At 55.0% G+C, this 57,671-nt stretch carries 52 protein-coding genes, 3 tRNA genes, 1 pseudogene and 1 riboswitch (2 of these 57 running past the window's edge); of the genes and pseudogenes, 34 read left to right on the plus strand and 22 right to left on the minus strand.

The annotated features are described in order from the left end of the window. On the minus strand, positions 1–238 hold the beginning of the coding sequence (locus QTO31_RS16195; RefSeq protein WP_051871051.1) for a ribonuclease HII. Its footprint begins 446 nt before the window's first position; 238 of the gene's 684 nt are visible here — the first part of the coding sequence; the start codon lies at positions 236–238; its stop codon lies beyond the left edge, outside the window. Next, positions 216–845: a class I SAM-dependent methyltransferase gene (locus QTO31_RS16200; protein ID WP_031458182.1), complete on the minus strand. Its 630-nt coding sequence runs from the start codon at positions 843–845 to the stop codon at positions 216–218. Before QTO31_RS16200 ends, QTO31_RS16195 begins: the two co-directional genes overlap by 23 nt. A gap of 462 nt (positions 846–1,307) precedes the next feature. Here QTO31_RS16200 and QTO31_RS16205 point away from each other — a divergent pair, with 462 nt between their 5' ends. Beyond that, complete coding sequence (locus QTO31_RS16205) at positions 1,308–1,751, plus strand: zinc ribbon domain-containing protein (protein WP_031458181.1); 444 nt, start codon at positions 1,308–1,310, stop codon at positions 1,749–1,751. Between the two features lie 71 nt (positions 1,752–1,822). Here QTO31_RS16205 and QTO31_RS16210 read toward each other — a convergent pair. The 8 genes and pseudogenes from QTO31_RS16210 to QTO31_RS16245 form a co-directional block, all read right to left on the minus strand. After that, a tRNA-Gln gene (locus QTO31_RS16210) sits at positions 1,823–1,896 on the minus strand. A gap of 3 nt (positions 1,897–1,899) precedes the next feature. Then, positions 1,900–1,986 (minus strand) — tRNA-Leu (locus QTO31_RS16215). 570 nt (positions 1,987–2,556) lie between these two features. Beyond that, positions 2,557–3,891 (minus strand): RNA-guided endonuclease InsQ/TnpB family protein, encoded by a 1,335-nt coding sequence (locus QTO31_RS16220; protein WP_301430123.1) that lies wholly within the window; start codon positions 3,889–3,891, stop codon positions 2,557–2,559. Then, entirely contained in the window at positions 3,882–4,442 is a 561-nt protein-coding gene (locus QTO31_RS16225; protein ID WP_301430124.1) for an IS607 family transposase, read from the minus strand. Before QTO31_RS16225 ends, QTO31_RS16220 begins: the two co-directional genes overlap by 10 nt. Before the next feature lie 279 nt (positions 4,443–4,721). Further along, a complete protein-coding gene (locus QTO31_RS16230; protein WP_301430125.1) occupies positions 4,722–5,690 on the minus strand; it encodes a cyclic nucleotide-binding domain-containing protein in 969 nt (322 codons plus the stop codon). Then, positions 5,675–6,946: pseudogene (locus QTO31_RS16235) on the minus strand (RNA-guided endonuclease InsQ/TnpB family protein); the annotation flags it as partial. The gene QTO31_RS16230 and the pseudogene QTO31_RS16235, both read right to left, overlap by 16 nt. Positions 6,947–7,005: 59 nt before the next feature. Then, the gene (locus tag QTO31_RS16240) at positions 7,006–7,659 is read right to left on the minus strand and encodes an IS607 family transposase (protein ID WP_301430126.1); all 654 of its coding nucleotides are present in this window, start codon (positions 7,657–7,659) and stop codon (positions 7,006–7,008) included. A 28-nt stretch (positions 7,660–7,687) separates the two neighbouring features. Continuing rightward, positions 7,688–8,875 (minus strand): MBL fold metallo-hydrolase, encoded by a 1,188-nt coding sequence (locus tag QTO31_RS16245; RefSeq protein WP_301430128.1) that lies wholly within the window; start codon positions 8,873–8,875, stop codon positions 7,688–7,690. A 139-nt stretch (positions 8,876–9,014) separates the two neighbouring features. Between QTO31_RS16245 and QTO31_RS16250 the strand changes: the two genes are divergently transcribed. Genes QTO31_RS16250 through QTO31_RS16260 form a run of 3 tightly spaced genes read left to right on the plus strand, consistent with a single transcriptional unit; the run spans position 9,015 to position 11,027 of the window. Continuing rightward, on the plus strand, positions 9,015–9,773 hold the full coding sequence (locus QTO31_RS16250; RefSeq protein ID WP_031458177.1) for a YebC/PmpR family DNA-binding transcriptional regulator: 759 nt from the start codon (positions 9,015–9,017) through the stop codon (positions 9,771–9,773). 24 nt (positions 9,774–9,797) lie between these two features. Next, positions 9,798–10,292, plus strand: coding sequence for a crossover junction endodeoxyribonuclease RuvC (gene ruvC, locus QTO31_RS16255; RefSeq protein WP_031458176.1), 495 nt, complete (start codon positions 9,798–9,800; stop codon positions 10,290–10,292). Positions 10,293–10,343: 51 nt separating this feature from the next. Further along, positions 10,344–11,027: a hypothetical protein gene (locus QTO31_RS16260; protein ID WP_301430130.1), complete on the plus strand. Its 684-nt coding sequence runs from the start codon at positions 10,344–10,346 to the stop codon at positions 11,025–11,027. 331 nt (positions 11,028–11,358) lie between these two features. Here the strand turns inward: QTO31_RS16260 and QTO31_RS16265 are convergent, their stop codons facing one another. From QTO31_RS16265 to QTO31_RS16275, 3 genes are all read right to left on the minus strand, one after another. Continuing rightward, positions 11,359–12,117: a class I SAM-dependent DNA methyltransferase gene (locus QTO31_RS16265; RefSeq protein WP_301430131.1), complete on the minus strand. Its 759-nt coding sequence runs from the start codon at positions 12,115–12,117 to the stop codon at positions 11,359–11,361. A 43-nt stretch (positions 12,118–12,160) separates the two neighbouring features. After that, positions 12,161–14,059 carry an ABC-F family ATP-binding cassette domain-containing protein gene (locus tag QTO31_RS16270; protein WP_301430133.1) on the minus strand — a complete coding sequence of 633 codons (1,899 nt, stop codon included), beginning with the start codon at positions 14,057–14,059 and terminating at the stop codon, positions 12,161–12,163. A gap of 584 nt (positions 14,060–14,643) precedes the next feature. Next, positions 14,644–14,719 (minus strand) — tRNA-Gly (locus tag QTO31_RS16275). Between the two features lie 120 nt (positions 14,720–14,839). On the opposite strand from QTO31_RS16275, the gene QTO31_RS16280 reads away from it, so the two are divergent. Then, positions 14,840–15,481 (plus strand): hypothetical protein, encoded by a 642-nt coding sequence (locus QTO31_RS16280; protein WP_051871050.1) that lies wholly within the window; start codon positions 14,840–14,842, stop codon positions 15,479–15,481. 166 nt (positions 15,482–15,647) lie between these two features. On the opposite strand, the gene pufM is transcribed toward QTO31_RS16280, so the two are convergent. Continuing rightward, entirely contained in the window at positions 15,648–16,571 is a 924-nt protein-coding gene (gene pufM / locus QTO31_RS16285; RefSeq protein ID WP_301430134.1) for a photosynthetic reaction center subunit M, read from the minus strand. Between the two features lie 16 nt (positions 16,572–16,587). Beyond that, positions 16,588–17,523, minus strand: coding sequence for a photosynthetic reaction center subunit L (locus QTO31_RS16290; RefSeq protein WP_031458169.1), 936 nt, complete (start codon positions 17,521–17,523; stop codon positions 16,588–16,590). A 297-nt stretch (positions 17,524–17,820) separates the two neighbouring features. On the opposite strand from QTO31_RS16290, the gene QTO31_RS16295 reads away from it, so the two are divergent. From QTO31_RS16295 to QTO31_RS16385, 19 genes are all read left to right on the plus strand, one after another. Next, the gene (locus tag QTO31_RS16295; RefSeq protein ID WP_031458168.1) at positions 17,821–18,720 is read left to right on the plus strand and encodes a glycosyltransferase family 2 protein; all 900 of its coding nucleotides are present in this window, start codon (positions 17,821–17,823) and stop codon (positions 18,718–18,720) included. A gap of 10 nt (positions 18,721–18,730) precedes the next feature. Then, positions 18,731–20,158, plus strand: a complete 1,428-nt coding sequence (locus QTO31_RS16300; RefSeq protein WP_031458167.1) for an undecaprenyl-phosphate glucose phosphotransferase — start codon at positions 18,731–18,733, stop codon at positions 20,156–20,158. A gap of 177 nt (positions 20,159–20,335) precedes the next feature. Next, positions 20,336–20,701, plus strand: a complete 366-nt coding sequence (locus tag QTO31_RS16305) for a hypothetical protein (protein WP_031458166.1) — start codon at positions 20,336–20,338, stop codon at positions 20,699–20,701. Between the two features lie 178 nt (positions 20,702–20,879). Then, positions 20,880–21,401 (plus strand): tRNA (adenosine(37)-N6)-threonylcarbamoyltransferase complex ATPase subunit type 1 TsaE, encoded by a 522-nt coding sequence (gene tsaE / locus QTO31_RS16310; RefSeq protein WP_301430137.1) that lies wholly within the window; start codon positions 20,880–20,882, stop codon positions 21,399–21,401. After that, entirely contained in the window at positions 21,401–22,087 is a 687-nt protein-coding gene (gene tsaB, locus QTO31_RS16315; protein ID WP_301430139.1) for a tRNA (adenosine(37)-N6)-threonylcarbamoyltransferase complex dimerization subunit type 1 TsaB, read from the plus strand. Before tsaE ends, tsaB begins: the two co-directional genes overlap by 1 nt. Positions 22,088–22,360: 273 nt before the next feature. Continuing rightward, complete coding sequence (locus QTO31_RS16320; RefSeq protein ID WP_031458163.1) at positions 22,361–23,077, plus strand: FhaA domain-containing protein; 717 nt, start codon at positions 22,361–22,363, stop codon at positions 23,075–23,077. Between the two features lie 3 nt (positions 23,078–23,080). Continuing rightward, positions 23,081–23,542, plus strand: a complete 462-nt coding sequence (locus tag QTO31_RS16325) for an FHA domain-containing protein (RefSeq protein WP_031458162.1) — start codon at positions 23,081–23,083, stop codon at positions 23,540–23,542. Between the two features lie 249 nt (positions 23,543–23,791). Beyond that, positions 23,792–24,148: an NADH-quinone oxidoreductase subunit A gene (locus QTO31_RS16330; RefSeq protein ID WP_031458161.1), complete on the plus strand. Its 357-nt coding sequence runs from the start codon at positions 23,792–23,794 to the stop codon at positions 24,146–24,148. A gap of 2 nt (positions 24,149–24,150) precedes the next feature. Then, on the plus strand, positions 24,151–24,945 hold the full coding sequence (locus QTO31_RS16335) for an NADH-quinone oxidoreductase subunit B (protein ID WP_301430141.1): 795 nt from the start codon (positions 24,151–24,153) through the stop codon (positions 24,943–24,945). Beyond that, complete coding sequence (locus tag QTO31_RS16340; protein WP_301430143.1) at positions 24,938–25,459, plus strand: NADH-quinone oxidoreductase subunit C; 522 nt, start codon at positions 24,938–24,940, stop codon at positions 25,457–25,459. Before QTO31_RS16335 ends, QTO31_RS16340 begins: the two co-directional genes overlap by 8 nt. A 30-nt stretch (positions 25,460–25,489) precedes the next feature. After that, positions 25,490–26,599 carry an NADH-quinone oxidoreductase subunit D gene (locus QTO31_RS16345; RefSeq protein WP_031458158.1) on the plus strand — a complete coding sequence of 370 codons (1,110 nt, stop codon included), beginning with the start codon at positions 25,490–25,492 and terminating at the stop codon, positions 26,597–26,599. Then, positions 26,596–27,795, plus strand: coding sequence for a 4Fe-4S dicluster domain-containing protein (locus QTO31_RS16350; RefSeq protein ID WP_301430144.1), 1,200 nt, complete (start codon positions 26,596–26,598; stop codon positions 27,793–27,795). The genes QTO31_RS16345 and QTO31_RS16350 overlap by 4 nt, the downstream gene beginning before the upstream one ends. An 18-nt stretch (positions 27,796–27,813) precedes the next feature. Further along, the gene (nuoH, locus tag QTO31_RS16355; RefSeq protein WP_031458156.1) at positions 27,814–29,136 is read left to right on the plus strand and encodes an NADH-quinone oxidoreductase subunit NuoH; all 1,323 of its coding nucleotides are present in this window, start codon (positions 27,814–27,816) and stop codon (positions 29,134–29,136) included. A 57-nt stretch (positions 29,137–29,193) separates the two neighbouring features. Next, on the plus strand, positions 29,194–29,844 hold the full coding sequence (locus QTO31_RS16360) for an NADH-quinone oxidoreductase subunit J (RefSeq protein WP_301430145.1): 651 nt from the start codon (positions 29,194–29,196) through the stop codon (positions 29,842–29,844). A 2-nt stretch (positions 29,845–29,846) separates the two neighbouring features. Then, positions 29,847–30,164: an NADH-quinone oxidoreductase subunit NuoK gene (nuoK, locus tag QTO31_RS16365; RefSeq protein WP_031458154.1), complete on the plus strand. Its 318-nt coding sequence runs from the start codon at positions 29,847–29,849 to the stop codon at positions 30,162–30,164. A 93-nt stretch (positions 30,165–30,257) separates the two neighbouring features. Then, the gene (nuoL, locus tag QTO31_RS16370; RefSeq protein WP_301430146.1) at positions 30,258–32,453 is read left to right on the plus strand and encodes an NADH-quinone oxidoreductase subunit L; all 2,196 of its coding nucleotides are present in this window, start codon (positions 30,258–30,260) and stop codon (positions 32,451–32,453) included. 3 nt (positions 32,454–32,456) lie between these two features. Next, on the plus strand, positions 32,457–34,121 hold the full coding sequence (locus QTO31_RS16375; protein ID WP_301430147.1) for a NuoM family protein: 1,665 nt from the start codon (positions 32,457–32,459) through the stop codon (positions 34,119–34,121). Positions 34,122–34,171: 50 nt separating this feature from the next. Then, the gene (locus QTO31_RS16380) at positions 34,172–35,683 is read left to right on the plus strand and encodes a NuoM family protein (protein WP_031458151.1); all 1,512 of its coding nucleotides are present in this window, start codon (positions 34,172–34,174) and stop codon (positions 35,681–35,683) included. 22 nt (positions 35,684–35,705) lie between these two features. Continuing rightward, positions 35,706–37,292 (plus strand): NADH-quinone oxidoreductase subunit N, encoded by a 1,587-nt coding sequence (locus QTO31_RS16385; protein WP_301430148.1) that lies wholly within the window; start codon positions 35,706–35,708, stop codon positions 37,290–37,292. A 496-nt stretch (positions 37,293–37,788) separates the two neighbouring features. On the opposite strand, the gene QTO31_RS16390 is transcribed toward QTO31_RS16385, so the two are convergent. Together QTO31_RS16390 and QTO31_RS16395 are read right to left on the minus strand one after the other, a co-directional pair. Then, a complete protein-coding gene (locus QTO31_RS16390; protein ID WP_301430150.1) occupies positions 37,789–38,763 on the minus strand; it encodes an ATP-binding cassette domain-containing protein in 975 nt (324 codons plus the stop codon). A gap of 2 nt (positions 38,764–38,765) precedes the next feature. After that, positions 38,766–39,821: a glycosyltransferase family 4 protein gene (locus tag QTO31_RS16395; protein ID WP_301430151.1), complete on the minus strand. Its 1,056-nt coding sequence runs from the start codon at positions 39,819–39,821 to the stop codon at positions 38,766–38,768. A gap of 70 nt (positions 39,822–39,891) precedes the next feature. Between QTO31_RS16395 and QTO31_RS16400 the strand changes: the two genes are divergently transcribed. Beyond that, the gene (locus tag QTO31_RS16400; protein ID WP_301430153.1) at positions 39,892–40,680 is read left to right on the plus strand and encodes an ABC transporter permease; all 789 of its coding nucleotides are present in this window, start codon (positions 39,892–39,894) and stop codon (positions 40,678–40,680) included. A 102-nt stretch (positions 40,681–40,782) separates the two neighbouring features. On the opposite strand, the gene QTO31_RS16405 is transcribed toward QTO31_RS16400, so the two are convergent. Both QTO31_RS16405 and QTO31_RS16410 read right to left on the minus strand, forming a co-directional pair. Beyond that, a complete protein-coding gene (locus QTO31_RS16405; protein WP_152555984.1) occupies positions 40,783–41,022 on the minus strand; it encodes a hypothetical protein in 240 nt (79 codons plus the stop codon). Continuing rightward, entirely contained in the window at positions 40,995–41,324 is a 330-nt protein-coding gene (locus QTO31_RS16410; protein WP_051871048.1) for a hypothetical protein, read from the minus strand. The genes QTO31_RS16405 and QTO31_RS16410 overlap by 28 nt, the downstream gene beginning before the upstream one ends. A 355-nt stretch (positions 41,325–41,679) precedes the next feature. Further along, a riboswitch (FMN riboswitch) is annotated at positions 41,680–41,812 on the plus strand. 155 nt (positions 41,813–41,967) lie between these two features. Between QTO31_RS16410 and ribD the strand changes: the two genes are divergently transcribed. The 6 genes from ribD to QTO31_RS16440 all read left to right on the plus strand — a co-directional run bounded on the left by ribD (position 41,968) and on the right by QTO31_RS16440 (position 48,023). Further along, the gene (gene ribD / locus QTO31_RS16415; RefSeq protein ID WP_301430156.1) at positions 41,968–43,176 is read left to right on the plus strand and encodes a bifunctional diaminohydroxyphosphoribosylaminopyrimidine deaminase/5-amino-6-(5-phosphoribosylamino)uracil reductase RibD; all 1,209 of its coding nucleotides are present in this window, start codon (positions 41,968–41,970) and stop codon (positions 43,174–43,176) included. Next, complete coding sequence (gene ribE / locus QTO31_RS16420; RefSeq protein ID WP_301430158.1) at positions 43,124–43,732, plus strand: riboflavin synthase; 609 nt, start codon at positions 43,124–43,126, stop codon at positions 43,730–43,732. Before ribD ends, ribE (QTO31_RS16420) begins: the two co-directional genes overlap by 53 nt. After that, positions 43,732–44,940, plus strand: a complete 1,209-nt coding sequence (locus QTO31_RS16425) for a bifunctional 3,4-dihydroxy-2-butanone-4-phosphate synthase/GTP cyclohydrolase II (RefSeq protein WP_301430159.1) — start codon at positions 43,732–43,734, stop codon at positions 44,938–44,940. Before ribE (QTO31_RS16420) ends, QTO31_RS16425 begins: the two co-directional genes overlap by 1 nt. Beyond that, a complete protein-coding gene (gene ribE, locus QTO31_RS16430; RefSeq protein ID WP_301430161.1) occupies positions 44,927–45,394 on the plus strand; it encodes a 6,7-dimethyl-8-ribityllumazine synthase in 468 nt (155 codons plus the stop codon). The genes QTO31_RS16425 and ribE (QTO31_RS16430) overlap by 14 nt, the downstream gene beginning before the upstream one ends. Positions 45,395–45,593: 199 nt before the next feature. After that, complete coding sequence (locus tag QTO31_RS16435) at positions 45,594–46,535, plus strand: TIGR01777 family oxidoreductase (protein ID WP_031458141.1); 942 nt, start codon at positions 45,594–45,596, stop codon at positions 46,533–46,535. 318 nt (positions 46,536–46,853) lie between these two features. Further along, on the plus strand, positions 46,854–48,023 hold the full coding sequence (locus tag QTO31_RS16440; protein ID WP_301430162.1) for a S1C family serine protease: 1,170 nt from the start codon (positions 46,854–46,856) through the stop codon (positions 48,021–48,023). 162 nt (positions 48,024–48,185) lie between these two features. Here QTO31_RS16440 and QTO31_RS16445 read toward each other — a convergent pair whose 3' ends face one another. Then, the gene (locus tag QTO31_RS16445; RefSeq protein ID WP_301430163.1) at positions 48,186–49,355 is read right to left on the minus strand and encodes a sugar phosphate nucleotidyltransferase; all 1,170 of its coding nucleotides are present in this window, start codon (positions 49,353–49,355) and stop codon (positions 48,186–48,188) included. 943 nt (positions 49,356–50,298) lie between these two features. On the opposite strand from QTO31_RS16445, the gene QTO31_RS16450 reads away from it, so the two are divergent. Beyond that, positions 50,299–53,259, plus strand: coding sequence for a G8 domain-containing protein (locus QTO31_RS16450; RefSeq protein WP_301430164.1), 2,961 nt, complete (start codon positions 50,299–50,301; stop codon positions 53,257–53,259). 218 nt (positions 53,260–53,477) lie between these two features. On the opposite strand, the gene pth is transcribed toward QTO31_RS16450, so the two are convergent. Then, entirely contained in the window at positions 53,478–54,056 is a 579-nt protein-coding gene (gene pth / locus QTO31_RS16455; protein ID WP_301430165.1) for an aminoacyl-tRNA hydrolase, read from the minus strand. 264 nt (positions 54,057–54,320) lie between these two features. On the opposite strand from pth, the gene QTO31_RS16460 reads away from it, so the two are divergent. Both QTO31_RS16460 and QTO31_RS16465 read left to right on the plus strand, forming a co-directional pair. Next, on the plus strand, positions 54,321–55,526 hold the full coding sequence (locus QTO31_RS16460; protein WP_301430166.1) for an aminotransferase class V-fold PLP-dependent enzyme: 1,206 nt from the start codon (positions 54,321–54,323) through the stop codon (positions 55,524–55,526). Continuing rightward, positions 55,523–57,133: an ABC transporter ATP-binding protein gene (locus tag QTO31_RS16465; protein ID WP_301430167.1), complete on the plus strand. Its 1,611-nt coding sequence runs from the start codon at positions 55,523–55,525 to the stop codon at positions 57,131–57,133. The genes QTO31_RS16460 and QTO31_RS16465 overlap by 4 nt, the downstream gene beginning before the upstream one ends. Before the next feature lie 20 nt (positions 57,134–57,153). On the opposite strand, the gene QTO31_RS16470 is transcribed toward QTO31_RS16465, so the two are convergent. Beyond that, positions 57,154–57,671: the 3' portion of an STAS domain-containing protein gene (locus tag QTO31_RS16470; RefSeq protein ID WP_031461020.1), read on the minus strand. Its footprint extends 916 nt past the window's final position; the window shows 518 of its 1,434 coding nt (coding positions 917–1,434); the start codon falls outside the window, past its right edge; its stop codon occupies positions 57,154–57,156.

Consider the following 57,671-nt stretch of genomic DNA (forward strand, 5'->3'; position numbering starts at 1 on the left):
TCCCTGCTGCGTGCGTCTTGATGACGGTATACGTCTGTTCGCGGGCGTTTGCCGTCAATTGTTTGGAATCGTTCACCATACGTAACAGGTCGGGCTGATCGTATACGGCTGGTGAGAGCACTACTGCGGCTGCAACAACCGGACCGGCCCAGCAACCGCGTCCGGCTTCATCAACCCCTGCCAGTACGGTGCAACCTCGTGCGCGCCAGGCGAACTCAACGCTCAGATTCGGTGGCATACGGTTTTCCCATCATCATCAGGACACTACTGTTTCCTACCCGAACACGCTGCACCTGCAAGCGGAAATCCCCGAACTCAACAACAGTCGGTAGCTCATCGGTGTGCCGTCTCAGCCACACCAAACGATAGAGAGCATCAATCAAGCGACCGTACCATCCTTCCGGGCGTCCACCGTCAACGATCACTAATTGTCCGTCAGCAGTTAACACTCGCCGTATCTCGGCCTGTGTGTTCGGATCAAGGATATACTCTGCCGGAAAGGTTGCACATACCGTATCGAAACTGGCGTCGGCAAATGGTAAGCGGCGCGCATCAGCTCTTATCAACCGACGGCTGAAACGTGCTGCTCGTCGCAGCATAAACGGCGAGAGGTCTAGTCCGATAACATCGGCACGTCTGGCGAGTGCTCGTTGCAGATAACCCGGCCCACATCCCAACTCCAGCGTCCGTCCGCGTAACACAGGAACTGCTGCTAGTACCCAGCGTTGCCAGTAGCCACCGGAAACCAGCCACGCGATGAGGTCGTAACTCCACGCCAGTTCGTGGTAGAGACGATGAAACAGCCACCGGACGATCTGTTGATAGAAGAACACAAATTGCTTCATGTTAAGGATGATACAATAATTGCTACATGCTGCGTTGTAGAGACCTTGTTGGCGACATCGTATATCTATCGTTATACCATATCCGGTCGGAGGTGTGAAAGCGGAAGATGTTGGGAAGTACGCCCACCGTAATGTGCTGACACGCCAAACGATGATGTTCGGCCAACGGTGCGGGGTGGGGATTATCGTCAGCGGATGCAAGACAGTGGTTTTTCAGGAAGGAGGCTCCCTTATCCCAAATCACAGAGATACTGAACATGCCTGGTACCCTGTTGTCGGTCGCGGCCTGCTGGGTTTACAGGGCCAGATAGGTTTATATACCGTCCGGATCTGTGTTTATGCTCATCACTGCTGTCATCATACCTGAAAGTGACATTCTGCATCCACTGACGATTGCTGATCGTCAAACATAGCGAAAATCCTTTGAGAAGATTTCTCGCCGAGCGTAGGAGGGAGATTTTGATGAGCATTCTCGACCAACTGGGTAAGACCATTGCCAATGTCAGTGATCGGGCAAGGTTCGAGGCTGAGAAGTTTCAGAAGACGACACGTCTGCAAAGTGAAATCAACGAACTTCGCCGCCTGATCGATCAGAAACTGTTAGAGCTTGGTCAGCGTGCGTATGACCTGCAACGGGCAGGTCAGATTCACGCCCCTTCACTGGCCGAACTGGCAGCCGCACTCGATCAACTGCGTTCGACACTGGTTGCCCGTGAAGAAGAGCTGAAACAGGCGCAAAACGAGGTCTACGTTCCGCCAACACCGCCATCGCCAACGGTGCAGTCGGTTCCAATTAGCGAAGCTCCGCCTACATCTGATGCGCCAAAGATATGTCCACAGTGCGGTTTCCAGATGCCGGCGCGAGCGATTTTCTGTCCGAGTTGTGGGACACGAGTGGGCAAGTGAAGATCAGCCGTTTGATAGCAAAACCCCTTCTTCACGCCATTGTGAAGAAGGGGTCACTTGGTTGAGTTTTGTGGCTGGGGGACAGGGATTCGAACCCCAACCGCCTGGGCCAGAACCAGGTGTTCTACCCTTAAACTATCCCCCAACGTGGTGCCGAAGGTGGGATTTGAACCCACACGAGGTCACCCTCACTACGCCCTGAACGTAGCGCGTCTGCCAATTCCGCCACTTCGGCCTGAGCCGTTTGCTCGGCGCGAAACATATAATACTACGACGAACGTCCTTTGTCAAATGGATTCCAGGACTCTTGCAGAGCAATCGGATCGCTTAAATGCCAGGCATCTTGACTGGAAAGGTCATCACACGCTGCACGAAAGCGTTTGGTTTTTACCTGACTTCTTGAGAGAGAATCAGGAGGACTGAGCGATTGAAAGAACTTATTTTTGATGTTGAAATGCCTGACGGGATTTCTGCACAGAAGTTATCTTCCTTGCCAGACCTGGTTCTGCAACTCGAAAACTACGCTATCAAGCGATGACGTGAAGCGCCTGTACCGCTACCGTAAAGTGTAGAGTTCTTTCTTATGGGAAGAATTCAACGAAGACTCTTTTAAAGAGGGCATTCGTGTTTCTTTAGAGCCGATCCGATATATCTCGTTCCAACCCATGAAGGTCGCCCCTCGCCGTCCTGATGCAGCGGCAGCGGCCCCGGGATGTACATCGCAGCCGGTCCGGCCGTCTATCATGCGAGAGGGTAGGGCGCAGCGGTGCTGACATCTATGTACCGTTCTGCCGCGCATCGTCATTTATTTCACCGTTCTGACGCCCGAAAGGTGAAACTCATGACGGGCTGCTTCCTGCTTCATCGACCCATAGCTCGTAGACCGACCCTCGCGGGCCGTTCCGCCGCCAGAGGGATCTCCACAGGCGTCACTTCCCGGGGAACTCCCGGTAGGACCCGTCAGGTGGGTCAGCCCGTATGCGCTCAGGTTGCACGCCGCATTGCGATCCCGATCAACCTCCAACCCGCACGCCTCACAGTGAAACACCCTCTGGGAAAGGGGGAGCGCAGGACCGACCCAGCCGCAGCCCGAGCACCGCTTCGTGGACGGGAAGTTCCGCGGCGCAATGAGGAGCACGGCCCCATACCAGGCGTACTTATACTCCAGCATCCGCCGGAAGGCCCCCCATCCCACATCCAGAATGGCCCGCGAGAGACTCCCGTTCCGCGCCAGGCCCCGCACGTTCAGGTCCTCCACCACCAGAACCGGCTTGGCTGTCGCCAGCTCGGTGGTGACCTTGTGCAGGAAGTCCTGGCGAATGTTGCGGATGCGGCGATGCAACCGGGCCAGGCGCACCACGGCCTTCTCGTAGGTGCGGGAGAAAACGGTTCGCTTTCGCTCCTCCCCTGTCTCCGGATCCCGCTCTCCTACCGTCTTCTTCTGCTTCCGCGAGAGCTGCTTCGAACGGCGCTTCAACAGCCGCAAGGCCTTCTCCAGAGGCTTCGGGGCCTCGATCCGCGTTCCATCCGACAGCACGGCAAACGCCTTCAGCCCCACGTCGATGCCCACCACATCCTCCGGTCCCTGGACCTCCCGGGGATCGGGATCCGGGCGCTCCACCTCACAGGTCAGGCTCACGAACCAGCGATCCGCCTCTCGGGAGATGGTCGCCGAGAGGATGCGGGCCTTCTCGGACTGAAGGAGCTCCAGAAGTTTATCCGTCCGCTCCTTGGTGCGGACCTTGCCGATGCGAGGGAGCTGCACGTGCCGGGGCGTGACCCGGATATGGCCGGTTAACCTCGCCTTGTTGTCCGCCAGGGCCTTCTTGCGCTTGACGCGGGGGAAGTTGGCCCGGCCCTGCCGCCAGTTGCGGACGGCCCGCTCCAGATCCCGGAATGCCTCCTGAGGGGCGCATTTGGACACCTCCACCCACCAGGGGGCGTTCGCTCGCTTCCACGTGTTCCAGTCCTTGTGGAGGTTCACCGCTGAGGGGATCTGCTTGCCGCGTTCGTTGGCCTCCAGACAACGAGTCAGGCCCCAGTTGTAGGCGAAGCGGGCGGCACCCACGTGCTTCGTCAGGGCGATCCGGGCCTCCCGGCTGGGGGCCAGCTCGAAGCGGAACGCCTGTATCACCCGCATCCCATTGCCTCCAGCGCCTGCCTCGCTCGGTGCCGGGCCGACCGACGCCCATACCGACGCCCGCAGGCCGAGGTGCGGATGTCCAGGACGTCGTGCACCAGGTCGTCTGTCACTTCCCCATCCTCTATGACCACCACGTGTCGCCCCGAAGCGGCCAGAGCCGCTTCCAGCACGTCACATCCGAACCGGGCCAGCCGATCGCGATGCTCCACGACAATCCGAACCACCTGGGGATGCCGCAGGATCCGTAGAAGGTTCTTTCGTTTTCCGTTCAACCCGGAGCCGATTTCGGTCACCACGTTCACCGCTGTCCAACCCTGTTCTTGAGCAAAGGCCTGAAGGCGTTGAACGTGCCGTTCCAGATCCTCTTGCTGGTCAGCGGAGGACACTCGGGCGTAGAGCACCGTGGTGCCTTCTGGGCAAGGCGCTTCTACTAGGATTGTCCCAGTAGGCAATTGGCGGGCAGGGACAGGGAGCTTCCCCGCCCGAAACCACCGCCAGGCAGTGATATAGCTGATCCCCTGCTGACGAGCCCAATCCGAGAGTTTCATGGCTGAAATAAGTGATAATAAAATTTCCAGCAGTTGTCAACCCTACCTCCATCCACCGATGATGGGGAGTTGGCGTGCGCACCACCCCACCGGTACAATGGTCATGTGATGCGGGGTGGGAAGCATAGAGGTAGTCGATGCGACGGGTGGTGAGGCACCGGTAGAGGTACGGCGCCGCTGTACCCCTCCTGACAGAGTTAATCCGTCATGGACGTGACGATACGATATTCGGATAGGCACTCCTTCGTTATTCGTGCAGATGAATACAGCGTGAATATCTTATCGGTCTATCGTTTGCCAGTGGAGGATGAGATCAGGATACATCAGGTAGAAACGTTGCAAGGCCGCGGCATCAATTGACCAGACCATCCCTTCGGTCAGGGCACGCACGGTAAGCCGGTAGGGTTCGCCACGCAACGCCGAGCGCATACCAAAACAGTGGCCGCTCTGTTCACTCTCACCACTGGTCTCACCGCTGAAGTGCAAGCGACCGCTTATCAGCAAGAAACCGTGTGTTCCTATTTCGCCTCGTTGACAGAGAACATCACCGGTGGCGATCGGGTGAGGGGTAAAATCGAGCGCTAGATCAAGTAGCGTAGCCCAAGGCAATTGCCCCAACGTTGAATGCAGCCAGAGCCATTCGGCGCGGGCAAAAGCGGCTCGTAATCCCAACTGATCGGCTACAAAGGCAAATAGCTCAGGTGTGATCTGTAGCAGTTGCACGTCACTGTGTGCCACCAGCGTACTGGTACGCGGTTCGCCGATCAAGGCGCCTCGTTCCCCCAAACTGTGACCACGCCCCAAGAGACGCACCGCTTCACTGCCAACAACTATCTCGACGATCCCGCGATGGATAACATACGCACAGCCATCGGAGGCTTCACCTTCACGTGCGATAACGCTACCTGCTGAGAACGTAAGGACTGTACACTGTTGGGCTAGCTTTGATCGGGCAGAAGCCTTCAGACGGGCAAAGATCGGGCAGATGGTGAGCGTTTCAAACCGTTGGCGTTGTTCGTCGTCTTGCACGATGTCACCTGTGCCAACAATATGACCACTGACGGCGATTTCTACCCGGTCGGCCACGTCTGCGGTTACGTCGAGATGTCGGTGACTGGTATGGGCCAGGATAAGACGTCGGCTGCGAGCGCTAAGTGTGCGTAACAGTTGTGCACTCGGTGTTGTATGAATAGCACCACCACCCATATCGTGAACCAGGAATTCGGCTGCTCTCAAGAAAGTGCGCAAAAGTGCGCACAGTTCTCTTCCTGCCCCGACGTGTCTTGATGACCACCGTCGTATCTGACAGGCGTGACTTTCCCGACTGCGGCGGGGACGGTCCCCGCCGCAGCGCCGCCATTACTGGTCGGACTCGCCACGGGTAGGGCAGTTACGGTTGCCAGCCGTTTCAGGTTCAGCGCCGCATTGAGGTCACGGTCATGGCGCTCGCCACATTGCGCACACACCCATGTTCGATCGCGCAACGTCAGCGCCTCGTTCTTCCAGCCACAGATGGAACAGAGTCGGCTACTTGGATACCAGCGATCAGCAATAACCAACCGCGTTCCGTAGCGTTTCGCCTTGTATTCCAACTGCGAGCGGAACACACCAAAGCCAACGTCAGAGATGGCGCGGGCGAGTCTCTCGTTCGCGAGCATCCCTTTGACGTTTAAATCTTCGATCACTAACGCTTGGTTTTCGCGGCAGAGTCGAGTCGTGAGCTTATGAGTAAAGTCCGCTCGGAGATTGGCAAGGCGGGCGTAGAGCCTTGCCAATGTCGCAGCGGACTTCTGCCGGTTGTTCGAGACCGGCAGGCGCGCTCCTTTGGGCAGGCGGGCATGGCGTCCAAACCCCGCCATCTCTTTGGCGGCTTCCAGCTTGCGGCTGAGACGCCGACCGCGAATCTTGAGGCGACGCAGCGCTGCGTTGAGCGGCTTTGGCGCTTCGATGACTTCGCCGTTGGAGATCGTTGCGGCAGCCTTAACGCCCAAGTCGATGCCATTGACCTCATGGGACGTGCGACGCCGATAGAATTGCGCATCAGGCACTTCGACCTGTATTGCCACAAACCAACGATCCGCCGTGCGCGAGACCGTCGCGCCCAGTATCTTTCCTTTGAATCGCAGTTCCTCGGTCATGGTGACGTCGCCGATCTTGGGCAGGCGGATCGTCTTGCCGTCCAGACGGAACTTGTCGTTGGCTACGTAAAAGCTGTCGCGGCAACGGCCCTTTTTCTTGAAGCGCGGTGCGTGCGCCTCTTTGCCAGCCTTGAGGTCGGTGAAGAATCTTTCCCAGGCTTTGGCGAGATGGGCAAACGGCTGGGCGTGTGCGTCCCGGTGCATGTCTCGCAACCAAGGCCGGCCGTTTTCGTCGAGCCACTGTGGGTCGGTGTATTTGATGGCGTTGAACTGCTTTTTGAGCGCCATTGCGTTCGGCTTGCCGCCTGCTGCGTATTGTTTGTTCCACTCATTGAGCGCCCAGTTCCAGACGCGCCGGGCCGTGCCGCAGGCGCGCTTGAACTAATCCACCTGCTCAGGAGTCGGACAAAGAGCGATCTTGTGGGTTAGTTGCATGGTTGGGCCTGTTTGACGCCATGTGCATCCTGTTTCAGCGCTGCATCCAACTTCTTTCGATAGTTCCTCAAACCGTATCGCCGAGACGAACAACCGTGCACGATGGTCATCACGTCTTGCCCCATTTCCGGTTCGGGAGACAGCCGTTCCTGGGTGAGCACCAGCACTGCGCAGCCATGGGTTTTGGCGTCATGTTCGAACCACTCAACGCCGAAACGGGTGAGGCGGTCCCGGTGCGCGAGGATCAGCATCGTGACGTCCCGTCGCCCGATCTCGTCCATACGGGCCAGAAACCGCTTGCGCGTGACGTTCAACCCGCCGCCCACTTCCTCGATACACTCGACCCCCGCCAATCCCGTCGCCACCACGACCTCTTCCAGCACGTTGCGCTGATTCGCCAGGTCCGGCTGCTGTGCTGCACGCGATACCCGACAGGAGGCGACCAGCTTGGTTGGCGCATGGTTCGCCTGCCGCAAACCGATGAACTCACGGATTTGCGTCTCAGGGGAGAGACGGCGGTTGCTGTCCGTTCGGGCCACCGGAATCAGCCTTCCTTCGCGTTCCCAACGCTGCAACGTCTTGACCGAGACACCAAGGAGTGTTGCGGCTTTACCTGTGCTCATGGTGTTTTCCACGAGCACCATGCTACACTATCGCGTACTAGAAGTCAAGCTAGAGTCCGGCTCCGTCGGCAAAGCGGCGTAGTTCATTGAGCCGTTCGGCGCTCAGATACCCGGTTTGATGCAGATGTTCTAACCACTCCTCATCGTACCGCATATCACCTGAATAGCCGACTCCGTTGACCTTTACCGCAATGGTCGGCACCGAGTGGACTGCATATGTGGCGATAAACTGGTAACCGTGCAGTTCCAGGGGTTGGCCTGGCTCAAGCGGGTAAAAGTCGAATAGTTCGGCGACCGTCGCTGGTGTCAGATTAAGCATTTCGCTCAGGACACGCAATAATGAACGGTAAATGGTTGGCGCGGTTACAAGTTGAACTCGTTTACCACCGGTCAGAATCAATTCGGGCAAGCCGGCGATATGATCTTCATGAAGGTGCGAGATGATAACCAGGTCGATCTGCCTTGGCGATAGTCCTAAATGGGCTAGGCGTACATTAATGTATGCAGCAGCATCAAACAAGAGAGGTTGACGATTGCCAAAGTACGCTAGAAAGCAGGTTGTAATACCGGTGGGGTCAAATCCATCACTGCCACCGATGAACTGGAGGGTTAGAGCCTGACGTGGTAATGGACGTGGTGGCGCTACCGTCAACGGATGGGCGACAGCAGAGATTGTCGTAGGAATACGAGCTATTTCAGCGCCGTTTTCGGTGAAGATAAAGTTGCTTCCATCACAGGTAATCTGCACCTGACCAAGATCACCACCTCCCGCTTCCAAAGCCACAATGCTTGTCATATCGTCAATCGTTGGTGCGCGTCCCAGGGGAGGAAAGAAGGCGACCGCTGCACATTCACGCCTGAGCCATGGGTTGGGCCACTCTTCAGTTGCTGTTGGGCCGTTGATAGTTTCACTCAATAGTGCGTGCAATCGTTGGGCTTGCGCTATGGTTGGGGTAATCAGCGTTATTTTCTGTTGTTGCCCGAAAAAATTGGCATAGATGAGAAATTCGACGCTCGCGTAATTGATACCACGATAGACAAAACCTCGCGAGCTTGGCTCGCTTCCCGGTAGAGCATCAAGGGGGAGTATGACATACCTGGGTGGGTTCACGCCGTGTGCCAGCAAAAACTTCAGACTCTCCGGTGGACTGTTTACCATAACATCGCCAGCAGCAGTCGTAACGACATAGATATCGTTCGGCAAACAATGTACTCGATCAGTTATCACCGTTGACATATGCCCCTCCTGCCGGCAGATGAAAACCGCTACTGATTCAAAACGGAACTAGTAACAATATTGTACGATGCGAGACCTTCAACGAGCCATGCTATAATTGAGCATAGTATAACCTTCTATCACAGGGAGGTGAGAGGATATGTCAGGTCATTCAAAATGGCACACCATTCGCCGCACCAAAGGCGTAAACGATCAGCGGCGAGGTCAACTTTTTACGAAACTGGCGCGTGATATTACGATTGCAACTCGTGAGGGTGGTAGTGGCGATCCAGACTTGAACTTTCGCCTGCGGCTGGCAATTGAAAAGGCCCGTGCCAACAACATGCCAAATGAGAATATTCAGCGCGCCATTGATCGTGGTTTGGGTAAGTCGAATGAGGCAGCGCTCGAAGAGATTTTCTACGAAGGTTACGGGCCTGGTGGCGTTGCCATCCTGATCGAAGCGGCTACCGATAATCGCAATCGAACCAGTTCTGATATTCGGGCTACATTTAATAAAAATGGTGGTAGCCCCGGTGAACCCGGTTCCGTGGCGTGGATGTTTGAACAGAAGGGACTGGTTACGATTGATTTGAGTGCCACCAAGCGCGATCCCGATGAATTGCAACTGATGGCAATTGATGCCGGTGCCGATGATGTGGTGGTTGATGATGAAACGCTTGAAGTATACTGCGATTGGACGCAGTTGAATGCTGTCCGGCAGGCGTTTATTGATCAGGGTGTACCGGTAAGCAACGCCGAGAAGATTATGCGTGCTAAGACGCTTATCCAACCCGATGAAAAAGATGCGTTGGCGGCACTGCGCTTAATCGAGAAGCTCGAAGATCTCGACGATGTGCAGAAGGTCTATTCTAATCTCGATATTACCGCCGAATTAGTGGCACGTTTCGATTCGTGAACTTTACCCACCAACAGGAATATTGTGCGGGCACTTGGTATTGATCCTGGGACAGCGACCATGGGGTGGGGCGTCGTTGAGTTCGACAGCCGTCATTTGCGCTTGATCGACGTTGGTGCGCTCACCACTCCAGCCGGTATGCCACAACCTGAACGGCTATTGCAGCTCTACAATGGCCTACGAGCAATTATCGAGCAGCTACATCCTGATACCGCGGCAGTGGAAGAGCTGTTTTTTGGGAAGAATGTAAATACCGCCCTATCGGTTGGTCAGGCACGTGGTGTGGCGTTACTGGCCCTGGCACAGGCTGGTGTACCGGTCTACGAATATAAACCGCTGGCCGTGAAGCAGGCTGTGGCCGGCTATGGTGGCGCCGATAAGCGACAAATGCAAGAGATGGTGCGGCTGACGCTCGGTCTGGCTACGGTACCACGGCCTGACGATGCTGCCGATGCTCTGGCAATCGCTATTTGCCATGCTTATTCTGCGCCAAACCGTCAGCGACTTGGCTTGTCGTAAATCAGGGCGGTATCTGGCTAGCTGACGTCAGACTTATAGTTTCCTTGGCCTATGGCTTCTCGTCGTCGCCCTGGTGCACCCGCCGATCTTGAAGAGATTCGGCCTAATCTGTTTCTAATCCACAATCCGGCATTAAGTCCTGTTTTACGTGGTGAAGGCGAGCGTGAAGGGTTTCAATTCCGTCTGACCAGTTGGCGACGTGAAGGTTTGCTCGCACGCCTGGCAAACCGTGGTTTCGTTACTTTGACGATTGCCGATCGGATTGCTGCGCTCCCTTCGCCTCCTACCGTATCACCTGGTGCGCTCCGCGTCATTCACGTAGGACCGAAACAACAGCTTAGCCTGCTCGATCTGAACGTACCCGGCGGATGGCGTGGATTATGCCCATCGCCTACCGGTACTGTGACGCTGCCTGAAAAACAAATTGTGCGCCGTCGTCTTGGGCGTGGCCCGGCGGAATATCTGCGTATTACCGCAACCGGCTGGCAAACTGTGCCTGCCGATGAAGCACTCTTGCTAGCTTACGGTCAGTTGATCGATCCGCCGCCAATTTCCCTCACCTCGGTTGGTGGTGGCTGGCTTTTGCCCGAACTTCCCTTGCCATCAAACTATTATCGAGTTCTGAACCATATTGTTCAGTCGCATCCTGCTGGTTGGTTGCTGACCAATGTGTACGCATGTGACCTGGCTGAACTCTTATTACACAAGCTGCGGTTAACGGTAGTACGCCGGTAGTTATGTCTGGCAGTGGGATGCTCTTAAAGGGGGAGGGTTGCCCCCTCACCTTCCCCCCCTGCCCCCTTCCTATCCCGCGCTGCGGGCGAGGAAGGGGGGATGGGAGACGGCGACCTGCATCTTCTCCCACCCCCTTGCCGCTCCTCTACGCGGCGAGGAAGGGGGATGGTTGGCCCCCTCACCTTCCCCCCCCTGCCCCCTTCCTCTCCCGCGCTGCGGGCGAGGAAGGGGGGGATGGGAGACGGAGACCTGCACCTTCTCCCACCCCCTTGCCGCTCCTCCACGCGGCGAGGAAGGGGGGATGGTTGGCCCCTACCACCCAAGAGAACGTTCAAACATACTCGTCGCCGATTGGGCGCATCGCGACATAGACCACTCGTGGATCAGCGGTAGTTGCCGGTGTCCAGTGGGGAGTGAGACGCGCCGTCAAGACTAGTCCGCCAGCGTTCAAGGCTGCCGCGATGTCTGTTTCCTCCCACGGTCGTTCGCAATGCGTCTCTTCGCCACGCCACCAGCGCTGCCCGTCGCGGCGAAACCAGATAATGCGACCATAGGCGCGCTGCTGCACCGGATCGAAGGTGAGCCGGTTGATGACCAGCAGATCACGTCCGTCGAAGGTTACCTGATCGTATTCGTGCCATGAACGAAGGCCGACCGGTGTGTTCAGATCAAAGATGAAGTGTCCACCGGGGCGCAATAACGTGCCGACTGTTCGACAAACCGTTGTCAGATCGGCATCGTTGAGAAGCTGGTTAAGGCTGTCGAAGAGACAGGTGATCATGTCGAAGCTGGCCGGTGCCAGACGTGGATCAGGTGGGAGTGCACGGATGTCGGCTTCGATCCAGTCAATGTCTAACCCGCGCTGAACAGCCTGCTCTTGGGCAATGCGCAGCATATCGGGCGACAAATCGACCCCGACAACGATCGCACCGTTTGCGGCAAAAACCAGCGCTGCCGCGCCGGTACCACAGGCAAGGTCGAGCACCCGTTGCGGTAACGGAAGATGCTCGAGAATAGTACTGGCTAACGTGGCACCGAAGGTCGCCTGACCGGCAGCATGATAAATTGGTGCGTATGTACGGTAATTCATTGTCGCGGGCAGGATTAGATTACGATGCTAGAAATGAACATCCTTAAGCTGCCAGTTGTTCCCACAGAGCGTATTTAGCTGCCAGCAACTGTTCTAGTTCGGCATATTGCGCGCCCAGGGTCGTTAGCCGCGCAACATCACAGGCCTGACTGGCCGCATCGAGTTCACTGCTGAGTCGGGCCAGGTCTTGCTCGAGCGCCGTTACTTCAGCTTCCAACGCTGCTAGACGACGTTGCCTGGCTCGTTCGGCATCATTGGGACGTGATGGCTTTGTCGGTGTTGGCCGCTGTTCATACTGTTTTGGCGGTGACGGTTGGGGTAGCGCGGCTTGGGCAGCAACGTACTCACTATAGTTCCCGATAAATTGTCGGATTCGACCTTGATCAACGATCCAGAGCTTATCGGCTAGTGCGTCGATGAAATAGCGGTCGTGCGAAACAAACAAAATCGTACCGGGATACTCTTTCAAAATAGACTCTAACGCCTCACGTGCATCAATATCGAGATGGTTGGTCGGTTCGTCGAGCAGCAGCATATTGCCGGGCAAGAGGGTGAGTTGGGCCAGCGCCACTCGTGATCGTTCACCACCACTCAGATCGGCAATTCGTTTGAACACATCGTCACCGGTAAAGAGAAAACGCGCCAACAGATGACGTGCCGCTGCCTCACCAAGCCCTGGGGCTACGCGCATGATCTCGTCAAGGACAGTATTGTTCCACTGCAAAATATCGTGACCCTGTGCATAGTATCCGATCCGCACTTCGTGACCGAGACGTACCATACCCTGCAACGCCGGTAGTTGTCCGACCAGGGTGCGGAGCAAGGTTGTTTTGCCACATCCATTTGGGCCAAGCAAGCCAACCCGCTCGCCGCGCCGGATCGTCAGATCATCCGCTCGTAAGAGCGCCTGCGCCCCACCATTTTGGCTACGGTAGCCAACCACCAGGCCATCGAGATGTAATACCAGTTCGCCTGACCGGAGTTGATGATCGAGTGATATGCGCAGTTTTGCCGCTTCTTTAGGCCGTTCAACCATCTGCTCACGTTTCAAACGTTCCAGTCGTTTTTCACGCCCTTTTGCCTCACGTGCGCGCTGTCCGGCCCGATAGCGGCGAATAAACTCTTCGGTGCGGGCAATGAACGCCTGTTGCGCCTGGTATTCCTTGAGCCGTCGTTCCATACGTTCGGCTTTCAAGGTCAGATACTTCTCGTAACTGCCAGGGTAATCTTCAAGACGCTGAAAACTCAACTCCAACGTGCGCTGGGTTACTCGTTCAAGGAAATATCTGTCGTGCGAGACGACAATCAACGTGCCGTCCCAGTTCCGGAGAAACTGTTCCAGCCATTCGAGCGCCTGCATATCAAGATGATTGGTCGGCTCATCGAGTAAGAGCAGATCCGGATCGCTGAGCAAGGCGGCTGCCAGGGCTGCCCGCGTCTTTTGCCCACCCGAAAAGTGATGCAGACACTGATGATATTGTTCGGGCTGGAAGCCAAGCCCGTGAAGTGTGCGTTTGATCCGGTATTCGATCTCGTAACCACCGGCGTGCTCGAAGCGGGCACTCAATTCACCATAGCGCTCCATCATCGCTTCCCAATCGGCAGCCGAGGTATCGGCCAGCCTTGACTCTAGGGCCAGCAATTCGGTGCGCCAGGTGTTGAGATCGGCCAGGGCCGCTTCCATCTCTTGCCAGAGCGTGCGCTCGCCACTGAAGCGCGCTTCCTGAGCGAGGTAGGCAACACGCACCCCTCGCGCCAGTTTGAGACTACCACTGTCTGGAGTCTCGTGACCGGCAATGATACGTAACAGAGTGCTTTTGCCAGCGCCGTTTAAGCCGACAATTGCCACTTTCTCGCCACGGGCAATTTGAAAACTGACGTCGTGAAAGATCAGTTCAGCGCCGAAATATTTACTCAGGTTGTTAGCACTTAGCAGGGTCATGGTGTCTGTTGATATAGGTGTTGGACTGTTCGGGATAACTTGTGGTCACGGGTTCACAATGCGTTGCTACGCACAGATTGAGTGCCAACGGTGATCTTCGTAGAATGACATTGCCGTTGCCATCTTTACGTCATGAACTATATCATAGATTGCCAATCTCTGCATCGTGAGCAGAATACAGCCTATCCTCGCCGACGCTTTCTGGTGCGCAACCGATTCTGAAGGGCATGCGGATGCGGTGAGCGATGATTTCAAGACACCTGACACAGGCGTGGGCTTGCGGCCTGTATTTTCAGATGAACAAAGTATCATCACGTAAGGGCGACGCATGCGTCGCCTCTACACCGGTATTGAACAGTGTTTCATCACGTTGGTACGTCGCCGCCGGTGATACCCAATGCACGATCACGGGTGTATACCATACGAGACACGGTGTTGCCAGATCTATCCGCGTCATCCGTTGCGATGCGGAAGGACTGTGCATCACGTCAATGTGGTAGATAGATGTTCGGGCAGGCTCTTCAGATTACGGCTTGTACGTTTCACTCAAACGAAAAAGCCAGTGCTTACGCACCGGCTTATAATGGAGCGGGAGACGGGATTCGAACCCGCGACCTACACCTTGGCAAGGTGTCGCTCTACCAGCTGAGCCACTCCCGCATCGCGCTTAGAGTATAGCACAATCCGATAATTCGTGCAAGTGTGATACGATCAGAGCACGTATCGTTGTAAAACCTGTTGTGAAGTTGCTAGATCATACGAGGCTACAAGGTTCTGCCTATGACAACATCATCACTACGTCAACGGCTAGGTCGCCGTTTAAGTGCCGTGCCATACTACCAGGTACTCGTAGCTGAACCGGATCGGTTGCACCTGCGGTCATATCCTCAGGCGAATCGTCCGGCGGCGCTGCCGCTCCTGGTTGGTGGTGGAGTGTTGATGCTCGTTGCTATGGCTGTTCTCATTGCCGGTGTGCTGGCAGCCCTGCAAGAGCTAGGATTTGCCGCAGCAGGTATCAGTGCCGCAATTGCCGGACTCTTCGGCGGGTTAGGCATTCAACGGCTTGTCGGCGGGTACGCCATTGCCACAACGACAAACGAGATCATTCTCGATAACGAATCCTTCACGATGCGGCAGACGAGTCGAGTCGGACGACCACGTGAACAGCGCGTTGTCCGTACTGCCATCAGCGGTTTACGGCTGCGCCCCTATCGAATCGTCACCGGTGGGTTGATTCGTCGCTTACAAACGGTCCTTACGCTCGAGATGCTGGTTGGTGAAGAGGTGTGGATCATCGACAGCGCGGCAGTTCCAGCTGCTTTACAGCCAGTCGTAAACGCTCTGGCGCTGGCCCTGGGAATGTCGGTTGAACGGGTGAGTGATGGTTCGGGCGTGATAGGCGCACGAGAGCAGAGGCGATAAAAGTGAGCGGAAGGGGTGGACTCCAGGCAACCTGATTGCTCACGAAGAGGCACTACTGAGAGTCGTCGCTTGTCTCGGAAGTATCACCCTTCCGCTGACCAGAGAAAACCTCCCATCCGTCTTGTAACGGATGGGAGGCGGGGAGGAGGGCGGGAATACGTTCAGCCTACGGCAACGAAACCGGTGGTGTAGGTCCTTGTGGATAATTGATACCGGCCTCAATACCCCATTGGAACCAGTTATTCACGAAATCAGGCATTGAGAAGAAGACACCGAGAGCGCCGGTAATACCGCATAGCCAGGCAAACCAGAAAGCCCACAGATGGATCGAGTAGGCATTCGCATTAAAGCCCATGCACCAGCGCCAGAAGAGCTGCGCACGTTCAGTACCGGTACCGGGAGCCTGAATCTCATTCCACTCTTCGTGTGCAGCATACTTCTCAAGCGCCCAGATCGTGCCGGCGTGCATTGCCAGCAAGAGTGTCGAACCAAGCAGGAAGAAGATTGAGAGCATGTGGAACGGATTGTAGTAGAAATTGCCGTAACGCACACTCACATTGTTCGTCCAGTCGAGCAGAGCCTTGATCCCATGGGCGGGGGCTTCCGACCAATCACCCATCCAGATAGGGCGAATGATGTAGATCACCAGGTAGAGAGCAATGGCACCCGTGAAGCCATAAGCCAGGTACGGCTTGATACCAAGGGCCTTGGCACGAGTGTAAATATGCATGTACCAGGCAAAGATTGAAACGGTCAAGAAGAAAGTCGCGATAAGCCACCAACCGCCCTCCTCCAATGGGGGAAAGCTCAGGCCATAGCGCGATGAAGGCGGATCGATCTGTAACACTACAAAATACTTGATGAACGCTATCGGATTGTAATTGACTTGGGCAAGCATCACCACCAGCCAGATAAACGTGAAGATCCCGCCCGTGATGTACGCCACTGCATTCCAAAAGCCGAGGTAAAATGGGCCGAGCTGACTATCGAAGCCAAAGTTCTCGAGCAACGGAATCTCGATTGGCTTCCCGATGCGACCACGATCACGACCCAGCTCCAGATCACCCGGCGTCATATTTATTGTCGCCATATCGTAACGCTCCTCTCTAGACGCCGCTCCAGAAGGGCAGATTATTCCAGAAGTTCCAGAAGCTTACCCAATCTTGTACTGGCCAGCCCGACAACAGGATGCACAAATCTGCTGAGAGGATGCCACCGATAGCGAAGATGTATCCCAAACGGTGAACACCCGACTCGCCAACCGAGTAGTATTGCACATCACGGAAGAAGACGTTCTCGATGTCGCCGCCTTCAGGGCCACGATACTGTGCCGCACTGAGGATCAGCGACCCGTGGCAGGCCAGGAGCCAAGTTGAAGCGAATAGACCGGTAATCCCAATCGCATGGAACGGATTGTAAAAGAAGTTATTGTAACGGTAGCCAAAATTCGATACCCAATCAAGATGTGGCATAATGCCGAGAACGAAACCCTCGTGCCACATTCCTAGTGCGATTGGGCGAATGACCTGTAGGACCAGCCAGGCTGAGAAGGCGACCCCAAAGGCAATCGGCACATGATAGCCCATATCGAGCTTCATGCTGATGTCAACCTGACGCATCATCCAGCCGAAAAAGGCGATGGTAGCGAAGAGAACCGTCATCTGCCAGGCAAACCCCGGCTCCCCTGGTGCAGCAAATCCCAGACCAAGTTCGGCAGGTGGTGGATCGATGCGTCCGGCAAAGAAGTTTTGTGGCAGTGAATAAGGCCCTTTGAGGATTGTTTCGTTGATGTAGAAATACGAACCAAAAATGATCCCGATCACCGAGACAAAACCCCAGAAGCCAACGTAAAATGGCCCGACCCAGAAATCGAACGGGTCATAGCGGAAGATAGCACTGAAGGTAGTCCGTCCTTTGATTTTGTACTCCGGCTCGATCTCTTCGATCGTCCGCCCGCCCGGTACCCGTGTAGCTCGCGCACCTTCGACGACGGTGAACGAAAAGTCGGGGAAGCGGGGGTCTTTCGCTTTTGCTCTACTCATAGCGACTCCCTCTAGTAGCGGTTGGCGCGGCGACCGATACCTTCATCGCGCCTTGTGGTTGACCTGACTCGGATGACGTGTAATGATAAGCAAAAATTTTTGCCTTTTCGGTCAGTATAATATGCCCGGTACACATTGTCAAGCCAAAGCTTTTAATATTTAATTCTGCATTATAAAGCCTTAAATCTTTTTCTATCGTTGATCTATGCCATCGATGCGTTCTTGCATATAAAACAAGAGCAACCTGTGGTATACTGAGCCAGAATAGCAGCATGAGTTTTGACGCACAGGAAAACAATGAGCCGTCTGGCAGTCGTTATTCTCAACTACAACCGGGCCGACCTGTTAGCGGATTGTCTGGCGTCGATTGCCGCTGCACCCACCCGCTGTGAGTTGTCGGTGTGGGTAGTTGACAACGCCTCAACCGATGGCAGTGCCCGAATGGTTCGCGAGCGATTTCCGTGGGTTCACCTGATCGAAAGCCCAGTTAATGGTGGTTTCTCTGCTGGAAATAATCTAGCATTACGTCAAATCCTGGTGTTACCCGATCCGCCGACTTACATTCTGTTACTCAACAACGATACAGTGGTACCGCCAGGTGCACTCGACGGTTTGGTTGATTATCTCGACAAGCACCCAACGGTCGGTGCCGTTGGGCCAAAATTGCTATTGCCCGATGGATCGCTTGATCTGGCCTGTCGGCGTAGTTTCCCAACGCCAGCAGTTGCCTTTTACCGCTTATTTGGGCTGTCACGTCTCTTTCCACGTAGCCGCCGCTTTGCTGCGTATAATCTGACTTATCTCGACCCTGATGTTGAAACTGAAGTGGATTCAGTGGTTGGCGCCTGTATGATGGTACGCACAGCAGTTGTGCGAGAAGTGGGCTTGCTCGATGAAGCATTCTTTATGTATGGCGAAGATCTCGATTGGGCCTATCGGATCAAACAGTACGGTTGGAAGATTGTCTACTACCCTGCGGTAACGGTCTACCATTATAAACGTGCCGCTTCCAGTCGTCGTCCAATCCCATCTATCCGGGCGTTCTATGATGCAATGCGTCTTTTTCATCGGAAACATTATGCAGCGACGACGCCCGCCCTACTTAATGGTCTGATCGAGCTAGGTATTACTGTAAAGGAGCTGTGGGCACTTGGCCGCAATCTCCTCCTCCCCGCCAAGGCGCGTCACGTCGGTTAGAACGCGCTCATTGCTGCGCCCACGAGCCTGGCAGGCGTTGTTACGCCTGTTACTGATCGTGATTGATGTGGCGTCGCTCAATCTGGCAACCCAAGTAGCATATGCGCTCGGCGCCGAATCATTATCTGGCGCAGGCTTTCGTATGCCTGCCGATCCGCTGACGCCGCTGCGTCTAAGCGTGATTGGTAGCGTCATTGCGCTGATCGTGTTTGCCAGTAACGGTCTTTATGAGATGAAGCGCGGCGCCTCACGTCTTGATGAAGCGGTGAAGGTGCTGACCGCCGTGTCGCTAACGATGGTGTTGGTGATTTTCGTCAATGCGCTGATCGGTGAGTTCGGTGGTGAAGAGATACCATGGACGCGCGAGATTCTCTTTCAAGGCTGGTTGCTGGCGGTTGCAGCGTGTCTGACCGGTCGGTTTCTCCATCGTGGGCTGGTCTCGATCTTGCGCCGCCTTGATATTGACACTCGTCGGGTACTGATCGTCGGCGCTCGTGAACCTGGACGACTGGTCTGGAATACGATCCGGCGCCGCCCTGAGTTAGGCTATCGCGTTCAGGGTTTTCTGTCAGATACGGTGCCGATTGGCGAGATTGTTGATGGATTACCGGTTCTTGGTCGTACCGATCACATTTGCCGAGTCATTCGGGCTACTCACGCCGACGAGGTGATTATTGCGCTCTCTGGTCGTTCGTCACAAGACCTGATTGACGTGATCGCGCTAGCCGAAGATGAGTCGGTAGCCATTAAGATTTATCCTGATACATTTCAACTGATTACCAATAATGGTATCTCAATTGGCGACTTGCGCGATCTACCATTAGTAAGCGTAAAGAACGCGGCGCTCGATAATCCGTGGAATCGGATGCTCAAACGTGCACTCGATCTAGTTGTTGCATCGGTCGTATTGCTGTTCGCGGCGCCGGTGATGCTGCTCATTGCACTAGCGATCCGCCTTGAATCACGGGGACCGATCTTCTTTTTGCAGGAGCGGGTAGGGCTTGATGGTAAGCCCTTCTGGATGATTAAGTTTCGCACGATGCGCCCCGATGCCGAGCAATTTGGCACGTGGACGGTGCAGAATGATCCACGAGTAACGCGCGTGGGGCGTTTTTTGCGCCGTACCAGCCTCGATGAGTTACCGCAACTGATTAATGTTTTGATCGGTGAGATGTCAATTGTAGGGCCGCGTCCCGAGCAGGCACGCTGGGTTGAGCAGTTCCGACAGCAGATCCCACGTTACATGCGTCGGCACAAAGAGAAGGCCGGTTTGACCGGTTGGGCGCAGGTCAATGGCTTGCGTGGCGATACCAGTATCGAAGAGCGTACCCGCTACGATCTTTATTACGTTGAAAACTGGTCGTTGCTCTTCGATATCAAAATTATTTTGCGCACGATTATTAACTTCATTACCGGTCGGCAGGAAAATGCGTATTGATCCCTGCCGGATGATGCTCCGATGCCTCTAACTCGCGTCTTGTGGTGCATAGCGAAACCGCTCTCATTTCTCTCTCAAACGGGAACATGTGCTACAATAGTAGAGAAATCTCCCCTTAGGCGTCATTGCCCTGTTGCTAACGCACGAGGATCGATCCTCAATGGAGGAGGATTATTTATGGAAGTACGTGTCCGTGAGGCAGCCGCCCATGCTCGTCGGCTTGGTTACCAGGTTCTTGTCGCCGAACAATTGCGCGCCACTCGCTGTCTATTGGTATTGGCCGGTCCTGATGTGCAACCGTTCGCAGTGTTAGCGCAGCAACGATCTCTCATTACTGCCGCTGATGTCCAGGATTTTGCCGAGATATTGTTTCTCCGTCGTTTGAATCGCGGATTACTGGTCGCAGTTGACGGTCATTTCAGCGATGAAGCGCGACGCACCGCACAAGAATTGCGTCACGCTATGATTACGCTAACCACGCAATTGCCACCAGCGAATGCTTTGGTGGCAGCCGGTCTCCAGCCGGTTGTCAATTTGCATTAGGTGACATTGATTCCAGGCAGTATATTGTCGTGAAGGTCTGCCAGTAACGGATAACCACGAGCGAGCAGAACCTCTAGTTCGTATCAAGCATACGTACACGTCGTGGCAACAACTGCTTCGATGAGGTATATCCTTCTTTTTTTACGTTCGCTGCGGTCGGCTATGGTACAATAGGGCCATGACCGATCAACTGCTATCAGCGGCGCAAACGCCACACGATCTCGATTTTATCAGTCATAGCCCGAACCAAACCGAAAGAATCGGCTTTCGGCTCGGGCATTTATTGCAGGCTGGTGATTTGCTCTTACTCTCCGGCCAGCTCGGTGCTGGTAAGACGCATCTGATCAAAGGGATTGCCCGTGGTCTGGGGTACGACGGCCCGGTTACCAGTCCAACGTTTGTCTTGATCAACGAGTATCGCGCTGATGTTGCGCATGGCCGAATACCGATCTACCACGTAGACCTCTACCGGGTGAGTGGCGTTACCGAACTGGCGACAATCGGTCTTGATGAAATCTGGTTGAGTGAAGGTGTTTGTCTGATTGAGTGGCCAGAACGAGCGGCAGCCGCGTTGCCGCTTGAACATCTGCACATTGTGCTCAGCTATATCAGCGAAACCAAACGGCGGATACGGCTGATGCCACGAGGTCTGCGTTACCGAGAGCTGCTGACCACCTTCAAGGAGGAGACGTTCGGCTGATGCTGCTCGCGATTGATACCGCAACTGCGCTTACCGGTCTGGCGCTCTACGGTCCGCAAGGCCCCCTGGCTGAGAGTATCTGGGAGTCGGGACGCAACCATACTGCTCAACTCTTACCCCAGATTGATACATTGTTGCGCTACATTGGCGCATCACCGGGCGATATTACTGTCCTTGCCGTAAGCCTGGGGCCGGGTAGTTGGAGTGGATTACGGGTAGGTTTGAGTCTGGCTAAGGGTATGGCACTGGCCGGTAATCTGCCGTTGATCGGCATTTCCACCCTCGAAGCCCTGGCTTACCAGTACGTACCGACACCGCTACTGGTCTACCCACTCATTCGGTTGGGACGCGAACGCTACGCGACGGCCCCCTTTGCCGCTCATGAACGGTTTGAGCGGTTAGCGCCTGATCGCAATCTCACGCTTTCCGAATTATGTGCTGAAGTCGATAAGCCGGCATTCTTTTGCGGTGATCTCGATCCGGCGACTGTCGCCAGCCTTCAGCGTGGCTTAGGTGATCGTGCGGTACTGCCATCGCCGGCTGCGCGTTTGCGTCGTCCGGCTTTTCTGGCCGAATTGGCCTGGCAGCGCCATATTGCCCAACGCTACGATGATCTGGCAACGCTCGAACCGATCTACCTCGGTGAACCGGTACGGCCACAAGTGGGTAGCCATCGCGCCGAGTAGTAAGTCAACCTAGGAGCTGCTGTGTTGGACGGGGTACGGCAAGGTCGGTATTGCAAAGCTGTCCTCCCTTCATGTTCCCCAGTACATCCCACTTTCCCGCAAAAAGAGTTGTAAACAGGTTAGGAAACTCTCCCTCTTCACCGTTGTCAGGTAGTGTGAAGCGCTGAAACTCCTTAAACAACTTGCCACACCACTGTACGTAACCGATAATGACGGTATATCATGTAAAGACGTGTGCTAACCGGATCGTTTACCTTGCGAGAGGGGAACGCAATGTCTGCCCTACGCCGATTTGAACAATTTATGGAGCAAATGGTTGAGGGGTCGGTAGCTCGTATCTTCCGTAGCTCGATTCAGCCGGTCGAAATTGCCCGTCGCTTAGAGAAGGCGATGGAAAGTAACCAGACGCTCAGCGTGAAACGGGTTATCGTCCCCAGCATCTATCGCGTCTTTTTGAACCCGCAGGATTTTGCCAATTTTCAACCGGTGCGGCAGCAGATCGAGCAGGAACTGGCAACCTATCTGAGCGAATTGGCTGCCGAGCGTAATTTTACGATGCTCGATCTACCACGGGTTGAGATTACCGAAGATCCAGCAGTACCACGACGCTCAATTCAGGTTGTAGCCGAGATGCGTGATGCGCAAGCAGATCGGGCGACAATGACGATGATGATGCCGGGTGAGCGGGCGGCTGGTCGATCATCGGGCGCGTTCTTTCTCTTACGAGCCACCAATGAGCCGCAAGCGTTACCTATTGCAACGACAACCGTGACTATTGGGCGAGGGCTGGATAACGACATTATCCTGGAAGATACTCGTGTTTCACGAAAGCATGCCCAATTACGCTACCGTCAGCGTCGGTTTTGGCTGACCGATCTCGGCAGTACAAATGGAACCTTTGTGAACGGCGAGCGAATTAGTGAACGTGCCCTGCGTGATGGTGATGTGGTCTCGTTGGGTGGTCTTGAACTAATATTTCGCGAGGGCTGATCGATGTTCTTCGATATTGCCAGCATCTCAATCGGGGTCATTTTGCTCTTGTTGCGGGTGGCAGTAGTTTTTTTGCTCTACTTTTTCCTGTGGCAGGTCATTCAAGTTATCAAACGCGATCTCTCACAAACGTCACCGCTGTCATCGCCTGTCAGTCCCTATGGCCAGTTGGTGGTAACCAGGTCTGGGCAAAGTGGAATTGCTGTTGGGAAAGTCTTTCCACTGAATGTAGTAACAGTGATCGGGCGTAATCCGAACTGCGATATTGTGCTAAACGACTCGTTTCTATCGAGCGAGCATGCCCGGCTTGAGCGGCGGAATGGAGTCTGGTGGCTCGAAGATCTGAATAGCACGAACGGCACCTTTCTCAATGGCTTTGAAGTGAGTGGTCCTACCGAAGTGCATCCTGGTGATGCAATTCAAGTCGGTCGTGTGGAGTTACGCCTTGAACAGGGTATGGGCTGATCGACAGATTGAACAGTATCTATACCTTTTTTGTTATAGGTCTCATAGAAATCTGGTATAACATCGTTGTTTTACCGAAAAACCCGCTCACTGCAATTCCTGGCGCTTATACTGAGCAAAGAATGGGCAGATCTTTGTCCTGAATTGTTAAGACTTTACCATTGTGTGCGGTGATCGCTGTGAGCGTTCAGACGCATTTGTGATATACTTCTCATTACCTTCATTCACGCAAACCACGGAGGACAGGCGATGCTGGCCAATTATGCTATAGTAGGCATCTTTCTTGTTGCTGCGATTAGCTTTCCACTTATCCCGTTGGTGTTAGCTTTCTTTCTTCGTCCCAAGCGACCAACGCCCCTGAAGACCAGTACCTACGAATGTGGGCTGGAGGCGATTGGTGATGTACACGTGCAGTTCAAGGTTCAATATTATCTGTACGCCCTGGCCTTCGTTATTTTCGATATTGAGGTGATATTTTTGTATCCGTGGGCAGTAGCATTTCAAGTAGTGGGGCTCTACGGTCTCATTGCCGCAACGATCTTTCTCTTGATGCTATTTGCCGGTTTGCTTTATGAATGGCGTAAAGGCGCCCTAGAGTGGGTGTGAGTATGGCTGAAATCGATCCAACCCAACTCGAACTCGAACGACAGGGTGTGCTATTGACGACCGTGAACCGGTTTTACAACTGGGGGCGTCGTTCGTCGATCTGGCCAATGGCGTTTGGGTTGGCGTGTTGTGCGATTGAGATGATGGCCTTTGGCCTGAGTCGTTATGATGTAGCTCGTTTTGGGGCCGAGCTGTTTCGCGCATCACCGCGTCAGGCCGATCTGATGATTGTTGCCGGTACGGTGACGAAGAAGATGGCACCACAAGTGGTACGGCTTTACAATCAGATGGCCGAGCCGCGTTATGTGATTTCGATGGGCGCGTGTGCTACCTCTGGTGGCCCCTTCCGCGACGGCTATAACGTGTTACGCGGCATCGATCTGCTTATTCCGGTGGATGTCTATGTGCCCGGTTGTCCGCCGCGTCCTGAAGCATTGTTGCACGCACTAATGACACTACAAGAGCAAATTGACCGGCAAAAATTAGGGCGTGTGCGCTGGTACGGTAGTAGTGACAAACCGCAAACCAGCGATTTTCCGGTACCGACTTTCGGGGCAAAGGGGCTGGAGATTGACGGCAAACTGGTCGATCCGGTTGGCGGTTTACCGCTCCTCAGCCCGTATACCTCGCCGAGCCACGGCGAACACCGTTCAGGGCAGATCGAACACCCGGAGATTGTGCGCCAGTTCCCAATTATGGATCCGGAAGTAGAACTTGAGAATGCACTGAAGGCACGCGGGGTGGCCCCTGAGATCGCAGCCGATGATCTGAAACGGAGTGTGGTGAACAATGCCTGAGATGTCTCCTGCCGAGCTTCGTGCCCGATTGGCGGCAGCGCTGCCGGATGCGTTGGTTGATGTGGCTCCCCTGGCAATGACGCCACCACCTGCCCATGGTCCTCAACCTGGCATGTTTCATCCACCCGATCCGTTTGTGCATCCCGATCATCTCGTCGCGGCAGCGCTCTTCGTGCGTGATACGCTCGGTTATGCGTTGCTATCCGATATTGCGGTGGTCGATTATCTCTACGCAGGATGTTTTGAGTTGGTTTACCGCTTCTACCATCCCTCCGGTGGGCCAGGAATTGTCTTGCGAGTACGGGTGCCACGTGATGCGCCGCAGGTGCCATCGTTGACTCCGCATTGGCCGGCAGCCAATTTCCACGAACGTGAAGCTTTTGATCTGTTCGGTGTTGAGTTCATCGGTCATCCTTACCTGCGGCGGATCTATATGTGGGATGAATTTGAAGGCTTTCCAATGCGCAAAGACTTTCCTCGCCAGGGCGATAAGTATCTGGGTGGCGATGAGTAAGAAGCTGAGAGATGAGGGATCGGTACCGTTATGCTCCAAACCCAAGAGTTGCAAGTCAATATTGGTCCGCAACATCCGTCAACGCACGGTGTGTTTCGCATGCTGGTGACGGTTGACGGTGAAACGGTGGTTGATCTCAAGCCCGTATTCGGTTATCTGCATCGGAATCACGAACAGATCGCCGAGGCGAATACATATTTGCAAAATATGCCCTACACCGACCGGCTCGACTATTTTAATTCGATGGCGAATAACCACGCCTATGCAATGGCTGTCGAGCGGTTGGCTGGGATCGAGGTGCCTGAGCGCGCTGAATACATTCGGGTGTTGATGGTTGAGTTGACGCGGATTCTCAACCATGCCAGCGCGGTTGGCTTCATGATCAATGATATGGGGGCATGGCAGACACCGCTGGCTTTTGGCATGCGCGAACGTGAGAAGATTCTCGATCTCTTCGAGATGGCGAGCGGCGCCCGGCTGATGTGCAACTACTTTCGTTTTGGCGGTGTCGCACGAGATTTGCCACCTGAGTTTATCCCGAACCTGCGTGAGCTGCTCGTCGCTTTGCCGGCATATATCGACGAGCTTGAACGCCTGCTGCGCGATAACGAGATTTTACTACAGCGAGCGGTCGGTATCGGGATACTGCCACGTGAGGTTGCCCTCTCGTATGGTGTGACTGGACCGGTGTTACGCGGTTCGGGTATTCCCTACGATGTGCGTAAAGCCGAACCTTACAGTGTTTACGACCGGTTCGATTTCGATATTCCCATCGGTAAGGTGGGTGATGTATATGACCGGTTTTTGGTGAGAATTGAGGAGATGCGTCAGAGTAAGCGGATTATCGAGCAGGTGCTCGAGCAATTGCCTGACGCAAAGGGTGGTCATATCAATCCAAAGGCACGCCAGAATGTACGACCACCGGTGGGCGATGCGTATGCCCGGATAGAGTCGCCGAAGGGCGAGCTGGGTTTCTACCTGGTTAGCGATGGTAGCGGCAAGCCGTACCGTTATAAAGTGCGCGCACCGTCGTTTATCAATCTTACGCCCCTAGCCGATATGTGTCGCGGGTACAAGGTGGCTGATATTGTGGTCATCCTCGGCAGTATTGACATCGTGATGGGAGAGGTGGATCGATGATGGAACCACCATTTGAGATAGAGATTCCACGCGGTCGCGTTATCGAAGTGCAACGCGATGATTCTCGTGTGCGACGCGGCGGCGGTTTGCTCCGTGGAATGGCGGTGATTTGGAAACACTGGAAAGAGTCATTTCGCCTGAATCGCAGCTATAGCCAGATTCATGGTACGTTCACGATCCAGTATCCTGAAGAGAAGCCACGGATTCCAGAGGCTTACCGCAACATGCCCATTCTCCTCTACGATGACGAGACCGGTCACGAACTCTGCACCTCGTGCTTCCAGTGTGAGCGTATCTGCCCACCGCAAGTCATTCATATGACGCAGGCCAAGGACCCGGCTACCGGCAAACCGGTACCGGCAGTGGCAGAGTTTATTATCGAGTATGACGCCTGCATGAGTTGTGGCTTTTGCGCGGAAGTGTGTCCATTTGACGCGATCAAGATGGATCACGAGTTTGAGTTGTCGACCGACGATCACGCCCAACTGACTGTGCATAAAGCCCAGTTAAACCGACCAATTAGCTACTACGCGAGCATTGCCCCAACGATGTGGGCAGAGGTGCGCGAGAGTGCTCTGAAGAAGCTGCAAGGGAATATTCGCCGTCGTCCTGATGTCATCGGGATTGCACCGCATCTTACCGAGCGCATTGCGGCACGGCGAGCTGAACTGGCTGCTCAGGCGGCTGCGCCATCGCCAGCAGCAGAGCCTGCATCACCACCAGCACCCTCAGCACCAACCGAAGCACGTAAGCTGACACCTGAAGAGAAAGCAGCGAAGCTGGCGGCGATCCGGGCGGCAAAGGCAGCCCAGGCTGGTGATGGTGTCACACCATCGGCTGAAGGAGGCACCCCTGCCGAAGCACCACCCGCCGACGACAAAGCAGCGCGCCTGGCGGCAATCCGGGCCGCCAACGCCGCGAAGAAGGCAGCCGCCACCGATGCCGCACCGGCAGCGACAGGTGAGCCGACGGCACCCACACCCGCCGACGACAAAGCAGCGCGTCTGGCGGCAATCCGGGCCGCCAATGCCGCGAAGAAGGCAGCCGCCACCGATGCCGCACCGGCAGCGACAGGTGAGCCGACGACGCCCACACCCGCCGACGACAAAGCAGCGCGCCTGGCGGCAATCCGGGCGGCTAACGCCGCGAAGCGCAAGCAAGCTGCTGACAGTGTTGATACGGAAGAGGGATCATAACCCGATGGAGAAGCCTCGATGTATGATATCTTACAGGCACTAATCAATGGGACCTTCGGTTGGGGATGGCCTGACTGGCTGATCTATCTGATCAGTTCTCTTGTCGTCGTGACGATCATACTGGTTGTGGCGCCGCTCCAGATGCTCTTTTTCACCTACTATGAGCGTCGAGTTATTGCACGTATGCAGGATCGGATTGGACCCAACCGTGTTGGCCCAGAAGGTATCTGGCAACCAATTGCTGACGGCGTCAAGATGTTTACCAAAGAAGACATCGTGCCAGAAGCCGCCGATCGAATTGTTCACTTCCTCGCGCCCTGCGTGGTGGTCGCCCCTACCATCCTAATGTTTGCCGTGGTTCCGTGGGGGCCGGGGATGACGCCGGTTGATCTGCCGACCAGTCTGCTCTTCTTCTTCGCGGTATCGTCAATCAGTGCAGTCGGGCTAATGATGGCGGGTTGGGCCAGCAACAACAAATTCTCGCTTTTGGGTGCGATGCGGGCCGTCGCCCAAATGGTCTCGTATGAGATTCCTGCCGTCTTGTCACTGATTGCGATTGTGATGATCGTTGGTTCGCTCTCCATTAATAGTATTATCGAATACCAGGCCGGTTTGTTGATCAGCAATCGTGATCTGCCAGGGATTCCCGATCTCGGTTTAGGGTGGTTTGTTTTCACACCGGTTGGCTTTGTCGCCTTTATTGCCTTCTTTATCGCCGCCTTAGCCGAAGGCGAGCGTACGCCGTTTGATATTCCAGAAGCCGACTCTGAGATTGTCGCCGGTTATATGACCGAATACAGTGGGATGAAATTCGGTCTGTTCTATCTAGCCCAGTATGTATTGAACTTTTTGCTCTGCGCTATCACTGCGATCCTCTTTTTCGGGGGGTGGCAGGGGCCAGGCGTGAATTGGCTCTATGCACAGGCGATCACACCGACTAACCCTGATGGCAATGGTCTGTTTAACGTTTTGGCCGGCGCGCTTGGTGTCTTCTACTTCCTGCTTAAAACGTATATCTTCTTCTTTGTGATGGTCTGGCTACGCGGTGCGTTTCCCCGGCTGCGGATCGATCAACTTATGGATTTTGGCTGGAAGTTTCTCATTCCACTTACCCTGGCTAATTTGTTCAGTGCTGCGGTGTGGGTCGCATTTACCCGTTGGGGGGCGGCTGAAGGAATGTTGATCACCGTTGGCTGGTCACCGGTACTGCGTTGGCTGGCGGCATTTATCATCACCCTGGCTATTAATATCGGTGTGTACCTCTGGTTGACTCAAGTCTATGCGGCGTCGCAAGCCGAACGACGACGAGTGGAACTAGAGGAGTTGAGTGCCACGTTGTAAGCGGTTGCGAACAGAGGCAATGATAATGGCAGCGGAAGGCTGGGGCAGGAACGAGTGATGGAAGTTGTTGTGCAAATAACGTTTGGCGTGATTGCCGTGTTTATTCTGGTTGCGGCGGCGATGGTCGTCTCGGTACGGAATGTGATTCACGCTGCACTCTGGCTGATTGCCTGTTTCTTTGGCGTCGGTGCGCTCTATATGCTCCTTGAAGCCGAATTTCTGGCCGTTGTGCAGGTGTTGATCTACGTTGGTGCCGTGTCGGTCTTGATCCTGTTTGCCATCATGCTCACCCGCCAGATTACCGGTGAAGGGGTGCGTCAGCTTACCAATCGCTGGCCGGTTGTACTGGCAATTGCCGCATTGCTCTTTGCGACGGTGCTGGCCCCCACATTGATCAACCAGCAATGGAATGTGCCACCAGCACCACCTCTGGGTACGCCTGAGCCGATTGCCGGCCCGGCAGAGCTAGGACGCGGTTTTGTCAACGAGTTTCTCATCCAGTTTCAGGTGGTAGGGGTCTTGTTGACAGTTGCGTTGATCGGGGCGATTGTGATTGCCTATGAAGAGCGCGCACGCCGTCGTAAGGTGCTGACCCTAGCTGAAGAGCTGGAATTGAAGCGCCTGCGTGAGCAAACGTCGCCAACCGTACCAGCACCGGTCGAGGCAGAACCGGTTGTGCAAGAGTCGCGATCGGCAAGTGAGAGGTAATTATGCTGAATGCAGTTCCATTACCGGCAGTATTGACATTGGCTGCTGCTCTCTTCTGTATTGGCCTTTTTGGCGCCCTTTCACGGCGGAACCTGATCGGAGTCTTGATGGGTGTTGAACTGATGCTCAACGCCGTCAATATCAATCTGGTCGCCTTTTGGCGCTATTTCGAGGCCCGTTACATTACCGGTCAGACATTTGCCATCTTTATTATCGCTGTAGCAGCAGCAGAAGCAGCCGTAGGTCTGGCAATGGTGATTGCCGTCTATCGCCACTATGTCACCGTTCAGGCCGATGAAATTGATCGCCTGCGCGGATAACGGAACAGTGGTGGGCCAGAAGGTTAGCAACGTCGGCGAGATGAGGGACCGAAGACAGGAAGACTTGCAGAAATGTAAATGACGGGAACGTATATGGCGTTTTTTCTGCAAAATGCATGGCTGATACCGTTCTGGCCGCTACTGGCTAGCGCTCTCATCACCCTGACGCCAGTACGGCGCATGGCGATGGTGAGTGCGTGGCTAGCGACCGGCCTGATAATGATCGCAACAGTCATGGCGTTGGGATTGCTGGCGGCAGTCGCCAACGGTTGGGCGCTGCACGATGGTCAACTGGTGCAGCTTGCTGTACACCACGGTGAACACGGCGCATTTGCTTTTCCTGAACCGAATGTGGTACAGCGGTTCGTATGGGCACCGACTGGGGAGACAGCCTTACAAATGGGTATTTATATCGATGGCGCCGCTGCCGCTATGCTGGCAATGGTGACCATTGCCTCAACCTGCATTCATCTCTTTTCAATTGGCTATATGGCTGCGCATCCACGCCAGAGTCGCTTCTTTAGTTTTATAGCCCTCTTCACGGCAGCCATGCTGCTGATGAGCATGGCCGATAATCTCCTTCTCTTTTTTATGGCGTGGGAGGTGATGGGGCTTTGCTCGTACCTGCTGATCGGCTTTCTCTACGAACGTCCCAGTGCAGCACGAGCAGCAGTGAAAGCGTTTATCACTACTCGCGTAGGTGATGTGCTCCTCTTACTGGGCATCGTGTACCTGTACGCGCAGGCTGGTGGCATCTCCTTTGGTCAGGATGAGCATGGCATCTTCTTTCCGCCGCTGCTCGAACGGCTGGCACGTGAGACGGGTGTATTGGGTCTGAGCCATGCAGCCGGCATTGCCTTGTTGTTGTTTGCCGGTACGGTTGGGAAATCAGCGCAATTCCCGCTGCATGTCTGGTTACCAGATGCGATGGAAGGCCCCACGCCGGTATCGGCGCTTATTCACGCGGCAACGATGGTTGCTGCCGGTGTCTTTCTTGTTGCCCGCACATTTCCCATCTTCACCGCCGATCCTACCTCGTTAGGCGTAGTTGCCTTTATCGGTGCCTTTACCGCTCTGTTTGCCGCAACAATTGCCGTTGCGCAATTCGACATCAAACGCATCCTGGCCTACAGTACGCTGTCGCAGCTCGGTTTTATGGTAGCGGCGCTAGGTGTCGGTGGTTGGGTGGCGGCAATGTTCCATTTGATCACCCATGCCTTCTTCAAAGCGCTGCTCTTCCTCGGTTCGGGGTCGATCATTCATGCGATGGAACAGCAGCCATCAATCCGGCAGATTCATCATTACGATGAATACGCGGCCCAGCAGACCGCGCAAGATATTCGTAATATGGGTGGCTTACGTACCCGTTTGCCGTGGACGTTCTGGACGTACACTGCCGGTTATCTGGCACTGGCCGGGATCGTTCCTTTTGCCGGCTTTTGGAGCAAAGACGAGATTTTGCTCGATGCCTTCAAACATAATATCGCGGTCTATGTGACGCTTAGTGTTGCCGCCTTCCTGACCGCAGTCTATATGACGCGCCAGTGGTGGTTGGTCTTCTTCGGTGAGTATCGTGGTGCTCAGCCAGTGGTGTTTGTGAATCCCGATGCACCAGTGAGTGAACACGGTCATCATCGAGATCACCATCATGACGATCATCATGAGCATGGCGAGCACTGGCACGAAGACCCACGCATGATTGCACCGCTGGTCATATTGGCGAGCTTTGCGCTCACTGCCGGTTTGCTCAATCTCCCATTCGACCTACCGTTTGGGCATTGGTTGGCCACTCTCTGGGGGCAAGAGGCCGCGAAACTCGATCCGCTGGTGGCCGGTCTATCACTTATCATTGCGCTGGCCGGTATTGCGGTTGGTTGGTACGGGTATCGTCAGGCCTTTACGTCGGCAACCGATACCGATCCATTGGCTGCACGAGCGCCGGGATTATTTACGCTGCTCAACGCTAAATACTACATTGATGAGCTGTACGCGGCTACCCTCGGTCAATTGACTGCCAGCCTGGCCGCAGCCTGGTCGTTACTGGATCGAGCGGTCATTGATCGGTTGATTGATGGCATAGGGCGCTTTACCTTCGGCTTAGGCAAAGTGAACTTCATCATCGATGACACCCTGCTCAACGATGGGCCGGACGGATTAGCAAGCGGCACGCAGGGGAGTGGTCGTCAGGTTCGACGTTTGCAAACCGGAAAAGCGCAGGATTATCTAATCTACGTATTTGGTGGTCTGCTCTCGCTAGCCATGTTCTGGCTGTATGTAATTGGGCGATAGCGTATGAATCTGCCGGATTATCTCATTCCTGCCGCCGATGGCGTTCCGTGGCTCACATTGCTGATGCTTTCGCCGTTGGTCGGTATTGCACTGATCGGGTTGGCCTGGCTGATCAGACTCAACGAGCGGATTGTCAAGGTTGGGGTACTGGCCTGGACAGGTGTGCCGTTGCTGTTGGCCATTATGATCTGGATGCGGTTCGACCCGCAGGCTGTGGCAGGAGGCCAGGGGGCAGTACAATTAGTCGAACGGATTCCCTGGATTCAAGCTGTCCGGGTTGATTACTTTCTCGGCATTGATGGGCTAAGCCTGCCGCTGGTCTTGTTGACCGTAGTGATGACTCCGCTCGCTATCATCGCTAGTTGGGGTGTGCAGGAGCGATTGCGGGCGCATCTGGCATTGCTGCTTTTGCTAGAAGCGGCGATGTTGGGTTACTTTGTTGCGCTTGACTTCTTCTTTTTCTTCATCTGCTGGGAATTCAGTCTGGTACCGGCCTTCTTCCTGATCCAGGGCTGGGGGCGTGAACAGCGTCGCTATGCGGCTTTCAAGTTCTTTGTGTACACAATGGCCGGTTCGCTGGGGATGCTCCTGCTCTTCCAATTGATCTATCTGGCGATGCGTCAGGTTGGGATGCCAACGTTTGACCTGATCGCCCTTGGTCGCTTAGGTCAGGGATTAGCGGTGGCCGGGGTTGAAGGGACGCTGCGCGATATTCTTTTTGCCTACATGGATCAACTCGGGGTAACCGATGTGCTTGGTCGCTATCCGATGCTCTACAGTAGTATCGCGATGTGGGCAATCTTCATTGCCTTCGCTATCAAACTGGCGGTGTGGCCGTTCCACACCTGGCTCCCCGATGCCTACGCGGAAGGCCCGACAGCAGCGAGTATTCTGCTGTCAGCGGTGATGAGCAAGATGGGGGCCTACGGAATGTTGCGGCTCCTTTTGCCGTTCACGCCTGATGCTGCTCAGTATTTTGCGCCGGTGCTGGCTGCACTGGCAGTAGTGGGAGTGGTTGCCGGTGCATTTGGCGCACTCAGTCAGGTCAATGGCGATATTAAGCGACTGATTGGTTATACCTCGATCAATCACATGGGGTACGTCATGCTGGCAATCGCCGGGGCGGCAGCGGCGGGCGAAGCAGGGATTGATGCACGGGCAAGTGCGATCAATGGGGCACTGGTACAGATGGTCGCCCACGGTCTCAGCACCGGTGCTCTCTTCTACCTGGCCGGCGTCTTGTATGAACGTACTGGTCGGTGGGAACTCAGCGGTCTGGGTGGTTTACGCGCCAGTGCCCCAACCTTTGCCGGTGTGATGGGCATTGCGCTCTTCGCTAACCTGGGTCTTCCCGGATTGGCCGGCTTTGTCGGCGAATTTTTCATCTTTCGCGGAGCCTGGGCGACGTTACCGCTCTTCACGGCGCTGGCCGTGATTGGGCTGGTCGTGACAGCGCTGGCATTGTTACTTATGTTCCAGCGTATCTTTTTGGGGCCAGCCATCGGCACACCACGCACGATTGCCGATCTCCGCGCACCAGAATTTTGGTCAATCGTACCAATTTTAAGCCTCTCATTATTGATTGGAGTCTACCCTGGCCCGCTCATCAATCTGGGTAATGCTGCGGCAGGACAATTGGTTGCTATCTTTGCCCGTGCATTTAGTTAGAGAACAGATCGCCATCTGGCTTACCAGATGCATTGCACAAGGGTGACCACATGGGGTTGCTAACGCTTTCCGCCGATATACCGTGGTTGAGCCTGATCTGGCTTAGTATGCTCGTACCGGCCATCATCATTGCCTTCATTCCTGATCGGTATCCCGATCTGATGCGTTGGGTCGGGACAGGATTCGCCTTTATCTCGCTCGTCCTGTCGTTGTTGGTCTTTCTGGCGTATGATCCAGTTCGAGGCGGTTTTCAATTTATCGAACAACTTGACTGGATACCGCAGCTTGGGATGAGTTATCTGTTGGGTGTTGACGGCATCAATCTACCGATGCTGCTGCTCAACGGTATTGTGATCTTTACCGGCGCCCTGATGAGCTGGAATATCGAAGAGCGCGCCAAAGAGTATTGGGTCTGGTTGTTACTCTTGACCACCGGTGTTTACGGCGTTTTTAGTGCGCTTGATCTCTTTCTCTTTTTTGTCTTCTACGAGTTAGCCGTATTGCCGATGTACTTGTTGATCGGCATTTGGGGTAGTACTCGCAAAGAGTACGGTGCAATGAAGCTGACCCTGTTTCTGATGGCAGGGAGTGCGCTAGTTATTATCGGGATGATCGGTCTCTACTTTGGGAGCGGTCTGCGCACCTTTAATATGCTGGTGCTGGCCGAACAGGGTTTCATTGCCGGAGATTTGCAACGCCTCCTCTTTCCCGCCTTATTCGTCGGTTTTGGGGTGTTGGCCGGTATGTTTCCCTTCCACACGTGGAGTCCGACCGGTCACGTCGCCGCGCCGACGGCGGTCAGTATGTTGCACGCCGGAGTTTTGATGAAACTGGGAGCATACGGCTGTTTACGGGCGGCTATGTGGCTCATGCCCAATGGCGCCCGTGAATGGCTTCCAATTATCGTGATTTTAACCATTTTCAACGTAGTGTACGGTGCCAGCATTGCGATGGTACAACGCGATGCGAAGTTTATCATCGGCTATTCGTCGGTCAGCCACATGGGACTGGTCGTGATGGGATTAGCCGCCGGAACCCAGATTGCAGTGATGGGGTCGGTGCTCCAGATGTTTGCGCACGGGATTATGACCGCGCTCTTCTTTGCAGTGGTGGGACGAATGATCTACGACCGCACCCATACCCGACAGTTGCCCGAATTGGGTGGGCTGGGTCGGGTGATGCCTTTTGCGGCAGCAATGTTCATTCTAGGCGGCCTTTCATCGATGGGGATGCCGGGGTTGGCTGGGTTTTGGGCCGAGTTTAACATCTTCATTGGCGTGTGGGAACGGTACCCGTTAGTCGCCGTCATTGCGGCCCTGAGCATTCCAATTACGGGAGCCTATATTCTACGCGCCGTGTGGGCCGTCTTCTACGATGAGGTAAAAAATCCCGAATTTCTACATCTTCCCAAATTAACGTGGCAGGAATACAGCGGCGCATTGGTATTGGCGTTAGTACTGGTTGGGTTGGGATTGTATCCGGCGTGGATGACCGAGCTGATTGATACCGGTGTGCGACCATTGGTGGCGCGTCTCAATGAGGTGGTTGTAGCGCTACGCTGATTGTAGCAATAAAGAGGGACGTATGTTTCAGTTGACCGACATCCCACGTCTTTTGCCGGAGATTTTGCTCCTGGTATTGGCGCTACTGGTGTTAGGTTCAGATATTCTTGAGCGGTGGGGGCGCACACCAGAAGCACAGCTTGAGCGCGTTAAATCTTCAGCCTCACTTACCGCTATCGGCCTGGGGATGGTGTTGTTTGTCGCGTTGCTACAGAGTGGCTATATTTACCGCCTGCCTGAGACGGCGCCAGTTAATTTCTTCACGAACATTATCCGTAACCTTCAGAGTGGTGGCCCCGGTGGTGAGCCAATTGCCGGGGCGTTTGCTACCGATCACTTAACGATGATTGCGCGTTTGCTCATCATCGGAGCTGCGCTGGTGACCAGTCTGCTCTGCCTTGACGTTCGGCCTAGTGCTCATCCTGGTGAGTTTTACGCCTTGATCATCTTTAGCACCCTCGGTATGTGTCTGATGGTGGGTGCCAACGAATTTTTGCTGGCGTATCTCGCTATTGAGTTAACTTCGATCCCACTGTATCTATTGGCTGGCTACTTTCGTAACGACCCGCGCTCGGCAGAGGCAGGTCTTAAATACTTCCTGTTTGGAGCTATTTCGTCGGCGATTCTCCTGTACGGCATGAGTCTGGCTTTTGGCGCAGCACTCAACGGTGTCGGTAGTGCAACCAATTTTAATGACCTGACTCGTTTTGATCGGATCGGTACCTTTACCGCGTCAAGTGGTGGCCTGATAACGCTGGCTATGCTCTTTATCGTGGCCGGTATGGGGTACAAGCTGGCGGTTGTGCCGTTTCACGGTTGGTCACCTGATGTGTATGAAGGAGCACCAACCCCGATTACGGCCTTCATTTCGACCGCTTCAAAAGCAGCCGGTTTTATTTTACTCTTCCGGTTATTGACCAAGACATTTCCGGCAATAGTAGGTGCGCCGACGCTCGACGATGCTGCTGGTGGATGGACAGCAGTGCTGGCGGTACTGGCGCTGCTGACAGTGGTGATTGGAAATCTGGCTGCACTGCCGCAAACGAATGTCAAACGGCTGTTAGCGTATTCAAGCATCGCGCATGCCGGTTTTGTAGTGTTGGGCTTGCTGGCCTGGGCTGCTGCGCAACCGTTTGATCGGGAACAAGGGTTGACGGCGCTACTCTATTACCTGTTCATCTATAGTCTAACCAACCTGGGTGCTTTTGGCGCGTTGGCATTGATCGGACAGCAAACTGGTGGCGATGACCTTACCCATCTGCGTGGTCTTTCGCGACGCAATCTGCCGCTTGCGCTGCTGTTTACCGTCTGCATCCTCTCGCTGGCCGGAATCCCGCCCCTTGGTGGCTTTTTTGCTAAGTTTTACATCTTTATGGTCGGTTGGCAAAGTGGTGCAACCTGGCTGGTTGTCATTGCGGTGGTAATGACGATTGTCAGTCTTTATTATTACCTTCGTCTGCTCAAAGCAATGTTCATCGAACCGGCAACCGATTTGACGCCGGTGCCGTTACCGCGTGGAATTGGTGCAGCACTGGCCATTGCTGTCGTTGGTGTGTTGGTATTGGGTATCTTCCCCAATCTGATTTTGAGTGTTTTGGAACGGGTGTAGGGTCGCAGCAACGCTGCGCCCCTCTGTGTTGGACTACCCATGCATCTAGCATGAGAGGGAAGTTGGCTGAAACAGAATAGCACCGTCTATTGGGTGCGGACACATCGGCTTCCGCACCCAAATATTTGGGCGGCAATTACCCGTCACAGCAGCGGTCATTCTATTTTTGCTGAGTGCATGATTCAGAAACTCGTGGTTTTATCAGGCGCTCAGCAGGAGCGTCGGCTGAAGTGGCGAGCAACGAAGCACCTCATCAAAAAGCTGGGCTTTTGATGAAGCTCGACCATGAGAATGGTATAGCTCGGAGAACGTTCATGCAGGCGTCTCCTCACCGTGATGGAAACGGGAGACGCCCCTCACCTTCCCCCTCGCCCCTTCATCTCCCAGGCGGGGAGAGGAAGAGTGAACGTGGTGTGGCAGGCAAGAAAGAGCGTTGGCGCCTCCTCACGCGACGGTTGCACGGCCACGGTACGTTCCCAATAAGAAATCTGGGTATTTATACCGGCTGACCAAATACCTCGCTGATAATCTCCTCAATCGGCGGCTCAGCGATGTTGACATCGGCTACCGGCAGCTCACTGAGCAATTGGGCGCCAATGCGCGACGTTTCGTAGCGCGACACTTTCAGCTCAACCTCCAACCCATCGTACCGTTGCACCTCGCCGTAGCGAGCCAGGGTCTCAGGTGCAACAGCCTGATGCAACGTCAGATGAATAATCTTGTGGGGGGCAACCTGTTCAACCATTCGCTGGAGGTTCCCATCGTAGAGCAGGCGACCGTGGTTGATCACAATCACCCGGCGGCAGAGTGCTGTCACATCGGCCATGTAGTGGCTGGTTAGCAGCACTGTCGCCCCGTAACGCCGGTTGTATTCGGCGACAAATTCACGGACACGGGCCTGCATCGTTACATCGAGACCAATGGTTGGTTCGTCGAGAAAGAGTACTCGCGGCCGATGAAGCAGGGCAGCGGCCAGTTCACACTTCATCCGTTCACCCAGACTTAGCTTGCGCACCTGCTTGTTCAACAGATCACCCAGTTCAAGCAGGTCGGTCAACTCGTTGAGCATCCGGCGATATTCATGTGCTGGCACCTCAAAGATAACGCGGTTTACTTCAAAGGTCTCGATAGCCGGTAAATCCCAGAGCAGTTGCTGTTTCTGGCCCATTACTAGCGTGATTTGCTTGAGGAAGGCCGTCTTCCGTTCAAATGGCGTATAGCCCAATACCCGTACCTCACCAGCCGTCGGGTGTAGTAAACCGGCCAGTACCTTGAGCGTTGTCGTCTTACCGGCGCCATTGGGACCCAGAAAACCAACCATCTCACCGGTATCAATTGTGAAGTCGATCCCATCAACAGCCTTGACGGTCTCGTAGCGACGTCTGATGAACGCTTGTAGTGACCCCCGCAGGCCGACTCCTTTGCGGTGAATCTGATAGTATTTGCGCAGATTACGAACTTCAATTGTCATACTTAATGACCACGTGCTACACCCAGAAACTGCTCGGCGACTCGCATCCAATCGAAACGGGTGACGTACTCGCGGCCAAACGTTCCGTAGCGCCGCCGTAGCTCTGGATCGGCCAGCAAGGTGGTCAGCGCCTCGGCCAGTGCTGGCACATCGGCAGGTGGCACCAACAGACCGGCCTGACCGTGCGGCACGACTTCGGGAATTGCCGCTGCGGTTGTGGCTACAATCGGTAGTCCGGCAGCCATGGCTTCGAGAAACACAATACCGAACCCCTCTTGTACACTAGGCAGACAGAAAAGGTCGGCGCGGTAGTACCACTCTTTCACTGCCGCATCGTCAGGGAGCGCACCGAGCAACTGGCAGCTTGCCCCAAGTCCGAGCTGATTCGACAGGGTACGGAGATTAATGTGTTCGGGACCATCACCGATGATCACCAGACGCGCAGCGGGAAAACGAGGGCGGATTCGGGCAAATGCCTGGATCAGATCGGCGATGTGTTTACGCGGATACTGGCGAGCCACACACAGAATCGTCTGTCCGTCGTGACGAGGGAGTGGTGTGGGCCACGAAGCCAGATCAATGCCCTCTGGCACTAGATGTATCCTTTCCAGCGGCACGCCGTAGTGCCGTTGAATACTTACCCGACAATAGTGACTGGTCGTAATGACGATTGGAGCCTGGCGGGCGTTGATCCGTTCAAGCCGCGAAAGCAACCATAACACATGGCGTACCTGACCGCGCTCGTGCTGTAGCTCCTCAGCGATCACGCCCTTGATACTACAGATATACGGTGTCGTTACCCGACGGGCCACCAGTACGCCGTCAATATCCACCCCCACAATCAAATCGTAGGGTAATGCACGCAGGAGTGCCGGTACATAAAGATTAAACAGCAATCGCCGCAGCGTCAGATTGGATGGCCACGCCACCAATGGCGAGATACGGGCCACGTGATGGCCGTGGACACGCAGAGCGCGTCCTAAACCGCCGATAGCGGCAGCAGTGCCGCTGCCTTCAGCCACTTGCTGAAGCCATGAGTCTAGAAAAGCAATACGCATGTCAAAACCTGTTGTTTCAACGATCCTCATTTATAATACTACAAGAACAGATTTTCGTTATGGAGAATATATGACTGCTAAATTTGTCGTCTTGCTCCGTGCAGCGTGGATCGATGCGCTGGCCTATCGTGCTCAACTGTTTATCTGGGTAACCACCGGGATGTTGCCACTGATCATGCTAGCGATCTGGCGGACTCTCGCGGGGGATGGCACAATCGGCGGTTACGCTCGCGATGATTTTGTTGCCTATTTCGTGGGCGCCCTCTGCATTCGCCAGCTCACCGGCGTCTGGATTATCTGGGATATGGAGCGTGAGATTCGCCTGGGTGAGCTATCGCCACACCTGCTGCGACCGGTACATCCGCTGTGGCGCTATCTGGCGATGGCGTTGGCCGACAAGCCACTGCGCCTGCTGATGATGGCTCCTATCGTCTTGATCGCCAGTCTGATTGCTCCTGGAGCCATCCCGCAGCCCGATCTCCTCAGATGGAGTCTTTTACCACTGGCGATTGGGCTGGCTTTCGCCGTCTACTTCCTGAACCAGTGTTGTATCGGTGTGCTCAGTTTCTGGTGGACACAGGTGCTGGCACTGCAAGACTTTTGGTTTGGCGTCTACGCCTTTTGCAGCGGATATCTCGTACCACTCGACCTGTTACCGGCGCCGGTTACGGCGGTTCTGAACTGGTTGCCTTTTCGGGCGATGCTGGCTTTTCCCCTCGAATTACTGCTTGGCCGTCTTGATCAGACAGCCATCATCTGGGGATTCGCTCATCAGCTCGGTTGGATTGTAGTGCTGGGAGCGTTATTGCACTGGCTTTGGAACAACGGGGTGCGCCGTTACAGTGCGGTTGGGGCGTAGCATAGGCGGAGCGTAGCGAGCAGCGCATTCTTTAGCAGTACCGGGGTACGGACAGAAGAACGATTTAAGGTTGTACGATACCAGCAAGTGTTCTTCTGACCTTCACCAACGAAGAGCGGTTTGCGCCTGTACAATCTCGCGCACTGTCGCGAAATGTTCTGGGGGACAGAACAGCAGAAATGGGGAGCCGCTTTTACGATGCAACGTCAGCAGATATTGTCGCGGCTCGACTTCCACCTTCCGCACTTCTTGCCAGTCGATGGCATCACCTGTGCGCATAAGGAGTGCTGAACCCATTGCACCGGGTCGTCCGCTCAATAAAAAGAAGGAATCGGGCCGCACGAAAGAATGCTTTGGTACACCCATGCAGTAACACGAACACCTTGCCCGTCGAGCACAAAGTGCTGTTGATAGCCAACCAGCCACAAGATCAGGACGGCCAGCACGAGCAATACCACAAGAATAGCAGCCACAATACTCATCACCTGTAACGTAACAAGCCAACGATTTTCTGTGGTGATAATTGCAATAAAGAAACCCACCACAAGCACCGGTACGCCGAATGTAACGAGCAATTGCCAAAATACTGCTCGAGTGCCCGGCGGGAACAAGCTTATTGTCCATTCAATGTGAAGATTGCTCATGCTGTTGCTGAAATCAGATAGCTTCCTCAGTGGCTTTTGGAAAAAAGCTAAACCATCGTGCGCAGGCATGTAAGTGATAGCTGCTCAATTAACAGTAGCCAGACTGTAACGAGCGGGGTATGTTTGGCGGAAACGTGAGCAGGGAACGCGGGGAGAGGTCGGAGTAGAGGCGGTTCCCAAACCGTCCCCACTGCTTTAAGAGCCTATCCGGAGAACCCTGTTGCAGAAGAAGATCGGTTGGGGCACGGTGCCGCTGTGCCCGTAATCTATCAGGTTTCATCCGCCGTCAATCGAATTGACACCATCCGATTTTCGCGGTATGGTACTCATACATGTCGCTACGGCGACATAATCCGAAGACCTTCGGGGCAAGGTGAAATTCCTGATCGGCGGTAATGGTGGCGTGCCCACACAAGCCCGCGAGCCGCAAGGCAGGACTCGGTGCGATTCCGGGGCCGACGGTATAGTCCGGATGGGAGAAGGTCTGCGGTTGGTCTGGCACGATGGAACATGCAGTGACAAGGGCACACTCGCTGCTCTTGTCTGTTTGTGCAACTGTACCGGTTAAGCACCGGCCGGTTGTTCTCCTCTGCTTCATCGTCCTCCCCGCGATGCCCCGAAGGTTATGCAAAGGGGTGTCGCGATGAATGATCATCACCAATGCTTCACACCTGATCGCTTTATTGCCCTTGCTTTGCAGCAGGCAGCGGCCGTTGTTGGTCGCACCAGCCCTAATCCGCCGGTTGGGGCAGTGGTCGTGCGCGATGGACAGGTGGTTGGGGTAGGTGCCACCCAACCCGCCGGCGGACCGCACGCAGAACGAGTCGCGTTGGCGGCTGCCGGTCACCGCGCACAAGGGGCCGATCTCTACACGACCCTTGAACCATGTACGTTCCACGGCCGTACACCTCCTTGCACCGAAGCCATCATTGCTGCCGGTATCCGGCGCGTCTTTTTCATTGCCCATGACCCCGACCCGCGCATGGGGGCCGGAGCAACGCCGGTGTTGCAGAGTGCCGGGATCGAGGTGCATCGGATCACGACTGGCGCTGCCGTTGTCGCCGAACAACTGGCACCGTTTCGGTGTCGGGTACTGTCTGGTCGGCCATTAGTCACGGCCAAATATGCCATGACGCTCGACGGTCGGATTGCGACTGCCGGTGGCGATAGTCGTTGGATCACCGGTTCTGCCGCTCGTACCGAAGTGCATCGGCTACGCGATCGGGTTGATGTGATTATGGTGGGAGTCGGCACCGTGCTCAAAGATGATCCGCAACTGACCACCCGTCTCGATCAACACTGGCGGATGCCGCGCCATCCGCTGCGGGTGATTGTGGATAGTCATGGTCGAACCCCGTTGGAAGCGCGGGTACTTAGCGCCGACCTCCCCGGTCAGACACTGATTGCGACGGTGAAGCCCGCTCCGGCCTGGGTGAGCGCCGTACAGGAGCGTGGGGCAAAGGTTGTGCAATGCCCATCTGATGCCAATGGACGTGTCGCGCTCAAGCCGTTGCTGTGCTATCTCGCCGAGCAGGGTCACAATCACGTGTTAGTTGAGGGCGGTGCTACGCTGTTGGGTGCGCTACACACCGATGGTTTGATTGATGAAATCTGGGCCTTCATTGGTGCTCGAATCGTCAATGATGCCCTGGCACTGGCGCCGATGGTAGGTTCCGGTGTGCCACGAATGGCTCTGGCTCATACCTACCGTTTGCGTCGCGTTGAACAGTACGACCAGGACGTATTGCTGATTGCTTCGTCAATCGCTGCGCCATGGTGGAATATCGAGGAGGTTGCTGATGTTTACCGGGATTGTGGAAGAGATGGGAACAGTTGCTCACATTGTCGGTGATCAGGATCAGGCGAATCAATTGACCGTGAACTGCCATACCGTGCTCGAAGGGACACGCATTGGCGACAGTATTGCGGTCAACGGTACATGCCTGACGGTGACTGCGCTGACCAATCACAGCTTCACAGTTGGGCTGAGTCCAGAGACGTTGCGGCGCACCAATTTAGGGCTGCTCAAAGTCGGTGATCCAGTGAACCTCGAACGGGCACTCGCCTTTGGTGGCAGAATGGGTGGGCATTACGTTCAGGGCCATGTCGATGGTATTGGCGAAATTGTTGCGATCGTTCCCGAAGGCGACTCGAAGCGCGTAACAATTCGCCCACCTGCCCGTTTATTGCCGTACATCGTCGAAAAGGGTTACATCGCGGTTGACGGTGTAAGTCTGACGGTAGCTGAAATGGGGCGTGATACGTTTACGGTTGCGTTGGTCGCTTACACCCAATCGGCAGTCATTATGGGCCATCAGCAGGTAGGGGCGTTAGTGAACATTGAGGTGGACATTATCGCGAAGTATGTGGAACGGTTGGTAGAAGCTTACCGGCGGGAGGCGCACTAATGTTTGCATCGGTAGAAGAGGCGTTACAAGATTACGCAGCCGGGCGAATGATCATCATCGTTGACGATACCGACCGTGAAAATGAAGGTGATCTGGCCTGTGCTGCCCAACACGTTACTGCCGAGACCATCGCATTTATGGCCCGTGAAGGTCGTGGACTGATCTGTCTGGCACTTGACGGCGAAATTGCCGATCGGCTGGGATTAGCACCGATGGTACAGCACAACCGGGCTCCGTTTGGTACCAACTTTACCGTTTCCATCGAAGCGGCGAGCGGTGTTACAACCGGTATCTCGGCTGCTGATCGAGCGCATACCATTCAGGTGGCGGTTGATCCGGCGAGTAAGCCGGAAGATCTCGTCCAACCGGGTCATGTCTTTCCGCTCCGTGCAGCGCCCAACGGCGTCCTCGAGCGACGTGGGCAAACTGAAGCGGCTGTCGATTTAGCACGGCTGGCCGGTTTGCGTCCGGCTGGCGTTATCTGCGAGATCATGAACGACGACGGTACAATGGCGCGCGGCCCCGATCTCGTTCGTTTCGCTGCCCGTCATGGCCTGAAGATTATCAGTGTGGCACAGATTGTCGCGTACCGCAAGCGACACGAGTGCCTCATCGAACGCATGGCGGAAGCGTATCTTCCTACACCGTATGGTACGTTTCGTATCATGTCGTACACCGCTCGCTATACACCTTACGAAGCCGTTGCGCTGGTGATGGGAAAACCCACAGCCGATCAACCGGTCTTGGTACGTTTGCATTCGGAATGTCTGACCGGCGATGTATTTGGTAGTCTCCGTTGCGACTGTGGTGAGCAACTCGACGTTGCTCTACAGCAGATTGCGGCTGTCGGATGCGGGGTAGTGGTGTATTTGCGGCAAGAGGGTCGCGGGATCGGATTACATCATAAACTACGAGCGTATGCGCTTCAGGAACAGGGTTTGGATACGGTAGAGGCAAATGAACGGCTCGGTTTTCCTGCCGATCTCCGTGATTATACAGTCGGAGCACAGATTCTTGCCGATCTTGGTCTGCACCACGTTCATCTGCTCACGAACAATCCACAGAAAGTTGCCGCATTACGTGAATTTGGCTTCGTAGTTACGCCAGTTCCAATCTACGTAACGGCCAATCCACACAACGCAGCGTATTTGCTTACCAAACGGAATCGCATGGGTCACCAACTGGAGCATCTCTATGACCATTTATGAAGGTATGCTGGTAGGAAATGGCTTACGGATCGCGATTGTTGTCAGTCGTTGGAACGAACTGATCACCAATCGTCTTCTTGACGGCGCCCGTGATGCGCTCCGTCGCCATGGGGTGGCCGAAGAGTATATTGATATTGCCTGGGTACCGGGGTCGTTTGAAATACCGCTAGTTTGTCGGCTATTGGCCGAACGTGGTCAGTACGATGCGATTATCGCCCTAGGAGCAGTGATCCGTGGCGCAACCAGTCACTACGAGCACGTCGCTGGTGCTGTCAGCAGTGGCATCGCCCAGGTGAGTCTTCAAACCGGTGTTCCCTGTATTTTTGGGGTAATCACAACCGAAAATATCGAGCAGGCGATTGAACGTGCCGGTACGAAGGCTGGCAATAAAGGGTTTGAAGCGGCTACAGCAGCTATCGAGATGGCTACTCTCTTGCGTAGTCTGAAACGCTAAACTCACCTGGTGCAAAGCGGGTCTACCAAATCATTGACAGAGCCGACAAGAGCGTGTACGATGCTACTGTAGCCATTCACATTGAATGTAGAACGCGGTACAGAGCTGTTACCGTTACCGATATGTCTGTTCACACAGCGGTAGGAGCGGGTTCTCGACCTGCTGCCAGCTCCTGCCGCTGCGCTGATGAAGTAACTCTATGAGCACAAAACGCATTATTATCACCGGCGCGACTGGCTTGATCGGGCGTAAGCTGGTTGCCGAATTACAGAACGAATACGCCCTGGTCATCTTTAGTCGTAATCCATCACGAGCACGAGATACCCTGCCCGGCGCGGCTGACTATGTGGCCTGGCAGCCTGCTGAACAGGGTGCTTGGGCAGCGGCCCTTGACGGCGCCTGGGGTGTCATCCATCTTGCCGGTGCACCTATTTCTACCGGCTTGCTCGGTAAGCGCTGGACACCTGAATACAAAGCGGAAATCCGCAATAGTCGGGTGATCGGCACCCGTGGTATTGTGAACGCCATCGCGGCTGCTTCCCAACGTCCCAACGTCTTCATTTGTGCATCGGCAGTCGGGTACTACGGCCCCTATCGCGATAGCACTCCACTCGACGAATCGGCACCGCCAGGTCATGACTTTCTGGCGCAGGTTTGTGTGGCCTGGGAAGCAGAAGCGGCACGGGCCGAGTCGTTTGGGGTTCGTACTGTGCAGTTGCGTACCGGCCTGTTACTCGATCCCGAATCGGGCGCGTTACCGCAAATTATGCTGCCCTTTAAGCTCATGACCGGCGGCCCCATCCTTCCTGGTACCCAGGTCTATCCCTGGATTCATCCTGCCGATGAAGTTGGCCTGATCCGTTTTGCCCTCGAAGATGAACGGGTACGCGGACCGCTCAATGCGGTTGCGCCAGGCGCACTCCCCAATCGTGAGTTTGCCGCTATTCTCGGCAAAGTGCTCGGCTCGCCGTCGTGGTTACCGGTCCCTGAGTTTAGTTTGCGCATTGCCCTCGGTGAAATGGCTGATCTGGTGGTGTACGGCCAAAACGCCATTCCTCGAAAGGCCCTAGAACTCGGTTACCAGTTTCGTTTCCCAACCTTAGAACCGGCACTGCGCGATTTGCTGAAGTTGCCGCAATGATCTTTCTGATCGAGTATCTGAAAAAGTGTGGCTGGTAGACGTACCATTTCCTCGATGCCCCTTCTCCAACGGATGAGCGAAAGGGGCATCAAATGTAGCAAGACGGTGTTCAGCACCTCGCTGAGGGTTCAAGCCAACACTCTTATCCAATGCTGAGAAAGGCCTGCAATGGTTTGATCCTGCTGTCTATCTCACCCGCTACGCATCATCTCATCAACTTCTTACGCCCTTCTAACCGAATTTTAAAATAACTGCGTGATGATATGTTTAGCAAACAGGCGAATTCGTGATCGTCTGGCTCATTTGGGAGGTTTGGTTATGAACGGGAATCGTCTAGCGTTGATTTTTACCTTCTTGTTAGGCATCTTTATCGGTGTTGCCGGTGGCGCCGCTGCCGGTGGTCTGGTAGGGTTTCTGGTCTCGCAGCAGACACTGGCTCAGGTAACAGCTAAGGTGTCTGCAATCGATACACGACCCGTCAATACCGTTACTCAAACTCCACCATCGTCGTCAACGGTCAATGAAGCCGTTGTTGTCAGCCTCTCTGATGCTATGGTCGCGGCGGTAAAGCGCGTTGCCCCCGCAGTCGTGACGATAACAGTCGAAGGTCGTACCGGACGCGGAAGCGGCAGTGGGGTGATTATCAGTGAAGATGGATATATTATTACGAACAATCATGTCGTCAGCGACGGTAATCGCTATTTTGTGCTCTTCGCCGACGGTACTCGTCGCCAGGCAGAGTTGGTCGGTACCGACTCACTCAACGATATTGCCGTACTCAAAGTAAGTGGCGAGGTACCTGGTGTGGCTGTCATTGGTGACTCATCGGCTTTGCAACCGGGTGAAACAGTACTGGCGATCGGTAGCCCGCTCGGCAACTTTCGCAATACGGTAACCGCTGGTGTAGTAAGTGCGCTCAACCGCTCGGTACCGGGTAGTGGGATGGAAGGACTGATCCAGACCGACGCGGCCATCAACAGTGGTAACAGCGGTGGGCCGCTCATCAACCTGAAAGGTGAAGTGGTCGGTATCAATACGTTAGTGGTGCGCAACGATGTAGGCTTTGGCACAATGACCCCGGTTGAGGGACTAGGGTTTGCTGTACCGAGCAGCATCTTCTCTAACGTCGCCGATCAGATCATCCGCACCGGTCAGGTGCGCTATCCGTTCCTCGGTATTACCTATCTCATGATCGATGGCGAAGTAGCAGCCGAGTATAATCTGCCGGTACAAAATGGTGCGTTCATCAGTGCTGGTGTTAACGGTCAGTCGGCTGTGTTGCCCAATACTGCCGCCGCCAAAGCCGGTCTACGAGAAGGTGACATCATCGTTGCAGTCAATGATCAACGACTCGACGGCAATGTCTCGCTGCGTCAACTGTTGTTGCAGTACCGTCCTGGTGATACAGTTGAACTAACCATCCTTCGTGATGGTCAAGAGCAGAAGGTGTCAGTTACCCTGGGTGAGCGACCGAGTAATCTGCGCTAGTTTGGGTAGAGTGGGAGCGTGATAAGGATGTCTTTCGTGGGTGGGCGGGTCGTTGACCCGCCTTGTCACCGTCCCTGAATGCGCGGGCCGCTGGCTCGCCTTGTCAGACACGCAGGGGAAACGATTGGCAAACGTATCCGTCGCTGGCGAAACTGCCAGTAGTCACATAAGTACACTCCCCGCAGCAACCCTACTTGCAGGCGCAATCGTAAGACTGGCCGCCACAACTGCCCCACGATTGACCAAATCGGCATGGGAGAGCAGACCGTTCACTACTGCTGTCGGTTGTGGATCGGAAAACGCTGCTGCTTCAATAACCGTTTGCGGCCCGATCTGCACTCCTTCATCCAGCCACGAGTGACTGATCGTAGCACCGGCCCCCACAATCGCCGCCGGGCCAATGACTGAACCGCCAACCATCGCCTCGCTCTCAATCGTTGCCCCGGTCTCGATCACCGATGCTATCACCAATGCGCCCGACCTGATCTCTGCGCGTGGCCCGATCCACACCGGGCCGACAATCCGCACCTGACCCTCAATGCGCGCCCCTTCACCAATGACCACTGACCCTTCGAGTTCGGCCTGCGGGTCAACGGTCGCCCCCGGCGCTATCTGTGGCTGCAATTGATGCTGGGCTTGTTGGGCTAACAAAAAGCGAGCTGCTACCAGTGCTTCCCATGGGGTTCCCACTGGAATCCAGTGACCGGTGCAGACATGACATCCTACCGGATGCCGGGCGGCCAGCAGACCGATCAGATCGGTCAATTCCAATTCACCGCGTGGGGAAGGTGTAATCTGATGCAACAACGGCACTACTTCACTATCGAAATGATAAATTCCGGCATTCGCCAACGCATCAGGTGGTGGGTACGCCGGTTTTTCGATAATTCGCTGTACCTGCCCATCGACCAGCTCAAGAATGCCAAATGACCGAGGGTCACTGACCCGCAGACCGGCCACGCCGTAGCGCATCTGCCGCACCCCTTCTATATCTGCTCGGGAAACCAGATTGTCGCCGTAGAGCAACACAAATGGCTCATCGAGAGGTGTTGCCGCCATCAGTGCTCCCGCCGTACCGTTAATCGTCGTTTGGTAAGCATACCGGATTGCCATCCCCCGATACACAGGACCAAACGTTGCCACAATCTGATCGGCCCGATACCCTACGACTAGTGTCACCCGATCCACCAGCCCTACCAGCTCATCAAGAATGTGCGCCAGCAATGGCCGCCCTAACAACGGGATCAGCGGTTTCGGGCGCTGAACGGTCAGCGGACGGGTGCGCGTTGACGCACCGGCCACCAGAATCACCGCGTGACGTGCGATATTCATGCCGTGTCTCCATTCAACTCTCGCGTAACTTCAATCGTATTGTATCCCTGATCCAGCCAGGAAAGGAGGGTAACATCCATTCATATCTATCTCAACCGTATCCACTCGCGTAGAACCGTAGGACCCTAAACAGCAGTGTCGGGCTGCGAACCTATGGGTTGCGTATCAAGATTAGGGCACGCTGGCATCACTATCAGGTAGGGGCTAACAGTGCCGGAGAATTTTAGGAGTGAGCTGCGGCGGCCCTCACCCCCAGCCCCTCTCCCGCGCTGCGGCGGCCCTCACCCCCAACCCCTCTCCCGCGCTGCGGCGGCCCTCACCCCCGGCCCCTCTCCCGCGCTGCGGCGGCCCTCACCCCCGGCCCCTCTCCCGCGCTGCGGGAGAGGGGTGATGGTGGCCGCGGCATCGTTGTAAGACACAGGCGCAGAGTTGCCACTGCTCCGCTCCCATCCCCCCTCTTCCGCTCCCCCTGCGGGAGGGGACGGGGCAAGGGGGAAGGTGCGGGCGGCATAATCCCCCCCTTCCTCTCCCGCAGTGCGGAAGAGGAAGGGGGGCGGGGGGGAAGGTGAGGACGATCAGGCGTGCCCTGCAGCGCGTATTTAGATTCCCCCGTACAGTACTGTCCTTGTGCAACCTCCTCACACTGCAAGCTGGTACTACGACTGACCATCATACAGGCAAAAGGTACTATTGTTTTTGCTCATCAAATCAGGATAAGGTGAAATTGTAGCGCAAAAATCACATGAGATACGGCTGTAAGGTAACAGTGTCGTTCACCAAGACCGAACTCGATGTTCGGTTGCAGTCATTTTTGTTTCAATGCGCTAAAACGGTGGCATTCTGGGATGAAGAATGGTTTGGACATGCGTGAAGAGAATGCAGATAACACCTACTGATCACGCTCCCGTTCTATCTACACCGTCTAGAAAGGAATCTGTCAATCATGCCCTTTGCGCACATCATTCGACCACGTATACTGACCAGCTTATTAGTGTTGGTATGTGGTATCATTTTCACGCCACTGATTGGATTACTGGCTGCTCCGGCACAGCCACAAACCCAGGTAACGCTGGCTACCGGTCAGCACTACGAACTATACACGACAGCCAATGGTGCCATCCAATTTATTAATCCCGACCCCGGTACCTTCCATCGCCTGCGGGCCATCGATGGGAGCTGGCAGACCCCATTGATCGCACCGGGTGAGAGCACAACACACATCTTTACCGTGCCTGGTCAGACGGCTTTCATCTGTGATATCGATCCAACAATGCGTGGCTCCATAACTGTTCAATCAGGCTACCCAGTCTTCGTCCCGCTTGTAATGAACAAAACTGTTGAACGCTGGTCACAACCGGCAACCTGGAGTGGTCGGCTGCCCCAGGCTGGCGATGCCGTCACCATTCCGGCGGGTAAAGTCGTTTTGCTTGATGTTAGCCCGCCACCCCTCAAGAGTTTGCTGATCGAAGGTGAACTGATCTTTGATCGGCGTGACCTTGACCTGACTGTTGGCTGGATCATGCTGCACGGTCAGGGTCGTCTACGCATTGGCACTCCGACAGAGCCGTTTACCCAGCGGGCGACGATTACCCTGAATGCCGATGATCTCAACGAAGACGTTATGAAGATGGGAACCCGAGGTATCTTGCTAATGGGTGGTTCCTTCGAGGCCTATGGCGCAATCCCGAACCGTGTATGGACTAAATTGAATGATCATGCGGCTGCCGGTGCCACAACCCTTACTCTCGACGAACCGGTGAACTGGCCGTCGAATGCCGAGATTGTCATTGCGCCAACAGATTTCTATGGTGTGTCAGAAACTGAACGTCATACTATACATCAGGCAGAAGGGACAGAGCTTACGCTCAAGACACCGCTTCAAACCGCACGTTGGGGGCGATTGCAGTATGTTAGTACGACCGGTCTGACATTAACGCCAACCACAGAAGTAACGCCGCTAGTAATCGATGAGCGTGCCGAAGTAGGTCTGCTCTCGCGACAGATCGTGATTCAGGGCGCCGATGATGAACGCTGGCGAACTAACCGCTTTGGCGCCCAGATTATGGTCATGGGGACAGGTGTCTTACGCCTCGATGGCGTCGAGCTACGACGAGTCGGTCAGGGTAGTCGTCTTGGTCGCTATCCGATCCACTTTCATATACTGTCGTATGCGGCTGACGGCAGTCTGATCGGCGACGCTACCCAGCAACGTATCACCAACTCAAGCATTTGGAACTCGGCTAACCGCTGCATCACGATCCATGGCACGAATGGTACTACCATTCGCAACAACATCTGTTATGACATTGCCGGTCACGCGATTTTTATCGAAGACGCTGTCGAGCGTCGGAACGTGATCGAAAACAATCTGGTCTTGAAGGTACGCCAACCACCTCAACCCATCTTACCGAGTGATCGTGAAGCCTTCCGGCGCGGTCCGTCAGGTTTTTGGTTGACCAACCCCGACAATATTGTGCACGGGAATGTAGCCGCTGATACAGCCGGTAACGGGTTCTGGCTGGCTTTCCCCGAACGGCCACTCGGCCTGAATAAACTTGTTCCGCTCCGTCCGAGCAACATGCCGTTGGGGGTGTTCAGTCACAATGTTGCGCACTCGAACAACAAACCGGGCATCAACCTCGACTTTGCCCCCTTCGATGATGCAGGGAATACGCGCGAGAGTAAATACATACCGACCGTTGATGGAGGTCCTGATCGCTATAACGCTAATCGGGTGCGTTTTACCTTCAGCGACATTACCACGTATAAGAATCGCGATAACGGGTTATGGAATCGTACATCCTGGCCTGATTATGTGCGTTTTGTATCTGCCGACAACGTCGGAATGTTCTTTGCCGGTGCCGGTGATAACGGTCGCATCGTCGATTCGCTGATCGTTGGGGTTAGCCTGAACAACAGTACGTTACCACCAATATCAGATCAGCCGAATACAGCCGTCGCCAGCTATCACAGCACCTTCGATATTTTCAACAACGTGATCGTCAACTTTCCGCTGCACAATCGCCTAGATCGGGCCAGTGGTGCTTTTGCTACCAACGACTATTACACTCGTCCCGTTGATCGCGGGTTAATCCGCAACCCCAATAACCTGTTGATTAACAGCCATCCTGGCAGAAGGGTCATATCGCCGAACATTAATACGCCGGTTGGGAATGCTGCGCTGGCAGGCGCCTTGTGGGATCCACATGGATATTGGGGGCCGCCAGGAAACTATTGGGTGTACGACCTGCCGTTCCTGACCAATGGCCAGACCTGTACGCCGATTGACGGTGAAACTCATGCCCGGAGTTGTGCTGGCCCGTACTACGGTGTCGCAGGTTTTCGCATTGATGGCAGTGACCGCTACAAGCCACAAATGCCGTTGACCATCACCCGTCTCGATCACACTATGCAACCAATTGCCACGTGGGTGGTCGAAGACGGAAGTAGTGGTAATCGTAACACCTTCGGTATCATGGCACATATGCGCCATTTTGCCGCCGTTCCGAATGGTCGCTACCGGATCGAGTTTCGCGATAGTTCGGTGAGCTATCCTCTGCCGACCCAGGAAGTCATGCTCGTGCTCTCCAATATGCACTCGTCCACCGATCGCCTGATTCTTGCTGTCCCGTTCAGCAGCAGCATACCTGTTCAGGCGTACCTCACTACCCGTGAATTGTACTGGGATATTCAAGCACCTGGTACACCGGTACGCCATCTAACCCCGGTTAGCTCGCTGGCAGCGTTGCTTACCACCGAGAACAGTGTATGGCAAGACTATGCTCATCAACAGGTTTGGGTAAACGTAAGTGGTGGGATGCCCCTACCAGGTGGCGATCCATCTGATCCTCTGTCCGACGAAGCGCTCTACCGTGAAACATACCTGCGCATTTTCAAACCATAGCCACCGCTCGCACAGCATTGGCACGTGATAACGGGATGGGGCCTGATCCACCCCTACCGAAAAGGAAAGAGAGAAAAGGGAGAGTGTATAAGGAACGGTTTCCCCTCCACTGTAACTCTCCCTGTGTGAGAGCGGAAGAATCTTACCGGGCAGAACATCCCCCCTTCCTCTCCCGCAGTGCGGGAGAGGAAGGGGGGCGGGGGGGAAGGTGAGGGGACCTACTCCATTTCCTGCAGGGGATTATACCGATTCATCGCCGTGATCAGGCCCTCGCGCAAGATCACGTCAACTGCATCGGCTACTCGGGCAAGGACATCTGGTAGTACTGCTTCTTCTTCCGGTGTAAAGCGGCTCAGCACGTAATCGGCTGCATCCATATTCCCAGGTGGTTGGCCGATGCCAACCCGTAATCGCGGAAACTCCGTTGTTCCTAATTGCGCAACGATTGATCGCATGCCGTTATGGGTGCCGGCACTGCCCCGCTCGCGGATGCGGATGCGGGCGAATGGCAGATCAAGATCATCGTAGATAACGAGCAACTCGTGCGCCGGATCAATTTTGTACCAGTTGCGCAGCGCCGATACCGCCTGCCCACTAAGGTTCATATAGGTTTGTGGTTTTACCAAAACGACCCGCTGCCCGTGAATGATCCCTTCGGCAAGCTGACTATTAGCCCGCTGCTGACGAAACGTCAAGCTGTGACGCTCGGCCAGTGTTTCAACACTGCGAAAACCAACATTGTGACGGGTTCGTGCATAACGTTCACCTGGATTGCCCAGGCCAACAATGAGCCACATGTGTTGTATCCTTACCAATAACTCTATCACTTACGCAACCACATCATACCATCACTGCACCAAAACCAGCGACGTAGCACCGGTTTCAACCGGTGCAACTATCACTTACGCAACCACATCATACCATCACTGCACCAAAACCAGCGACGTAGCACCGGTTTCAACCGGTGCAACTATCACTTACGCAACCACATCATACCATCACTGCACCGGTTATCAGCGATAATGATCACAAACAACGTTCAACCGAAAGGTAATGATCGCATGCACGTCACAACCTGTAAACTACCTTGCCCTGAAATCGCCGACCAGTTTCTGCTGCGGCGCGATATGACCTTTCTCAACCACGGTAGCTTCGGCGCGTGTCCTCGTCCAGTGTTCGCTATCTATCAACAATGGCAACGCACCCTTGAAGCACAACCGGTTGAGTTTCTTGGCCGATGCCTGTCTGAACGCCTGCGTCAGGCCCGCATGAGTCTGGCAACCTTCGTTGGGGCACCGGCAGATGATCTCGTCTTTGTGCCAAACGTGACTTACGCGCTGAATATTGTTGCCCGTTCGATACCTTTACAACCGGGTGATGAAGTCTTGGGTATTACTCACGAATACGGCGCAATTGAACGTACCTGGCGTTACGTCTGTCTCCAACACGGCGCGACGTATGTCAATCAGCCGGTGGAATTACCGGTAACGACACCCGAACAGCTTGTCGAACAGATCTGGCGTGGTGTCACTTCCCGCACACGAGTAATCTTGCTCAGCCACATCACATCGCCGACGGCCATTATTATGCCGGTGGCAGAAGTATGTCGGCGGGCACGTGCAGCCGGGATCATCAGTGTGATCGACGGTGCCCACGCACCTGGCCAGATCGATCTGAACCTACAAGCATTGGGAGCTGATTTCTACGCCGGGAATTGCCACAAATGGCTGTGCGCACCAAAAGGGGCCGGATTCCTATACGTGCGCCCTGAACACCAGGCCGCTCTCGAACCGCTTGTAGTGAGCTGGGGCTGGCAACCACCAACACCATTGTCAGGCAGCTTTCTGGCCTATCCAGAAGGACGCCCGTTACAAGCCTACTACGAGTGGATGGGAACCGATGATCCATCAGCATTTCTCAGCGTACCAGCGGCCATTGAGTTCCAGCACCGTCACCAGTGGGTCGATGTTCGACACGCATGTCACGAATTGCTGTACGCTGCATCACAACAGATACTGGCCTTGACAGGTACAGCACCGCTGACCCCCGATGACGAACACTGGTGGGGGCAGATGCGGTCATTACCGCTACCACCCTGTGATCCGGCACTGGTTCAGGCCCGGCTCTGGCATGAATGGCGTGTCGAAGTCCCATGCTTCACCTGGCAAGGGCAACCGTTGATTCGCATCTCAGTTCAGGGATACAATACTCCGACAGACATTGATCGTCTCCTAACCGGCTTGCAAGCAGTGTTGAGCACCTTATGATCGACATCAACCAAGTTAGCTACACGTATCCTGGCGCAACCAGGCCCATCCTCCACGATCTGAGTTTTCAGATCGAGCCAGGCGAGTTCCTGCTCGTTTGCGGTGCGAGTGGTGTCGGCAAGAGTACCCTGCTCCGCCTGTTGAACGGCCTGGTTCCCCATTTCTACGGCGGACATTTCCGTGGCCGGATAGAGGTCTGGGGACGTCATACGCTACACTACCAGCCCCGCGATCTGGCCGATCTGGTCGGATTTGTTGTGCAAGACCCGGAAAGCCAGTTTGTGGTTGAACGGGTTGAAGATGAAATTGTCTTTGCGATGGAGAATCTGGGTGTACCGGCAGCCATTATGCGGCGGCGCGTGGAAGAAGTCCTTGATCAACTGGCCATTGCCCATTTACGTCACCGCCATGTAGCAACGCTGAGCGGTGGCGAACAACAGCGGGTGGCAATTGCCGCGGCCCTGGCTGCTCAACCACGAGTGCTTGTCCTCGATGAACCGACCAGTCAACTCGATCCCCATGGCGCTGAAGAGGTCTTAACCGCTCTCCAAAAGCTCAATACCGATCTCGGTATTACCATCGTGCTTTGCGAGCATCGGTTAGAACGAGTAGTACAGTATGCCGACCGTATACTCTATCTGGCGCCAGATGGCACTATTGATCTTGGATCGCCGCGCGATGTATTAGCCCGGATTGATCTACGACCTCCACTCCAACATCTTGGGGCAGTATTGGGATGGCATCCGTTGCCGCTGACCATCAAAGAAGGACGGCGGTTTGTACCTTCTGATGTACCGGTACCATCACCAGTATTATCGCCACCACCCGCATCGTCTGTTCCCCTGGCACGTCTCCACAACGTAACTGTTCGGTACAATCAGCATGAAGCACTTTATCGGGTTAATCTGGAACTACCACGTGGTCAGCTCATTGCACTGATGGGACGTAACGGGAGCGGCAAGAGCACGCTCCTCAAAACTCTCATCGGCCTGGTCCGCCCGGTTGAAGGACGAGTCGAGTTAGCCGGGCAAGATATTGCGCCACTGGCGGTAGAAGAACTGGCTCAGCGTGTTGCCTATGTGCCTCAAGACCCGCGGAGCATCCTGTTTCACGATACGCTGGATGAAGAGATCGCCTTCAGTTTACGGGGACGAAAGCTCCGTCCTTCACCATCGGCAATTCGCGACGCGCTGTCCCGCTTCGACATTGCGCACTTGATCGAACACTACCCGCGCAATCTCAGTGGCGGCGAAGCACAGCGGGCGGCATTAGCAGCCAGCCTGGTCGGTGATCCCCAACTTATTCTCCTCGACGAGCCAACCCGTGGTCTTGATTACCAGGCCAAAAGCAGTCTGATCGCCATCCTGCGCCGGCTGTGCAGCGAAGGTCGTACCGTTTTGATGGCAACCCACGATGTTGAGTTAGCTGCCGCCTGCGCCGATTGGGTCGTCTTGCTGAGCGAAGGAGAGATCGTGGTAGAAGGGCCAACAACCGAATTGCTCGGCAACAGCCTGATCTTCTCATCACAGATCGCCAAGTTGTTCCCCGGTTATGGCTGGCTCACCGTCCCACAGGCCCTTGCCGGTTTGGGACGCATATCGGATTGAGTAGTCTCAGCCAGGGAGATTTATCGTAACAGCGCTGCCACGCCATCCTGAAGGGTAGCAAACGAGCGCAAGCCGTCCCAGCTTGAACCGGTATGAATCATCAACTCGGCTAGATCGGGACGAATGCCACATAGCGCTACCTGAGCACCCATCAGACGGGCACCGTTGCTGATCCGATGCAAGGTATGAGCTAACGTGTGTTCAAAAACGGTCAGGCCGGTCAAATCGAGTAACACAATCTGTACCTGACGGGCAGCAATTTCGGCGAGAATTGAACTGAACAGCAACTGACAGCGCTCAGCATCGAACGCGCCAATCAGCGGTGCCACCAATGTCTCTTGGCTTAGAGGAATAAGTGGCAAGGTTAAACGACGCAGCAGCTCATCACGTTGCTGAAGCTCTGCCAGTGAATGTTCGAGGGCAGCACTGCGCTCGGCTAGTGCCTTCTGTGATGCTACAAGCTCGGCTCGCTGCCGTTCGAGCAGCGTTATGTCGCGCAACAAAACAACACTGGCCCCACCGCGCTTGTCATGAATCA

It is taken from the genome of Chloroflexus sp. MS-CIW-1, from assembly GCF_030444705.1.
GTDB lineage: Bacteria > Chloroflexota > Chloroflexia > Chloroflexales > Chloroflexaceae > Chloroflexus.

Coding starts and splice junctions, on each gene's coding strand:
- QTO31_RS16200 (WP_031458182.1), bottom strand. CDS start 845: ATGAAGCAATTTGTGTTCTTCTATCAACAGATCGTCCGGTGGCTGTTT.
- QTO31_RS16205 (WP_031458181.1), top strand. CDS start 1,308: ATGAGCATTCTCGACCAACTGGGTAAGACCATTGCCAATGTCAGTGAT.
- QTO31_RS16220 (WP_301430123.1), bottom strand. CDS start 3,891: ATGCGGGTGATACAGGCGTTCCGCTTCGAGCTGGCCCCCAGCCGGGAG.
- QTO31_RS16225 (WP_301430124.1), bottom strand. CDS start 4,442: ATGAAACTCTCGGATTGGGCTCGTCAGCAGGGGATCAGCTATATCACT.
- QTO31_RS16240 (WP_301430126.1), bottom strand. CDS start 7,659: ATGGTGCTCGTGGAAAACACCATGAGCACAGGTAAAGCCGCAACACTC.
- QTO31_RS16245 (WP_301430128.1), bottom strand. CDS start 8,875: ATGTCAACGGTGATAACTGATCGAGTACATTGTTTGCCGAACGATATC.
- QTO31_RS16250 (WP_031458177.1), top strand. CDS start 9,015: ATGTCAGGTCATTCAAAATGGCACACCATTCGCCGCACCAAAGGCGTA.
- QTO31_RS16260 (WP_301430130.1), top strand. CDS start 10,344: ATGGCTTCTCGTCGTCGCCCTGGTGCACCCGCCGATCTTGAAGAGATT.
- QTO31_RS16265 (WP_301430131.1), bottom strand. CDS start 12,117: ATGAATTACCGTACATACGCACCAATTTATCATGCTGCCGGTCAGGCG.
- QTO31_RS16270 (WP_301430133.1), bottom strand. CDS start 14,059: ATGACCCTGCTAAGTGCTAACAACCTGAGTAAATATTTCGGCGCTGAA.
- QTO31_RS16280 (WP_051871050.1), top strand. CDS start 14,840: ATGACAACATCATCACTACGTCAACGGCTAGGTCGCCGTTTAAGTGCC.
- pufM (WP_301430134.1), bottom strand. CDS start 16,571: ATGGCGACAATAAATATGACGCCGGGTGATCTGGAGCTGGGTCGTGAT.
- QTO31_RS16290 (WP_031458169.1), bottom strand. CDS start 17,523: ATGAGTAGAGCAAAAGCGAAAGACCCCCGCTTCCCCGACTTTTCGTTC.
- QTO31_RS16295 (WP_031458168.1), top strand. CDS start 17,821: ATGAGCCGTCTGGCAGTCGTTATTCTCAACTACAACCGGGCCGACCTG.
- QTO31_RS16305 (WP_031458166.1), top strand. CDS start 20,336: ATGGAAGTACGTGTCCGTGAGGCAGCCGCCCATGCTCGTCGGCTTGGT.
- tsaE (WP_301430137.1), top strand. CDS start 20,880: ATGACCGATCAACTGCTATCAGCGGCGCAAACGCCACACGATCTCGAT.
- tsaB (WP_301430139.1), top strand. CDS start 21,401: ATGCTGCTCGCGATTGATACCGCAACTGCGCTTACCGGTCTGGCGCTC.
- QTO31_RS16320 (WP_031458163.1), top strand. CDS start 22,361: ATGTCTGCCCTACGCCGATTTGAACAATTTATGGAGCAAATGGTTGAG.
- QTO31_RS16325 (WP_031458162.1), top strand. CDS start 23,081: ATGTTCTTCGATATTGCCAGCATCTCAATCGGGGTCATTTTGCTCTTG.
- QTO31_RS16330 (WP_031458161.1), top strand. CDS start 23,792: ATGCTGGCCAATTATGCTATAGTAGGCATCTTTCTTGTTGCTGCGATT.
- QTO31_RS16335 (WP_301430141.1), top strand. CDS start 24,151: ATGGCTGAAATCGATCCAACCCAACTCGAACTCGAACGACAGGGTGTG.
- QTO31_RS16340 (WP_301430143.1), top strand. CDS start 24,938: ATGCCTGAGATGTCTCCTGCCGAGCTTCGTGCCCGATTGGCGGCAGCG.
- QTO31_RS16345 (WP_031458158.1), top strand. CDS start 25,490: ATGCTCCAAACCCAAGAGTTGCAAGTCAATATTGGTCCGCAACATCCG.
- QTO31_RS16350 (WP_301430144.1), top strand. CDS start 26,596: ATGATGGAACCACCATTTGAGATAGAGATTCCACGCGGTCGCGTTATC.
- nuoH (WP_031458156.1), top strand. CDS start 27,814: ATGTATGATATCTTACAGGCACTAATCAATGGGACCTTCGGTTGGGGA.
- QTO31_RS16360 (WP_301430145.1), top strand. CDS start 29,194: ATGGAAGTTGTTGTGCAAATAACGTTTGGCGTGATTGCCGTGTTTATT.
- nuoK (WP_031458154.1), top strand. CDS start 29,847: ATGCTGAATGCAGTTCCATTACCGGCAGTATTGACATTGGCTGCTGCT.
- nuoL (WP_301430146.1), top strand. CDS start 30,258: ATGGCGTTTTTTCTGCAAAATGCATGGCTGATACCGTTCTGGCCGCTA.
- QTO31_RS16375 (WP_301430147.1), top strand. CDS start 32,457: ATGAATCTGCCGGATTATCTCATTCCTGCCGCCGATGGCGTTCCGTGG.
- QTO31_RS16380 (WP_031458151.1), top strand. CDS start 34,172: ATGGGGTTGCTAACGCTTTCCGCCGATATACCGTGGTTGAGCCTGATC.
- QTO31_RS16385 (WP_301430148.1), top strand. CDS start 35,706: ATGTTTCAGTTGACCGACATCCCACGTCTTTTGCCGGAGATTTTGCTC.
- QTO31_RS16390 (WP_301430150.1), bottom strand. CDS start 38,763: ATGACAATTGAAGTTCGTAATCTGCGCAAATACTATCAGATTCACCGC.
- QTO31_RS16395 (WP_301430151.1), bottom strand. CDS start 39,821: ATGCGTATTGCTTTTCTAGACTCATGGCTTCAGCAAGTGGCTGAAGGC.
- QTO31_RS16400 (WP_301430153.1), top strand. CDS start 39,892: ATGACTGCTAAATTTGTCGTCTTGCTCCGTGCAGCGTGGATCGATGCG.
- QTO31_RS16410 (WP_051871048.1), bottom strand. CDS start 41,324: ATGAGCAATCTTCACATTGAATGGACAATAAGCTTGTTCCCGCCGGGC.
- ribD (WP_301430156.1), top strand. CDS start 41,968: ATGAATGATCATCACCAATGCTTCACACCTGATCGCTTTATTGCCCTT.
- ribE (WP_301430158.1), top strand. CDS start 43,124: ATGTTTACCGGGATTGTGGAAGAGATGGGAACAGTTGCTCACATTGTC.
- QTO31_RS16425 (WP_301430159.1), top strand. CDS start 43,732: ATGTTTGCATCGGTAGAAGAGGCGTTACAAGATTACGCAGCCGGGCGA.
- ribE (WP_301430161.1), top strand. CDS start 44,927: ATGACCATTTATGAAGGTATGCTGGTAGGAAATGGCTTACGGATCGCG.
- QTO31_RS16435 (WP_031458141.1), top strand. CDS start 45,594: ATGAGCACAAAACGCATTATTATCACCGGCGCGACTGGCTTGATCGGG.
- QTO31_RS16440 (WP_301430162.1), top strand. CDS start 46,854: ATGAACGGGAATCGTCTAGCGTTGATTTTTACCTTCTTGTTAGGCATC.
- QTO31_RS16445 (WP_301430163.1), bottom strand. CDS start 49,355: ATGAATATCGCACGTCACGCGGTGATTCTGGTGGCCGGTGCGTCAACG.
- QTO31_RS16450 (WP_301430164.1), top strand. CDS start 50,299: ATGCCCTTTGCGCACATCATTCGACCACGTATACTGACCAGCTTATTA.
- pth (WP_301430165.1), bottom strand. CDS start 54,056: ATGTGGCTCATTGTTGGCCTGGGCAATCCAGGTGAACGTTATGCACGA.
- QTO31_RS16460 (WP_301430166.1), top strand. CDS start 54,321: ATGCACGTCACAACCTGTAAACTACCTTGCCCTGAAATCGCCGACCAG.
- QTO31_RS16465 (WP_301430167.1), top strand. CDS start 55,523: ATGATCGACATCAACCAAGTTAGCTACACGTATCCTGGCGCAACCAGG.